This window comes from Mesorhizobium sp. STM 4661 (genome assembly GCF_000359125.1).
Lineage (GTDB): Bacteria > Pseudomonadota > Alphaproteobacteria > Rhizobiales > Rhizobiaceae > Mesorhizobium.
Genome location: NZ_CAAF010000073.1, coordinates 109,419 through 165,348, shown reverse-complemented (window position 1 = coordinate 165,348; position 55,930 = coordinate 109,419). Strand labels below are relative to the sequence as shown.

The 55,930-nt window shown below is 63.4% G+C and carries 57 protein-coding genes (2 of these 57 only partly in view); 30 read left to right on the top strand and 27 right to left on the bottom strand.

What is annotated here, in order from left to right; genetic code table 11:
- The 11 genes from fhuB to MESS4_RS24995 all read right to left on the bottom strand — a co-directional run.
- Positions 1-681: the beginning of a Fe(3+)-hydroxamate ABC transporter permease FhuB gene (gene fhuB / locus MESS4_RS25045; RefSeq protein WP_006337059.1), read on the bottom strand. 1,326 nt of this gene lie to the left of the window's left edge; 681 of the gene's 2,007 nt are visible here — the first part of the coding sequence; it begins with the start codon at positions 679-681; the stop codon falls past the left edge of the window.
- Complete coding sequence (locus MESS4_RS25040) at positions 674-1,558, bottom strand: ABC transporter substrate-binding protein (protein WP_006337056.1); 885 nt, start codon at positions 1,556-1,558, stop codon at positions 674-676. The genes fhuB and MESS4_RS25040 overlap by 8 nt, the downstream gene beginning before the upstream one ends.
- Before the next feature lie 78 nt (positions 1,559-1,636).
- Positions 1,637-3,808, bottom strand: a complete 2,172-nt coding sequence (locus MESS4_RS25035; protein ID WP_006337050.1) for a TonB-dependent siderophore receptor — start codon at positions 3,806-3,808, stop codon at positions 1,637-1,639.
- 135 nt (positions 3,809-3,943) lie between these two features.
- Positions 3,944-4,828 carry an AraC family transcriptional regulator gene (locus MESS4_RS25030; protein WP_006337048.1) on the bottom strand — a complete coding sequence of 295 codons (885 nt, stop codon included), beginning with the start codon at positions 4,826-4,828 and terminating at the stop codon, positions 3,944-3,946.
- A gap of 180 nt (positions 4,829-5,008) precedes the next feature.
- Positions 5,009-5,839 (bottom strand): 3-methyl-2-oxobutanoate hydroxymethyltransferase, encoded by an 831-nt coding sequence (locus tag MESS4_RS25025; RefSeq protein WP_006337045.1) that lies wholly within the window; start codon positions 5,837-5,839, stop codon positions 5,009-5,011.
- Position 5,840: 1 nt separating this feature from the next.
- Positions 5,841-6,302 (bottom strand): D-ribose pyranase, encoded by a 462-nt coding sequence (gene rbsD, locus MESS4_RS25020; RefSeq protein WP_006337043.1) that lies wholly within the window; start codon positions 6,300-6,302, stop codon positions 5,841-5,843.
- The gene (locus MESS4_RS25015; protein WP_006337042.1) at positions 6,299-7,264 is read right to left on the bottom strand and encodes a ribokinase; all 966 of its coding nucleotides are present in this window, start codon (positions 7,262-7,264) and stop codon (positions 6,299-6,301) included. The genes rbsD and MESS4_RS25015 overlap by 4 nt, the downstream gene beginning before the upstream one ends.
- Before the next feature lie 23 nt (positions 7,265-7,287).
- Positions 7,288-8,805 (bottom strand): sugar ABC transporter ATP-binding protein, encoded by a 1,518-nt coding sequence (locus MESS4_RS25010; protein ID WP_006337041.1) that lies wholly within the window; start codon positions 8,803-8,805, stop codon positions 7,288-7,290.
- Between the two features lie 61 nt (positions 8,806-8,866).
- Complete coding sequence (locus MESS4_RS25005) at positions 8,867-9,835, bottom strand: sugar ABC transporter substrate-binding protein (protein WP_006337040.1); 969 nt, start codon at positions 9,833-9,835, stop codon at positions 8,867-8,869.
- 52 nt (positions 9,836-9,887) lie between these two features.
- Positions 9,888-10,910, bottom strand: a complete 1,023-nt coding sequence (locus tag MESS4_RS25000; RefSeq protein WP_006337035.1) for an ABC transporter permease — start codon at positions 10,908-10,910, stop codon at positions 9,888-9,890.
- A 239-nt stretch (positions 10,911-11,149) separates the two neighbouring features.
- Complete coding sequence (locus MESS4_RS24995; RefSeq protein ID WP_036242072.1) at positions 11,150-11,914, bottom strand: phytanoyl-CoA dioxygenase family protein; 765 nt, start codon at positions 11,912-11,914, stop codon at positions 11,150-11,152.
- Positions 11,915-12,093: 179 nt separating this feature from the next.
- On the opposite strand from MESS4_RS24995, the gene MESS4_RS24990 reads away from it, so the two are divergent.
- The 9 genes from MESS4_RS24990 to MESS4_RS24950 all read left to right on the top strand — a co-directional run bounded on the left by MESS4_RS24990 (position 12,094) and on the right by MESS4_RS24950 (position 22,809).
- The gene (locus tag MESS4_RS24990) at positions 12,094-12,948 is read left to right on the top strand and encodes an AraC family transcriptional regulator (protein ID WP_244441211.1); all 855 of its coding nucleotides are present in this window, start codon (positions 12,094-12,096) and stop codon (positions 12,946-12,948) included.
- A 120-nt stretch (positions 12,949-13,068) separates the two neighbouring features.
- The gene (locus MESS4_RS24985) at positions 13,069-14,508 is read left to right on the top strand and encodes an FAD-binding oxidoreductase (RefSeq protein WP_006337024.1); all 1,440 of its coding nucleotides are present in this window, start codon (positions 13,069-13,071) and stop codon (positions 14,506-14,508) included.
- Between the two features lie 431 nt (positions 14,509-14,939).
- Positions 14,940-16,499: a tlde1 domain-containing protein gene (locus MESS4_RS31295; RefSeq protein ID WP_006337021.1), complete on the top strand. Its 1,560-nt coding sequence runs from the start codon at positions 14,940-14,942 to the stop codon at positions 16,497-16,499.
- A gap of 180 nt (positions 16,500-16,679) precedes the next feature.
- The gene (locus MESS4_RS24975; protein WP_006337020.1) at positions 16,680-17,465 is read left to right on the top strand and encodes a trehalose utilization protein ThuA; all 786 of its coding nucleotides are present in this window, start codon (positions 16,680-16,682) and stop codon (positions 17,463-17,465) included.
- A gap of 12 nt (positions 17,466-17,477) precedes the next feature.
- Positions 17,478-18,536, top strand: a complete 1,059-nt coding sequence (locus MESS4_RS24970) for a Gfo/Idh/MocA family oxidoreductase (protein WP_006337018.1) — start codon at positions 17,478-17,480, stop codon at positions 18,534-18,536.
- Positions 18,537-18,559: 23 nt separating this feature from the next.
- Positions 18,560-18,961 carry a GFA family protein gene (locus MESS4_RS24965; RefSeq protein WP_006337013.1) on the top strand — a complete coding sequence of 134 codons (402 nt, stop codon included), beginning with the start codon at positions 18,560-18,562 and terminating at the stop codon, positions 18,959-18,961.
- Positions 18,962-19,055: 94 nt separating this feature from the next.
- A complete protein-coding gene (locus tag MESS4_RS24960; RefSeq protein ID WP_006337012.1) occupies positions 19,056-19,883 on the top strand; it encodes an N-formylglutamate amidohydrolase in 828 nt (275 codons plus the stop codon).
- Complete coding sequence (locus tag MESS4_RS24955; protein WP_006337011.1) at positions 19,880-21,748, top strand: flavohemoglobin expression-modulating QEGLA motif protein; 1,869 nt, start codon at positions 19,880-19,882, stop codon at positions 21,746-21,748. Before MESS4_RS24960 ends, MESS4_RS24955 begins: the two co-directional genes overlap by 4 nt.
- Before the next feature lie 14 nt (positions 21,749-21,762).
- The gene (locus MESS4_RS24950) at positions 21,763-22,809 is read left to right on the top strand and encodes a glutathione synthetase (RefSeq protein ID WP_006337010.1); all 1,047 of its coding nucleotides are present in this window, start codon (positions 21,763-21,765) and stop codon (positions 22,807-22,809) included.
- A gap of 39 nt (positions 22,810-22,848) precedes the next feature.
- On the opposite strand, the gene MESS4_RS34095 is transcribed toward MESS4_RS24950, so the two are convergent.
- On the bottom strand, positions 22,849-23,046 hold the full coding sequence (locus MESS4_RS34095; RefSeq protein ID WP_036242026.1) for a hypothetical protein: 198 nt from the start codon (positions 23,044-23,046) through the stop codon (positions 22,849-22,851).
- A gap of 184 nt (positions 23,047-23,230) precedes the next feature.
- Between MESS4_RS34095 and MESS4_RS24940 the strand changes: the two genes are divergently transcribed.
- Genes MESS4_RS24940 through MESS4_RS24930 form a run of 3 tightly spaced genes read left to right on the top strand, consistent with a single transcriptional unit; the run spans position 23,231 to position 27,283 of the window.
- Positions 23,231-24,436, top strand: a complete 1,206-nt coding sequence (locus MESS4_RS24940; protein WP_006337007.1) for an ATP-binding protein — start codon at positions 23,231-23,233, stop codon at positions 24,434-24,436.
- Entirely contained in the window at positions 24,429-26,936 is a 2,508-nt protein-coding gene (locus MESS4_RS24935) for a S8 family peptidase (protein WP_006337006.1), read from the top strand. Before MESS4_RS24940 ends, MESS4_RS24935 begins: the two co-directional genes overlap by 8 nt.
- 32 nt (positions 26,937-26,968) lie before the next feature.
- Positions 26,969-27,283, top strand: a complete 315-nt coding sequence (locus tag MESS4_RS24930) for a hypothetical protein (RefSeq protein WP_006337005.1) — start codon at positions 26,969-26,971, stop codon at positions 27,281-27,283.
- A 107-nt stretch (positions 27,284-27,390) separates the two neighbouring features.
- On the opposite strand, the gene MESS4_RS24925 is transcribed toward MESS4_RS24930, so the two are convergent.
- From MESS4_RS24925 to MESS4_RS24895, 7 genes are all read right to left on the bottom strand, one after another.
- Entirely contained in the window at positions 27,391-28,134 is a 744-nt protein-coding gene (locus MESS4_RS24925; protein ID WP_006337004.1) for an amino acid ABC transporter ATP-binding protein, read from the bottom strand.
- 26 nt (positions 28,135-28,160) lie between these two features.
- On the bottom strand, positions 28,161-28,835 hold the full coding sequence (locus MESS4_RS24920; protein WP_006337003.1) for an amino acid ABC transporter permease: 675 nt from the start codon (positions 28,833-28,835) through the stop codon (positions 28,161-28,163).
- Complete coding sequence (locus MESS4_RS24915; protein WP_006336996.1) at positions 28,832-29,509, bottom strand: amino acid ABC transporter permease; 678 nt, start codon at positions 29,507-29,509, stop codon at positions 28,832-28,834. The genes MESS4_RS24920 and MESS4_RS24915 overlap by 4 nt, the downstream gene beginning before the upstream one ends.
- Positions 29,510-29,660: 151 nt before the next feature.
- The gene (locus MESS4_RS24910) at positions 29,661-30,449 is read right to left on the bottom strand and encodes an ABC transporter substrate-binding protein (protein ID WP_006336994.1); all 789 of its coding nucleotides are present in this window, start codon (positions 30,447-30,449) and stop codon (positions 29,661-29,663) included.
- Positions 30,450-30,565: 116 nt separating this feature from the next.
- The gene (locus MESS4_RS24905; RefSeq protein WP_006336993.1) at positions 30,566-31,729 is read right to left on the bottom strand and encodes a saccharopine dehydrogenase family protein; all 1,164 of its coding nucleotides are present in this window, start codon (positions 31,727-31,729) and stop codon (positions 30,566-30,568) included.
- Positions 31,726-32,232: an Lrp/AsnC family transcriptional regulator gene (locus tag MESS4_RS24900; RefSeq protein WP_036242025.1), complete on the bottom strand. Its 507-nt coding sequence runs from the start codon at positions 32,230-32,232 to the stop codon at positions 31,726-31,728. The genes MESS4_RS24905 and MESS4_RS24900 overlap by 4 nt, the downstream gene beginning before the upstream one ends.
- Positions 32,233-32,332: 100 nt before the next feature.
- Complete coding sequence (locus MESS4_RS24895; protein WP_006336991.1) at positions 32,333-33,070, bottom strand: SDR family oxidoreductase; 738 nt, start codon at positions 33,068-33,070, stop codon at positions 32,333-32,335.
- A 93-nt stretch (positions 33,071-33,163) separates the two neighbouring features.
- Between MESS4_RS24895 and MESS4_RS24890 the strand changes: the two genes are divergently transcribed.
- Complete coding sequence (locus MESS4_RS24890) at positions 33,164-34,075, top strand: AraC family transcriptional regulator (RefSeq protein ID WP_006336990.1); 912 nt, start codon at positions 33,164-33,166, stop codon at positions 34,073-34,075.
- A 50-nt stretch (positions 34,076-34,125) separates the two neighbouring features.
- On the opposite strand, the gene MESS4_RS24885 is transcribed toward MESS4_RS24890, so the two are convergent.
- Together MESS4_RS24885 and MESS4_RS24880 are read right to left on the bottom strand one after the other, a co-directional pair.
- Positions 34,126-34,851 (bottom strand): 3-keto-5-aminohexanoate cleavage protein, encoded by a 726-nt coding sequence (locus tag MESS4_RS24885; protein WP_006336985.1) that lies wholly within the window; start codon positions 34,849-34,851, stop codon positions 34,126-34,128.
- A 182-nt stretch (positions 34,852-35,033) separates the two neighbouring features.
- On the bottom strand, positions 35,034-35,696 hold the full coding sequence (locus tag MESS4_RS24880) for a phytochelatin synthase family protein (RefSeq protein WP_006336984.1): 663 nt from the start codon (positions 35,694-35,696) through the stop codon (positions 35,034-35,036).
- 207 nt (positions 35,697-35,903) lie between these two features.
- Between MESS4_RS24880 and MESS4_RS24875 the strand changes: the two genes are divergently transcribed.
- The 6 genes from MESS4_RS24875 to MESS4_RS24850 all read left to right on the top strand — a co-directional run bounded on the left by MESS4_RS24875 (position 35,904) and on the right by MESS4_RS24850 (position 39,118).
- A complete protein-coding gene (locus MESS4_RS24875; protein ID WP_036242066.1) occupies positions 35,904-36,161 on the top strand; it encodes a type II toxin-antitoxin system RelE/ParE family toxin in 258 nt (85 codons plus the stop codon).
- Positions 36,162-36,186: 25 nt separating this feature from the next.
- Entirely contained in the window at positions 36,187-36,495 is a 309-nt protein-coding gene (locus MESS4_RS24870; protein ID WP_006336981.1) for a HigA family addiction module antitoxin, read from the top strand.
- A 376-nt stretch (positions 36,496-36,871) separates the two neighbouring features.
- On the top strand, positions 36,872-37,954 hold the full coding sequence (locus tag MESS4_RS24860) for a glycosyltransferase family 2 protein (protein ID WP_006336977.1): 1,083 nt from the start codon (positions 36,872-36,874) through the stop codon (positions 37,952-37,954).
- 183 nt (positions 37,955-38,137) lie between these two features.
- A complete protein-coding gene (locus MESS4_RS24855) occupies positions 38,138-38,635 on the top strand; it encodes a ferritin-like domain-containing protein (protein WP_006336975.1) in 498 nt (165 codons plus the stop codon).
- Between the two features lie 52 nt (positions 38,636-38,687).
- Entirely contained in the window at positions 38,688-38,849 is a 162-nt protein-coding gene (locus MESS4_RS34090; RefSeq protein WP_006336973.1) for a hypothetical protein, read from the top strand.
- A 104-nt stretch (positions 38,850-38,953) separates the two neighbouring features.
- Positions 38,954-39,118: a hypothetical protein gene (locus tag MESS4_RS24850; protein WP_157385666.1), complete on the top strand. Its 165-nt coding sequence runs from the start codon at positions 38,954-38,956 to the stop codon at positions 39,116-39,118.
- A 32-nt stretch (positions 39,119-39,150) separates the two neighbouring features.
- Here the strand turns inward: MESS4_RS24850 and MESS4_RS24845 are convergent, their stop codons facing one another.
- From MESS4_RS24845 to MESS4_RS24825, 5 genes are all read right to left on the bottom strand, one after another.
- Entirely contained in the window at positions 39,151-39,957 is an 807-nt protein-coding gene (locus MESS4_RS24845; RefSeq protein WP_006336971.1) for an ABC transporter permease, read from the bottom strand.
- Entirely contained in the window at positions 39,957-40,790 is an 834-nt protein-coding gene (locus tag MESS4_RS24840; protein ID WP_006336970.1) for an ABC transporter permease, read from the bottom strand. The genes MESS4_RS24845 and MESS4_RS24840 overlap by 1 nt, the downstream gene beginning before the upstream one ends.
- Before the next feature lie 250 nt (positions 40,791-41,040).
- Positions 41,041-42,156, bottom strand: a complete 1,116-nt coding sequence (locus tag MESS4_RS24835; RefSeq protein WP_006336968.1) for an ABC transporter substrate-binding protein — start codon at positions 42,154-42,156, stop codon at positions 41,041-41,043.
- Between the two features lie 79 nt (positions 42,157-42,235).
- Positions 42,236-43,330 carry an ABC transporter ATP-binding protein gene (locus tag MESS4_RS24830; RefSeq protein WP_006336967.1) on the bottom strand — a complete coding sequence of 365 codons (1,095 nt, stop codon included), beginning with the start codon at positions 43,328-43,330 and terminating at the stop codon, positions 42,236-42,238.
- Between the two features lie 273 nt (positions 43,331-43,603).
- Positions 43,604-44,488, bottom strand: coding sequence for a LysR substrate-binding domain-containing protein (locus MESS4_RS24825; RefSeq protein ID WP_036242024.1), 885 nt, complete (start codon positions 44,486-44,488; stop codon positions 43,604-43,606).
- Positions 44,489-44,582: 94 nt separating this feature from the next.
- On the opposite strand from MESS4_RS24825, the gene MESS4_RS24820 reads away from it, so the two are divergent.
- The 11 genes from MESS4_RS24820 (at position 44,583) to MESS4_RS24770 (ending at position 55,797) form a co-directional block, all read left to right on the top strand.
- Positions 44,583-46,196, top strand: a complete 1,614-nt coding sequence (locus MESS4_RS24820; protein ID WP_006336963.1) for a hypothetical protein — start codon at positions 44,583-44,585, stop codon at positions 46,194-46,196.
- Positions 46,183-47,115 (top strand): dimethylarginine dimethylaminohydrolase family protein, encoded by a 933-nt coding sequence (locus MESS4_RS24815; RefSeq protein WP_036242022.1) that lies wholly within the window; start codon positions 46,183-46,185, stop codon positions 47,113-47,115. The genes MESS4_RS24820 and MESS4_RS24815 overlap by 14 nt, the downstream gene beginning before the upstream one ends.
- A gap of 134 nt (positions 47,116-47,249) precedes the next feature.
- The gene (locus MESS4_RS24810) at positions 47,250-47,864 is read left to right on the top strand and encodes a cupin domain-containing protein (RefSeq protein ID WP_006336960.1); all 615 of its coding nucleotides are present in this window, start codon (positions 47,250-47,252) and stop codon (positions 47,862-47,864) included.
- Positions 47,865-48,003: 139 nt separating this feature from the next.
- Positions 48,004-48,945 carry a substrate-binding domain-containing protein gene (locus tag MESS4_RS24805; protein WP_006336957.1) on the top strand — a complete coding sequence of 314 codons (942 nt, stop codon included), beginning with the start codon at positions 48,004-48,006 and terminating at the stop codon, positions 48,943-48,945.
- Positions 48,946-49,040: 95 nt separating this feature from the next.
- Positions 49,041-49,838, top strand: coding sequence for an ATP-binding cassette domain-containing protein (locus MESS4_RS24800; protein WP_006336952.1), 798 nt, complete (start codon positions 49,041-49,043; stop codon positions 49,836-49,838).
- Positions 49,835-50,854, top strand: coding sequence for an ABC transporter permease (locus MESS4_RS24795; RefSeq protein WP_006336950.1), 1,020 nt, complete (start codon positions 49,835-49,837; stop codon positions 50,852-50,854). The genes MESS4_RS24800 and MESS4_RS24795 overlap by 4 nt, the downstream gene beginning before the upstream one ends.
- A gap of 1 nt (position 50,855) precedes the next feature.
- Positions 50,856-51,959 (top strand): phosphotriesterase, encoded by a 1,104-nt coding sequence (locus MESS4_RS24790; protein WP_006336948.1) that lies wholly within the window; start codon positions 50,856-50,858, stop codon positions 51,957-51,959.
- 31 nt (positions 51,960-51,990) lie between these two features.
- A complete protein-coding gene (locus MESS4_RS24785) occupies positions 51,991-52,761 on the top strand; it encodes a glutamine amidotransferase (RefSeq protein ID WP_006336946.1) in 771 nt (256 codons plus the stop codon).
- 2 nt (positions 52,762-52,763) lie between these two features.
- Positions 52,764-53,675 carry a ribokinase gene (locus MESS4_RS24780; protein ID WP_006336944.1) on the top strand — a complete coding sequence of 304 codons (912 nt, stop codon included), beginning with the start codon at positions 52,764-52,766 and terminating at the stop codon, positions 53,673-53,675.
- Positions 53,672-54,544, top strand: a complete 873-nt coding sequence (locus MESS4_RS24775; protein WP_006336937.1) for a BtpA/SgcQ family protein — start codon at positions 53,672-53,674, stop codon at positions 54,542-54,544. The genes MESS4_RS24780 and MESS4_RS24775 overlap by 4 nt, the downstream gene beginning before the upstream one ends.
- Entirely contained in the window at positions 54,541-55,797 is a 1,257-nt protein-coding gene (locus MESS4_RS24770; RefSeq protein ID WP_006336930.1) for a Zn-dependent hydrolase, read from the top strand. The genes MESS4_RS24775 and MESS4_RS24770 overlap by 4 nt, the downstream gene beginning before the upstream one ends.
- On the opposite strand, the gene MESS4_RS33745 is transcribed toward MESS4_RS24770, so the two are convergent.
- Positions 55,788-55,930 carry the 3' portion of a hypothetical protein gene (locus tag MESS4_RS33745; RefSeq protein WP_157385665.1) on the bottom strand. Its footprint extends 73 nt past the window's final position, so the window shows 143 of its 216 coding nt (coding positions 74-216); its start codon lies off the right edge, out of view — the gene reads right to left on this strand; its stop codon occupies positions 55,788-55,790. The two genes, MESS4_RS24770 and MESS4_RS33745, sit on opposite strands and share 10 nt — an antisense overlap.

The following is a 55,930-nucleotide window of genomic DNA, read 5'->3' as shown; positions in this document are numbered from 1 at the left end:
GCGCGCCGAGGCGTCGTCAAGGCCAAGGATCGTCAGCGGTCTGAGCAGCAACAGGGCGGCGCCGGCGCCGACCGCCAGCCTAATAGACAGCGCCACGGCCGGTCCCCAGTCCTGCTGGACCAGCGATCCGCCGCCCCAGATGAACAGCGAGAACAGATAGTCGCCATTGGCGAGGATCAGGGCGGCGCTGATGGAGCTGGCGGTTAGCGCCACCATCATTCCGGCAAGCACCACCGAGACAGGCTCAAGCCCGCGCCGCCAGGTCAACGACAGCACCAACAGCACCACGGCGATGCCGCCGGCAAAGGCGACCGGCCCTTGCGACCGCTCCATCAGGAACGGCGCGTAGACGGAAGCCGCCGTCATGGCCAGCTGCGCGCCCGCCGAAATGCCGAGCGTCGACGGTTCGGCCAGCGGGTTGCGCAGCACACGCTGCAGCAAAAGTCCGGACAGGCCGAGAACGGCGCCTGCCAGCACCGCCACCGCCGCGCGCGGCAGGGTGCTGTAGAGAAGAATGATACGGTCGAGATCGATGCCGTCGCTCGACAGTGCGCTCGGCCACTGCATGCCGACGCGCCATGCGAACAGGAGTGCCGCCACTCCGGCCAAAAGACCCCAGAGTGCGATCGGTGGCAGCGCATGGCCAGTCGTGGCGGGCTCGGTCATGGCGCGGTCAGCCATGCGTCTGCCCGGCAAGCGCCGCCGTGGCCAGGCGTGCGAAGCGGCGCGCCGAGGGCAGGCCTCCGAAATGATTGATCGGTTCCAGCACGGCGACACGACCTTCGCGGACCGCCAGCAGTGCGTTCCACAAGGCATTTGCGGGCAGCGAGCGGCCGACATCGGCCGGCAGCGGCGAGACGACGAGGATCGATGCATCGGGAACGCGCGCCAGCGCCTCCAGTCCGACCGGCGCTGCGGCGCTGTAGTTCGTCTCGTCGGCCCAGGCGTTCTTCATGCCGAGACGCAGAAGCACGTCGCCAAACATCGAATCCCGGCCAAAGGCACGGAAATGGCGCGAATCGCCAAGGCTGATGAAGAAGACCGGCCGCCCGGCGGCGGCTGGCAGCGCGGCGCGCAATCGGGTGATCTCGACTTCCGTCTCGTCGACATAGCGTTTCGCCTCGGCCTGCCGCCCGAGCCTTTCGCCAAGCGTCAGCATAGCGGCCTCGGCGAGCGGGTAGGGTGGCACACCGGGCGTGTAGACCGCTTGCGCAAGCACCGGCGCGATGGCTTCGAGCATGGGGCGCTGGTATTCGTAGAAATTGGAGATGACGATGAGATCCGGCGCGACGATGCGCAGCAGCTCGTAATTGGGTGTGCCGCGCAGTCCGAGATCGGTTACCGATCGAGGGACGGTCGGTTCGACCGCGATCTTGCGGAACTGGATGAGTTCCGTTGCCGCGACCGGCTCGATGCCGAGCGCCAGCAAGGTTTCCAGCATGCCCCAGTCGATCGCCGCGACGCGCGGCGGCGCTGCCCTGGCGGCGATCGGCGACAGCAGGGTCGCTAGGCCAAGCCCGAGCACCCGCCGCCGGTTGGGGAAGGGGATTATCGCCAAGGTCTATCTTCTTGTTTGACCATGATCTTTTCCGAAAACCGGTTTCCACTTTTCGGGATCATGGTCTGCAGCACACGACTACCAAGTCGTATGGGCCTTCAGCTTGAACGAGCGGCCTTCGCCATAGGAGCAGGCGACGGCGGTGGTGGTCTGGCAGCTGGAGACATAGGTCTTGTCGAACAGATTGGTGATGTTCAGGTCGACGCCCCAATTCTCCTTCTCGTAGCCGAGCTTCACATCGGCCAGGGTAACGGCCGGCACCTTGTTTGTGTTCGCATTGTCGGCCCATGAATGGCCGATATAACGCACGCCGGCGCCGATCGAGATGCCGTCATACCAGTCGCCGCGGAAAGTGTAGTCGACAGAGGCAGAAGCCATCACCTCCGGCACGATGAAGGGCGTCTTGCCGATGAGCGCCGGGTTGGCGTCCTTGGTGATGTCGATGTCATAGGCGGTGAAAGCACCAGTTACCCTGAAATCCTCGGTGACGTTGACCTTGCCTTCCAGCTCCACGCCGCGCGAGCGCATTTCGCCGGTTTGCATCTGCGTAAAGAGGGTGACGTTCGAAGGCACGTTCTGGCGCGTCAGGTCGAAGAGCGACAGGGTGAACAGGCCATCGATGAAGGTCGGCTCATATTTCACGCCAACCTCGTATTGCACGCCCTCTTCCGGCTTGAACAGATCGCCATTCGCGTCGGTTCCGATGATCGGGTTGAAGAAGGTGGCGATGCTGGCATAGGGGGTGACGCCGTTGTCGAATTCGTAGGCAAGGCCGGCACGGCCGGAGAAATCGCCAACGGTGTTGCTCTGCGAACTGGAGCTCGCCGAGTAGTAGGTCGGGCCGTTATCGGCGCCAAGCCAGCCGCGGTCGTAGCGGCCGTTCAGCGTCACCAGCCAGCCATCGCCGAAGCGCAACTGGTCTTGCGCGTAAAAGCCGAGCTGCTTCTGCGTCAGGTCCTGGTTGAGATAGCTGACACGCGGCGTCAGCGGCGCGCCGTAGACAGGGTCGAAGGCGTCGATCGGCGGGGTCGTCCCAAAGAGGGCTGACGACTGCACCTGGTCGATGTTGTAATATTTGTAGTCGATACCGGCCAGCAGCGTGTGTTCGATGGGGCCGGTCTCGACCTTGCCCTCGATCTGCAGGTCCGACAGGAATGTCATGGCATCGGTATTGTGGCCGAAGTTGATACGGTTGAGCTGTGTCGCGCTCGCCCACCCGTTGGGATAGACGCTGACCTCGTCGATGGAAGCAGCGCTGAAGCGCATGTTGGAGCGCACGGTCCAGTCATTGTCGAAAGTGTGCTCGAACTCGTAGCCGATCGAACCTTGTTGGCGCTTGTAGAGATCGACACTCGGTTCCGTGAAATTGGCGTCGGGATCGATGCGGCCGTAATTCACACCGCCCACAATCCTGTCGACGACGGTTCCTTCATAGGGCAGAAAGCCGCCGCCATTGTGGTTCTCATCGATGTGGCTGAAATTGGCGAGCACCGTCAGCCGGGTCTGGTCGTCGGGCTGCCAGGTGATGCTGGGCGAGATGAAGCCGCGCCAGCCATCCTGCAGGTCGCTGTAGGTATCGCCGCCGGCGACGCGGCCGTTGACGCGATAGCTGACGACACCGTCGCTGGCGACGTCGCCAATGTCGAAGCCGAGATAGACATTGCCGGCATCGTTGACGCCGGTCTCGACATAGCGCTGCCTCCCGTCGGGACGCTTGCTGACATAGTTGACGATGCCGCCCGGATTGCTGCCGCCATAAAGCACCGAGGCCGGGCCCTTCAGCACTTCGATGCGCTCGAGTCCGAAGGAATCGACATAGAAGCCGCCGAACGCATAACTGAACAGTTGCAGCCCATCCATGTAGACGCCGGTGTCCGTCGCCTGGAAGCCGCGGATGAAAATCCAGTTGGTGTCGCTGTCGGGACCGAAGGGCTGGGTGAAGACGCCAGCCGTGTATCGCAGCGACTCGTCGATCTTCTGGGCGCCCTGATCGTCAATTTCCTGGCGGCCGATGACCGAGACGGATTGCGGGATCTCCTTGAGCTCGGTCGCGCTCTTGGAGCCGGTCCTGGTCTTCTTGGCGACCACGCCGTCGACCGGTCCGGTCGCGCTGTCGCCGGCATCGCCCTCGACCACCACGGGTTCGAGCTGGGTGGTGTTCCGCTCATCCTGCGCGAACGCGGTCACGGGCGGGAGCATGGCGATGGCGGCGCCTGCCAAAAGCAGCTTGATCCGGCGGATTCTGTTCATAAGGCAAACCCCAGGTTCTCTAGACATATACCTGACTGTTTACCTCAACTTATGAGCGGATCATTGGACGGATTTTCGCGGTTTGTCGGTTTTTGTCCAAAAGGCGGACATTGCGACGTCATGCTGCGGGAAATGTCACTGGCGTCGGTGAGCGGCCATCCACACGCCCGGCGTCAATCCAACGATGGATTTGAACACCCGCGTCAGATGCGCCTGATCGAAAAAGCCGGAGGCTTCGGCGATATCACCGAGCGACGCCTGTTCATGCGCCATCATGGCCTGGATTTTCCTGATCCGCGCCTGCATCTGCCAACGGTGCGGCGGCACGCCCGTGGCTGCCTTGAAGGCGTGGCTTGTGGCGGTTTCGGACAGGCCGGTCAGGCCGGCGAGATCGGCGAGGCGAATCTTACCCAGGCAATGCGCGTCGATGTAGTCGGTGACCAGGCGCAGCTTGCGGCGGGACAGCGGCGCGCGGCGCCGCTGTCCGTCCGGTCGGCCTATCTCAAAAAGCCCGGCGAACAATGCGTTCAACAGGCCTTCGCCATAGAGATCGTGCATCGGCAGGCCGCTGTCGCATTCGGCCGCGATCAGGCCGGCAAGCGCGGCGATCCGGTCGTCGCAAAACTGGAAGCGCGACACATGCAGGGCTTCGCGGTCGAGGCTGCCGCCGAAGCGGCGCGTCAGTGCTGCCTCGTCGAAGTGCAGATCGAGATGCTTGATGCGGCGCAGGCCCTCGACCCGGCCCCTGATCGGCACTCCCGCCGGTATGTAGGCCATGGAAAATGCCCGGTCGTGGCGGCGCAATCCGCCCCGCGCGCCCTCGACGAAAAAGGCGCCGTCGCCGTCCACCTTCAGCGTGACGAAGAGCCGAGGGTCGGGAGACACATAATAGCCTTCCGCTTTGTCCCCGCACGAAACGTCCCAGAGGTCGGCGACGACGCCGTCCCAGACATGCCCTTTGAGGCCGCCTATGACTGAAAAACCCTGAATGCGACTTTCCATGCGCGGAGCGAAGGCCACTTCCGTTTCCCTGTAATGGCATGATCTCTCGGCCTTGATATATTTCATGATGGAAATTATCAAGTTTTATAGAGGCAACAGCGGGCAACCGGTCCGAAGTTTGGCGAAAGCCGAAGTGACATCCGATCTCCCCCGCAAGGTGGGAGATTGGCAGCTTCGCCGATGGCGAGCTTTTGGACTCTAATTTCGTGCTGCTTCGAGGCGCGCGCGAAATTCCTCGAGCTCCGCCTCGGCAATACCGGCGACTTCGGCGTCGCCGGGATAGCTCCCGCCGGCAACCTCCTTGCGGAAGCCCGATAGCGCCTCGACCCGCGCGTCCCTGACGGCTTGGTGCAAGGCGGCCAGATTGCCCCAGGCACGCGCGTGGCGCGGCAGGCGGACGCTCTCACCGCAAATGTCCGAGGTAAACAGGAAGATGACGTCCGCCGCAATGCCCGAGCCGAGCGACACCGTGACGAGCGAGGTGCGGCGGTTGATCTCGGCCATCACCTCAGCCGCGATGATTTCGCATTCGACGGCGAAGGCGCCGGCATCCTCGAGCCGCCGGAAGCGGTCCCATAGTTCAAGCGCCTCGGCCGAGGTCTTGCCGACCGCCCTGATGCCGCCGACCCAGGTGGATTTGCGGGGCACGAAGCCGAGATGCCCCATGACAGGGATCTGTTCATTGGCGAGCAGCCGGACGCTGTCATGGCCGCGCCCGGTGATCACCGCATCGGCGCCCGAGGTGATGGCGCCGAAGGCAGCGCGCAGGATCTCGTCGCGGGTAACCGCGTCGGCGAAGCCGAGGGCAGCGGTGACGAAAACGCGGCGCGATCCTTCGCGCACGCGCAAAACATTGGCGGCGCGGCAGACGATCATCTCGACGCCGGCTGCCTCCGCGGCCTCCGCTTCTTCCGCCGTTTCCCCCGTCACCTGGGCGGCGTGGCGCCCACTTCCCTTGAGCGCGCGCAGGTCCGCGACGGTTACGCTGCGCTCGACCTCGCGGCCGCCGAAATCGAAGATGCGCGGCATCTCAGCCTTTCATCTTCTTGGCGTAGTAGTCTGGCGCGACGACACCAGGCTTGGAGAACCAGGCCGGCACGTCGACGCCCGAATAAAGCAGGATGTTGCCCCACGGATCGAAGGCGCCGGTGCGCACGATGACCTTGGCCTTCGCCGCCATCTCGCCGAGGATGGTCTCATGCTTGGTGGCCTCGAAATCGGCGTCGGGGAACAGCCGCTTCAGCTTGGCCAGCAGCGGCGCATTGTGCACCGGCAGCGTATCGGCATAGCCAACACGCTCGGCGATGAAATTGGCGGCGATCGGCGACAGCACGGTTTCGAGGTCCGGCACGTCAGGCGAGACGGCGAGGTCGATGCGCCAGGCGCTTGAGGGGATCGGAAAGCCCGCATCGCAGACGATCATCAGATCGCCATGGCCCATCGAGGCGATGGCATGCGAAAGTTCGGCATTGAGCAGCCGGTTTCGGTTCATGTCGTTTCCTTCCATATTGTCTTCATTGCCTGGGCGTAGAGCGCGTCAGCTTTGGCCCGCTGGGGCAGGCCGGGAATGACGCCGAGTTCAGTGCAGGCGATCGCGCCGCAGACGACGCCGAAGCGGACCGCCTCGACGATGTCGCGGCCTTCGGCGAGCGCCACCGCGAAGCCAGAGTTGAACGCGTCGCCGGCGCCGGTCGTGTCGACCACGGTGACCGGCACTGCCGGCACCATAATATCGAGCTCGTCAGTCAGGATCAGCGCGCCGCTCCGGCCCAAGGTCACCACGACGTTGCGGACCCCGCGGCGGCGCAATTCGCCGGCGAGCTCGCGCGAGGAGCGCGCATCGTCGGCCGGCAGGCCGAGCAGAATGCGCAATTCGCTTTCGTTCGGGGTCAGATAGTCGACGGCGGCGAAGATCGCGTCGGGAAGCTGGCGTGCCGGCGCGGGATTGAGGATGGTGCGGGCGCCATGCTTGCGGCCGAGCTCCATGGCGCGGGCGGCAGCAGTAATCGGCACTTCGAGCACGGTCATGACGACATCGCTTTGCGCGATGCGCCGCTCCGCCGTGTCGACGGTCTCGGCATTCATCAGCTCATTGGCGCCCATGTCGAGGATGATGAAGTTCTCACCCTTGTCGTTGAGGATGATGAAGCCGACGCCGGTGGCGCGCTCGGCGCGCGTCGTTACCAGGCTCGCATCCACGCCCTCGGCGGCATAGAGGTCGGTGGCGATGCCGGCCAGCTTGTCGGTGCCGATGATGGCGACCAGCGACGAGGCGGCGCCCAGCCTTGCCGTGGCGACGGCCTGGTTGGAGCCCTTGCCGCCCGGCCCCATGTCGAAATCGGTGCCGAGCATCGTCTCGCCGAAAATCGGCAGCTTGGGCGCCCGCATGGTGAGCCCGACCGCGAAACTGCCGACGATTGTGATCTTGGGCGTGATCTGGGGTCTGGTGGTCATCAATGCCTCGTTCAGGGCCTCGTTCAGGACGCCATGGCGCGCGCTAGGATCGCTTCCTCGTTGATGCCGGCGCCGGTCAGCTCGCCCGAGACCCGGCCGTTGCGCAGCACCAGAACGCGTTCGGCGTTCATGATCAATTCCGGAATCTCCGACGAGATCATGACCACCGCCACGCCTTCGCCGGCAATGCCGCGCAGGATGGCGTAGATCTCGGCCTTGGCGCCGACATCGACGCCGCGCGTCGGCTCGTGCAGGATGAGCACGCGCGGGTTGGTGACGAGGCTGCGCCCGAGGATGATCTTCTGCTGGTTGCCGCCGGACAATGTCGCCAGTCTCTGGCCAAGATGTGAAATGCGCGCGTCGAGCCGGGCGACCTGCGCACGGGCTTCGCGGCGGACCGCGCCGCGCCGCATGAAGCCGGCAAGCGAAAAGCGCGGCAGCGAGGCGGAGACGACATTGTTGGCGACGCTCATCGCCAACAGGGCGCCGGCGCCGCGCCGGTCCGCCGGCACCAGGGCCATGCCGTTGCGGATGGAGGCGTGCGGGTCGGCGGCGCGCAATTCCTTGCCGTCGATGGTGATGCGGCCGCTACGGCCGCACAGGCCGAAAAGGGCCTCGCCAAGCATGTCCTTGCCGGAATCCGGCAGGCCACCAATGCCGAGGATTTCGCCCGCGCGGGTGTGAAAACTCAACTCATCCAGTCCAGGCGCTGTCAACTTCTCGACCGACAGCACGATCGGCGCGCCATCAGATCTTGCCTCGGGTTGCAGCGACCATTGCGCGGCCGTGTCGAGATCGCGGCCGACCATGGCGCGGATCAGCCGGTCTTCCGACAGGCCGTCATTGTCCAGCGTCTCGATGGTGCGGCCGTCACGCATCACCGTGATGCGGTCGGCAAGGTCGAGCACTTCCTTCAGATGATGCGAGACGTAGATGACGGTGACGCCTTCGACGCGCAATTGCCGGACGATGTCGAACAGCCGCTCGCTCTCGCGTTTGGAAAGTGCCGAATTGGGTTCATCGAGGACGAGCACGCGGGCGCGCTGGCGGATGGCGCCGGCGATCTCGACCAGCTGCATCTCGGCGACGGAGAGCCGGCCGACCCTGGTATCGGGATCGAGCTTGCCCATGCCGAGGCGGGACAAGGCTGCGCGTGCCTCGCGCCGCATCGTGTCGCGCGGCACCAACGACACCGCCGAGCGCGCCGCCATGTCCGACATCATGATGTTGTCGGCGATGGTCAGCGTCGGGCAGAGCGCCAGTTCCTGATAGACCACGGTGATGCCGGCGGCCCGGCTGGCCAGCGGCGAGGCGATGGTGGCTTGCCTGCCGTCGATGCGGATTTCGCCGCTGTTCGGCTGCAGGTCGCCGGCAAGGATGTTCATCAAGGTCGATTTGCCGGCGCCGTTCTCGCCGATCACGGCGTGCACTTCACCGGGACGGAAGTCGACGGAAATGCGGTCGAGCGCCAGCACGCCGGGAAACCGCTTGGTCAGTCCGGAGATCGCGACGATGGGGGCAGGCGTCTGGTGCTCGGTCATGGGGCTGGCAGAACGAAGAGCTGCCGACCTCAGGGCCGGCAGCTCCCGTTACGCCGGCATGTTACTTCTTGGCGACCTCGGCGATGTTTTCCTTGGTGTAGACGCCGACGCCGGTGTCGAGGTTTTCGATCGGCTGACCCTTGAGGAACTGCACGATCAGGTCGACCGCGGCAAAGCCCTGCTTCTCCGGCGCCTGGTCGATCGTCGCCTGGACATTGCCGTCCTGGACGAGCTGCACCGTCTGGTCGAGCAAGTCGAAGCCGACCACCTTGACCTTGTCGGCGGCGTTGTTGCGTTCGACCCAGGTGCCGGCGGCCGGCGTCGAGCAGCATTCAAGCGACAGCACGCCTGATATCGCCGGATTTGCCAGCATGGCGTTCTCGATCGCGGCATAGATCTTCTGCGGGTCGGTGCCGGTGTTGAGCGTGGAGACCACCTCGATGCCCGGCTCGGCCTTGAGTGCTTCGCGCGCGCCCTTTTCGCGGTCGAGCGACCACTGGGCGGCGGCGTCGATCGTGGTGATCATCACCTTGCCCTTGCCGCCCAGCACCTTGGCCATCAGCTTGCCGGCCTCGCGGCCGGACTGGACGAGATCCTGTCCGGCGAAGGCGAGGCGCTTGCTCTCCGGATTGTCGGTGTTGAAGGTCACCACCGGGATGCCGGCGGCGATGACGCGGTCGATCAGCGGCGCCAGGGCGTCGGTCGAGACCGAGGAGATCGCCAGGCCGTCCATCTTGCCCATCAGCGTCTCGATCTCGCTGATCTGGCCGTCGGCATCGGCGCCGACGGGACCGATGAACTGGGCGCTGACCTTGTCCTCCTTGGCGGCGCGCTCGACGCCGGTCTTCATGAACGGCGCGAATTCGTTGGAGACGTCGTGATAGGAGACATAGATGTCGAGCGGCTGGCCGGCGGCGATCTTGGCCTTGATGCGGTCGGCCAGCGCGAAATCGGCGAGCTTGGCGCCGGCATGGGCCGACAGCGGCAGCAGGCTGAGTGCGGCTGCGAGAATGACATGTCTGAGTTTCATGGATAGTCCTCCCTTGTTTGGCCCTTGAGTTGACCTGTTGGTTGCTCTGCTTTCAGTTGGTCCGGCGCGTGCTCCATTTGTCGATGCCGACCGCTATGATGATGACCAGGCCGATCATCAGTTCCTGCACGAAAGGCGATACGCCCATCAGCACCAGCCCGTTGCGCATGACGCCGATGATCAGCACGCCGAGAATGGTGCCGAGGATTGTGCCTTCGCCGCCCGACAGCGAGGCGCCGCCGACGATGGTGGCCGCGATGACGTCGAGCTCCAGCCCGACCCCGGTGCGTCCGGCCTGGCCGCTCGGCAGGAAGGCCATGCTCAAAATGCCGGCGAAGGCGGCCAGCACACCCATCAGCACGAAGGCGCAGATCTTGACGGAGTTGACGGAGATGCCGGAGACGCGCGCCGCCTTGGTGCTGCCGCCGACGGCGTAAACGCGGAAGCCGAAATTGGAGAAGGCCAGCACCACCCAGGCAAGTGCCGCGATGATGACGAAAAAGACGAGCTGCATCGGGATGATGCTGAACAGATAGCCCTGACCCATGAAGCCGAAAGACTGCAGGACGTCGGGAAGGGCGCCATTGCGGGCATTCACCGTCACCGGCTGGCCGTTGGTCAGGATGAGGGCGGCACCGCGCACGATGGAGAGCATGCCGAGCGTCGCGATCAGCGAGGGCAGGCGGCCATAGGTGGAAAGCACGCCGTTGATGAGGCCGATGGCGACGCTGGTGAGCAGGCCCACGCCGATCGCCGGCAGCAGCGCCCAGCCGGCGATGATCAGCATGCCGGTGGCGAGGCCGGAGAACGCATAGGTCGAGCCGACCGACAGGTCGACTTCGCCGGCGATCAGCACGAACGTCATGCCGACCGCCATGATCCCGAGCAGGGAGATCTGGCGACCGACATTGAGCAGGTTCAGCGATGTCAGGAATCCGTCAGTGGCGAAGGACAAAAACAGGCACAGCGCGAGCAGCGCGATGAACACGCCCGCCTCACGCGCCCGCAACAGCCGCGCCAACGTCAATCGGTCCGTGGCTGGCGAGCGCGCGCCGGTCCTGACCGCATCGGCCATACAGCATCCTCCCTGCGTGCGGCGAGATGCCGGTCGCGAACCGGCTCCGCCACTCTTCTCCCGTTCTTCCCTCATCGACCCGGGCTGAGCTCGCGCACGGGTCGATGCATTGAGCCCGATCATCCCAAACAGATTCAGGATGCGACTCTATCTCTTTGTTCGACCTGATCTTTTCCAACCCCTAAGCTTGGGGATCAAGGTCCGGTGCGGGCGTGACCGCCCACGCCTTGTTTTCGGTGTCAGGACGCCTTGCGGAAGGAACCGGCCGGCACCTTGCGCAACTCGTCATAGTTTCCGTATTCGCGCACCTTCTTGAACGGCGCGTTCTCGATGGCGTTGTAGGAGCAGATGTAGCCCCAGCGATAGGTATCGGAGCGGTTGGCGTCGGAGCGATGCAGCAGATTGCCGTCGAAGATCAGCGCGTCGCCAGCTTCCATCTCGACATAGATATGCTCGTAGCGCTTCAGCGCCGCTTCCAGATGCTCCTGCTCGACATTGGTCTGGTCGTTCTCGCGGATATGGTTGAGGCGGCCGAGCTTGTGCGAACCCCTGAGCACCTGCAGGCAGCCATTCTCGCGGGTCGCCTTGTCGAGCGCGACATAGATGCTCATCATCTCCGGCGCGAGGCAGCCGTAATTGTACCAGTAGCCGAAATCCTGGTGCCACTCCCAGGCACCGCCCTCGTTGGGCTGCTTCATCGTCATCTTGTGGCTGTAGAGGTAGATCGGCTTGCCGACCGCGGCCTCGGCGAGATCCACCATGCGCTCGTCGCGGGCGAGCAGCCCGTATTTGTCGTCCTCGGCCTTGGTCCACATCTTCAGAAGCGTGGTCTTGCCTTCCTTGTCGCCCTTGGCCATGACGGCGCCGCTTTTGTTTTCCGCTTCCAACTGCTTGCGCGCGTGGTCGCGGAAGTCATCGACCTCCGCCGTGGTCAGCAGCCCCTGGCGGATGATGTAACCGTCGCTGGCGTAGCGCTCCTTTTCAGCCTTGGTCATCGCGAGCATCGTCTTGCCTCCCTGGTCTTCGCGAACGGGGCCGTCATTGGCGCGGTGCGCCTTGAAGCCCGGAAGGCGAGATTTCGGGCTGATGAATGCCGATCTCGCCTGCCTCTTGAGAGCGACCATAGCTGCGCCCGACCGGGAATAAAATGGACAGCAGAGCGCAGTTTTTGTATAAAACGCGCATGAGGGCAAGAACGTCGGTTATCGAGAGTTTCCACTATGTGCCGGCCGCCGGCTGGACGCGCACGGCGTTCAGCGTGCTGCGCGCCGGCAAGGTCGTAGCGGCGCCGGATTACCGGATAGAACGCGCGGCCTATCCCGGCCAGGACATCCTCTACTGCCTGTCGGGCCGCGGCGTCGTCGAGACGCTGGGGCAGCGGCTGGAAGTGCGCCCGGGGCAACTGGTGTGGATGGCGAATGAGGCGCCGCATGTCCATGCCGCCGACGAGCACGACCCATGGAGTCTGCTCTGGTTCAGGCTCGATGGGCCGGACCCGGCGATCCTGCGTCGCAAGCTGTTCGGCGAGGGCAGCTTGCGGACCGTTTTCACCGAAGCGATGAACCCGGTTCCCTGGTTCGAGCGGCTGTTCGCGGCGCTGCGGCGGCGCGACGCCAGCCTCGACCTCAGGCTCAACCAACTGGTCGCCGAGTTCGTGCTTTTGGTCGACCGCGCGCTGGCCGGCGCCGGCACCGACGATTTGCCGAAGGCGCTGGCCGCCGCCGTGGACGCGATGCGCAGCGAACCCGGATTCGCCTGGAACGCGCCGGACCTTTTCACGGTTACCGGCCTTGGCCCTTCGCAGATCCGGCGGCTGTTCCAGAAGCATCTGCGCACGAGCCCGCATCAGTGGCTGATGCGCGAGCGGCTGATGCAGGCGCAATCGCTGCTGGTGCAGAGCGATCAGCCGCTGGCCGAAATCGCGGAGGCCTGCGGCTTCTGCGACGTCTATCATTTCGGGCGGGAGTTCAAGCGCTCGGTGGGAATCTCGCCGGCCGCCTGGCGCCGCAGCGAATTGGGCACCGGGCCGGGATACTAAGCCCGGCCCATGGCCGCCCGCAGCCGCAAGCCGCTCGGAACTTGCGATATCTCTAATATAAGGGCACACTTCCAATCTGGACGGGGAGAGAACGGCTCATAAGCAAAGCGGGAGGAAACCATGAACAGCATGAGCCTCACTACACTCGAACGCGGCAAGACGACGATCGATGCCGCGGCCCTGGAGGCGCTTTCGGCGCAATTGCGCGGCACGGTGCTGAGGGAAGGCGATGGCGCCTATGACGAGGCACGCAGCATCTGGAATGCCATGATCGACCGGCGGCCAGGGCTGATCGTGCGCTGCGCCGGCGCCGCCGATGTCATCGCCGCCGTGAACTTCGCCAGGGAAAACCGGCTTCTCGTCGCGGTTCGCGGCGGCGGCCACAACATTGCCGGCAGTGCCGTCTGCGACGGCGGCCTGATGATCGATCTTTCGCCGATGAAGTCGGTGCGGGTCGATCCACCGACGCGGCGGGTATGGGTGGAGCCCGGTGCGACGCTTGCCGATGTCGACCAGGAAACACAGGCCTTCGAACTGGCGATACCGACCGGGATCAACTCGACCACCGGCATATCCGGCCTGACGCTGGGCGGCGGCTTCGGCTGGCTGACGCGGAAATTCGGCCTGACCATCGACAATCTTCTCAGCGCCGACGTGGTGACCGCCGATGGCAAGCTGATGCGCGCCAGCCAGACCGAGAATCCGGACATGTTCTGGGCGCTGCGCGGCGGCGGCGGCAATTTTGGCGTCGTCACGGCTTTCGAGTTCAAGCTTCACCGTGTCGGCCCACAGGTTCTGTCGGGGCTTGTCGTTCATCCCTTCGCCGATGCCCAGGAGGTGCTGCGGGCGTATCGTGACGCGCTCGAAGTGGCACCGGACGAACTGACCTGCTGGGTGGTCATGCGGCAGGCACCGCCACTGCCCTTCCTGCCGGCCGAGTGGCACGGCAAGGAGGTTCTGGTTCTGGCCATGTGCTATTGCGGCGATCTTCAGGAGGGAAAGAGAGCGACGAAAAGGCTTCGCGCCATCGGCACGCCGATTGCCGATGTCGTCGGTCCCAACCCGCTCACCGGCTGGCAGCAGGCATTCGATCCGTTGCTTACGTCAGGCGCCCGCAACTACTGGAAGAGCCATGACTTCACTGCACTTTCCGATAGCGCGATCGAGGTCGTCACGGCAGCGATACCAAGGCTTCCGGGGCCTGAATGCGAAATCTTCCTTGGCCATGTCGGCGGCGCGGCGGGCCGGGTGAAAGCCGACGAAACGGCGTTCCCGCAACGCAGCGCGCATTTCATCATGAATGTCCATGCACGCTGGCGCGAACCGGGAATGGACAAGGCCTGCATAGACTGGGCGCGCGGTATCTACGAGGCGGCCAGGCCCTATGCCGCCGGCACGGCCTATGTGAACTTCATGCCCGAGGACGAAGCGGATCGGGTCGAAGCGGCCTATGGCGGCAACTATCGGCGGCTTGTGGAGATAAAGCAGCGCTACGACCCGCTGAACCTGTTCCGCATGAACCAGAATCTGCGGCCGAAGCAAAAACTGCAGGCCGCATAGTATCCGTAAATACTCGATTGTGGCCCGCATCCCTGGCGCGGGGGCGGGCCAGTTAGGGATTGTCGCCAAGAAAATTGCGGCTAACCCTAAAGGTCTAACACCCACTAACACCCACCCTTTGCTTGACTCGGTCGGCGAAAACGGGCAGCAAAGCCTGATATGGAGGGCAATTTTGCCACTTTCATAGTCATGAAGGGTGCTTTTTTCGAAGTGACCGCCGCCCAATCGGCGATCGGTGGAGGGATTGGTTAACCAACTTTGTCCATCTTTTGAATCAATCGGCAACAGCAGCGAAGGGTGCCCGGGGGCATCAGGCGAACTGTGATCGTAACGGATGCGAGGGCGCAGGCCGGCAAGCCGATTGAGAGTGTTGTATGGCGTTTGTGTATTTGAAAAGCCGGGGTGACGATCCTCAATCTGGATTGACTTCGATGAGACCCAGCCTGCGTTGGGTCGCGGTTCCAGCCGTCGGCGCGGTGGTTGTTTTGTGGTCGGTGGCAACCATGGCCGGCCTCTACTCGGTGGGGACATCGCTCACCGCCGCTTCCAACGGCCTGCCGCAAAGCCTGCTTGCACCGCGCACCATCGCGCTCGCCGATCAGCGCCGCACGCTTCCCAATTCATGGGCCAATTCAAATTCTTGGGCCAATTCATGGGCGCCGCAGCTATCGAGCAGCCGGCAGGCGTCGCTGCTCAATCGATGCGACGCCGGCTGCGTGCACGCCGCCGGCAGCTTCCTGCACGAGGGCAAGGTGGCGCGTATCGAGCCTTTGGCGTGGTCGAACGAGGCCGCTCCTGTCCGCGACCGCTTCGACAGCGTGGTGGCGAAAGCCGCGTTGTCGCCGCAAAAGCTTGCCGCCGCCTTTGCCAATGCCTCTTCTCCTGGCGCACCATTGGCGCTCGCCAGCTTGCCGGTGGGGGCGCGCTTTGCAGAGTCCGCGCGGATGCCCGACCAGCGCGGTCCGGCATCTGAGCGCTTCGGGCCCGAGGTCGCGGAGATCGAACGATCCTCACGCCTGGCGCTGGCGCTGGCGAACACGTTGCCGGAACAGATGATCGAGGTGCTGCCGCCGGCGGCGATGGCAAATGACGCTGTTGCCCCGCAAGAACCGCAGCAGGGCGAAGTACAGGTGGCCTCGCTGCCGCCGCAGGACGAGATGCCCGACAGCATTCCGGTGCCGACCTTCCGTCCGCAGGCGAAAATCGAGGAGCCCGAGGTCGAGGCTCCCAAGGCACCGAGCGCCCAGCCGGCTAAGCCTTCCAAGGCCGCCCAGACACCCAAGGCCCAGACACCCAAGGCCAAGGCAAGCAAGGTCCAGACGGCTGATGCGCCGCAAGTCGAGACGCCCCAATCTCCAGGAGCCCTGTCGCCGCGCAATTCGTCGCTCGCCGCCCTGCCAGGCGTGCAAGGCAGCCAGGGCGCGCAGGCTACGCAAGGCAGCCCGGCCAGCCGGGCCACGCGAGCCAGCCAGGGCACGCAAAGCGGCCCGGGCGAGCCGGCCAAGCGGTCGAAGGCTCAGGCCGAAGGGATGTTGGCCTATGCCAAGCCCGACATGCCCGAGCGCGGCGTCGGCGGAGCCTTCAGGAACCTTTTCACCAGGCCATCGCCATCCATGGGCAGCGGTGTCGCCGTCTACGACATTTCGGCGAAAACCGTCTATATGCCGGACGGCTCGCGGCTCGAGGCGCATTCGGGACTGGGCTCGATGGTCGACCAGCCGCGCTTCGTTCACAACAAGAATGTCGGCCCGACGCCGCCCGACACCTACAATCTGACGCTGCGGGAATCGCGCTTCCACGGCGTCGAGGCGATCCGGCTGACGCCTACCAGCGGCAGCAACAAATATGGCCGCGACGGCCTGCTCGCCCACACCTACATGCTGCGCGGCGGCCGCGCGGAATCGAATGGCTGCGTCGTCTTCAAGGACTATGCCCGCTTCCTCGCCGCCTTCAAGAAAGGCCAGATCAAGCGCCTCGTCGTGCGCGGCTAACCAAGCCGCTGACGCGCGTCGCGTCGGAAGGGCTCGGCGCGCAGACCTGCAGCGGCGCAGGATGAAAGCCGCCACAGCCCCCCGATTGTCAGCAGCCGCCACTGAAACCGTTTTCATTCCCGGCCGGGCAGACTATGACTGGCCGGGGCGGGTCGGCTCCGGTTTCACCAAGAGGATGTCATGACAATACGCGCTGTCGTCTGGGGCGAGAATATCCATGAGCGGACCAATGAGGTGGTCGCGGGCATCTATCCCGAGGGCATGCACGCGACGATCGCCAATGCGCTGAAGGTGGACTCCGCCATTTCCGTATCCTGGGCGACGCTTGAGCAACCCGAGCATGGCCTGCCGGCCGACCGTCTGGCTGAAACCGACGTGCTCGTGTGGTGGGGGCACAAGGACCATGGCGCGGTCGCCGACGAAATCGTCGAGCGCGTGGCGCGCCGGGTCTGGGAAGGCATGGGGCTGATCGTTCTCCATTCCGGTCATTTCTCGAAAATCTTCAAGAGGCTGATGGGCACGCCGTGCACGCTGAAATGGCGCGAGGCCGGCGAGCGCGAGCGGCTCTGGGTGACCAGCCCCAGCCATCCGATCGCCGAGGGGATCGGCGAGTATTTCGAGCTCGAAAACGAGGAAATGTATGGCGAGCAGTTCGCCGTGCCGGAGCCGCTGGAGACGGTCTTCATCTCCTGGTTCCAGGGCGGCGAAGTGTTCCGGTCGGGGCTGACCTATCGGCGGGGCGCCGGCAACATCTTCTATTTCAGGCCGGGGCATGAGACCTATCCGACCTATCACGACGCCACCGTGCAGAAGGTGCTGCGCAACGCGGTGAAATGGGCGCACAACCCGCAAGGGGCAAATCCGGCCGTACTCGAGGCGCCGAACGTGCCGGTGGAAAAGGCGCTCGAGCCGATCGTCGAACGCGGCGGCAAGCTTCATGCCGCCGGCGAAGCCGGCTTTCGCTAGGGGGACAAAAATATGCGTCTTTTGATACTTGGCACCGGCTGGATGGCGCAGGAGCACGCCAGGCAGTTCGGCAAGATCGATGGCGTCGAACTGGTCGGCGCCGTCGATGTCGACGCCAAGCGTGTCGACGAATTTTCAGACGGCCACGGCATTCCCAACCGTTTCACCTCGCTGGAGGATGCGCTGGCATGGGGTGAGTTCGACGCGGCGGCGAACGTGACGCCGGATCGCATCCACCATCCGACCACGATGATGCTGGTCGCGGCGGACAAGCCGGTGCTGTGCGAAAAGCCGCTGGCCGAAAACTTCGAGAAGGCCAGCGAGATGGCTGACGCCGCCGAGCGGGCCGGCACCATCAACATGGTCAACCTGACCTATCGCAATGTGGCGGCGCTGCAGAAGGGGCGCGCCATGGTGCTGGCCGGTGAAATCGGCCAGGTCAGGCATGTCGAGGCGTCCTATCTGCAGAGCTGGCTGGTGTCCAAATTCTGGGGCGACTGGCGCACCGACCCGAAATGGCTGTGGCGCCTGTCGCGCGGCCACGGCTCCAATGGCGTGCTGGGCGATGTCGGCATCCACATCCTCGATTTCGCCAGCTATGGCGCCGCACTCGACATCGAGCATGTGTTCTGCCGGCTGAGAGCTTTCGACAAGGCGCCCGGCAACCGGATCGGCGAATACGACCTCGACGCCAATGACAGCTTCGCCATGGCGCTGGATTTCTCCAACGGCGCGTTCGGCGTGGTGCATGCCAGCCGCTGGGCGACAGGCCATCTCAACGAATTGCGGCTGCGCATCTACGGCGACAAGGGCGGCATCGAAGTCGTGCACAATCTGAACGGCTCGGAGCTGAAAGCGTGCCTGGGCGAGGACATCGAGAACGCCAAATGGCAGGCTCTCGATCCCGGCTCGGTAGCGACCAACTACCAGCGTTTTGTCGATGCGGTGCTGAGCGGCGTTCAGGCCGAGCCGTCGTTCCGCCATGCGGCCGAACTGCAGAAGGTGCTGGATCTTGCCGTCGTCTCGGACGAGAAACGGGCTGAGCTGAGGGCACACGCCGACACGCAGTGATATCTTTCGAGGAGGAGCCAGCCATGGTCACGCGCCGCGCCGAATGTTCCTGCGGTCAGCTTTCCACAACCTGTTCGGGTGAGCCGGTACGGGTTTCAGTATGCCATTGCCTGGCTTGCAAGCGGCGCACCGGCAGTGCGTTCAGCTTCAACGCGCGGTTTCCCGAGGACAAGGTATCGATCCAGGGGCGTTCGGCGGAGTTCATGCGCATTGGCGAGCAGGGCGGCCGCGTCACCTATAGTTTCTGCCCGGACTGCGGCACCAGCGTCCATTACCGGATCGACACACAACCCGGCCTGGTCGCCATCCCGGTCGGCGCCTTCGCCGATCCTTCATTCCCGCCGCCCTTCCAGTCCTTCTATCACGACAGCCGGCGCTGTCAGTGGGTCGAGGTCCGTGCCGAACCGTTGGCCACCTTCGGCTGACGTTTTAGACGGTTCAGCCTGCTGATCCAGCGATCGCTTGTTCGATAAACCGGAACCGTTCACACTCTCCCGCATTCGATGGACTGTGAACACGATGACTTCCAACAATGATCCGGGCAACAATGATCCGGGCGGATCGCTGGCAGGCTGGACGATCAAGCTCGGAGAGTCGCCAATAGTAGGTACAGCTATCCACAGCGGCACCGACGTGGGTAAGGCTTGTCGATCGCTCATGTGTCTCTCCGATTCCGACCGGCGTCGAGAAGAGGACCCGTTCACCGAGCGCTTCATCGCCGATTTTCCCACCCAGATCATCGTTCATCGGTCGCGCTTCCAAGTAGATCTGAACCGCGCGCGCGACGCCGCGGTCTACCGGTCGCCGGACCAGTCCTGGGGCCTGAGAGTCTGGCGTGAGCAGCCGGCCGACGACATCGTTAAGGAGTCTCTCTCCTTTCACGACGCCTTCTACGGTGAGCTGAACCGTGTCCTTGCCGGTATCGAGAAGCGCTATGGCAAGTTCGTTCTTGTCGACGTCCACAGCTATAATCACCGGCGCGACGGACCGAAGGCTATGCCTACGTCTCGCGACGTCGCACCCGATATCAACATTGGCACGTCTTCCATGGATCGCGAGCGCTGGGCACCGGTCGTCGGCGCTTTCATCGAGACGCTTCGCGGCCAGCGTCTCAACGGCGAGCCGATCGACGTGCGCGAGAATTTGTCCTTCCAGGGCAAGGGCGAACAGACCCGTTTCGTCCACGCCAATTTCTTGGAAAACGGGTGCGCCATCGCGGTCGAGTTCAAGAAGATTTTCATGGACGAATGGAGCGGCGATCCCGACTGGGAAGCAATCGAGCGGCTACGCGCCATGCTGGCGTCCACGGTGCCCGTTCTTGAGGCCGCGCTGCGAGGCATGACATGAAGCCGAAGCTCGTCGAGCCCGCGTCTCCGCGGGCGGAGATCGAAGCGGACCTGGATGCGCTTTTCCGGGACGGCAAGCCGATCCGCCGCGAGTTCGGCAATGGCAACCGTTTGCACATGGATCGGCCGCTGCCCTTTCTGTGTGTCCATGTGGGGTCGCATCAGGATGCGGCGTTCCATGCCGTCTCCGCCAACGCGTCCTATCTGATCGCGGCCGACATTGGCCTCGCCGGCGAGGTCGCGCGGCTGGTGGCGCGAAGGATGCGCGATCACTGCGGCGCCTTCCTCGTGCTGGACATCGGCGAGTTGACCGAAGACCGGTTCCTGACGGAGGATGTTCCGTTCCTGCCGCCTTTCGAGATTGCACTGGCCTGCGGCGACACGGCGGCGGAGAAGGCGGCACTCGAGCGCTTCGCCACCGCTGCGTCCGCACGCGAAGCAAAGTACCGCACGCCCCGCGTGGAAGAACTCAACCCCACGACACGCGCCGAAGCACGGCTCTGGGATGATCTCGGTGACGAGGCGTGCCTGACGGTACGCTTCGCACCGATCTACCGGGTGCCAGGCACGAAGCGCGTCTACCCTGAACTCCACGACCTCGTCGTCGCCAACATGGTCGATTCCGCGCTTCAGGCCGTCAGCGCCTTCCTGAAGGCATCAAGGCTGGAACAGCCGGCAACCCATCGTTCGCTGGGGCGGCGCGCCTATATCGACGCAGTCGTGCGCGCTGATCGGGCGATCGACAACGTCGCGTCGACATTCGATTTTCTGCTTGCCGTCACACCGATCAATGCCGAACCAGCATGGCTGGAATTCCAGGCAGGCGCCTTCGAGCGTGTGCCCGTACTGCTCTACAGGCCGCTCGAGTTCGAGGTCGCCGCCCAGAAACGGAAGCTCTATTCGGTCTCGCTCGATCATCTGGAAGATCCGCTCCTGGCCAAGCTGCTCTCCGAAAAGCAGCAGGAACTCGATCTGCAGCTGTCGATGCTCGCGGCACGCGAAACGCCGCGCTTCGTCGAACTCGGACGAGCACTCTATGGCAGCGTCGAGCCGGGCTTGGCGGCGAGGGCACGCACTGTTCTCGAAAAGATACCGCCAGTTGCTTCGGCGGCCCGGCGGAAGGGCCTGGGCGCCGACGCTGTCGCCGCGGCCGCGCGAGACATGATCGCCGGATACCGGGCAGCCTATCCCGAATTCGATGCTTCCGTGGAAATTCGCGGCGACCTGCCGGCCGGCCTCCTTGTCTCTCGAAACCGGCTGCTGGTTTCGCGCGATACGAACCTTCCACCGGAGCGTCTGACTGCGCTGCTCAATCACGAGATCGGTGTTCACCTGCTGACCTATTTCAACGGCGATGCGCAGGGGCTCACCATCTTCCGCAACGGGCTCGCCGGCTATGAGGGCATGCAGGAGGGACTGGCCGTGCTGGCGGAGTATCTGGTCGGTGGCATGACGGCAGCGCGGTTGAGGCTGATCGCGGCCAGGGTCATCGCCTGTCGGGCGATGCTCGACGGCGCAACGTTCGAGGAAACCTTCCGCATTCTCCACAGGGATTTCGGTCTCGACGAGCGCAGCGCCTTCAACGTCGTGCTGCGTGTCTATCGAGGCGGGGGCCTGGCAAAAGACGCCATCTATCTGCGCGGCGTGGTGCAGGTCCTCGATCATCTGAAGGGTGGCGGCAGCCTCACGCCGTTCTGGATCGGCAAGATCTCCGCCGCGCATTTCGGAGCGATCCAGGAACTCAACGCGCGCGGCTTGCTGCGGGCGCCGCGCCTCGAACCTGCGTTTCTGTCTTCCGACGCGGCGCGTTCGCGCCTCAAGAAAGCGATGGCGGGAATCGGTCCGATCGATATGGTTGAAACCTGAGCGGAGTCTCCTCGATGCGCATTGCGTTCTTTGTCAATTCCATTGAGAGCGAGACGCCCGGCTACACGACGACAGCGTTGGCGCTGGCTGCGGTCCAGCGCGGCCATTCCGTCGTCTATGTTGAACCCGGCGACTTCATACTGCGTCCGGATGACAGTCTGGCTGCCAGCGTCGCGGTTCTGCCGGACGCTCCCTACAAGACATCAGACAGACTGCATGCCGCCCTGAAGGATGCCGCGAAGCAGAAAAAAACCTTCGCGATAAGCGATATCGACATTGTGTTTCTGCGCAACGACCCGTCGCTGGACGCAAGCGATCGACCATGGGCCGCCAACGCAGGCGTTATGTTCGGGCGGCTCGCGGCGGAACGCGGCGTCATTGTCGTCAACGATCCGGACGGTCTAGGGCAGGCACAGAGCAAGCTCTACCTTCAGTCTTTTCCCGAGGCGGTCAGGCCGGCTACCCTGATATCGCGCAGTATTACCGAGATCCGCGCATTTATCGACAAGCACTCGAAGGGCTGCATCGTCAAACCACTCCAGGGGTCGGGGGGCAAGAACGTCTTCCATATTGCGACGCCTACCGATTCCAACCTCAACCAGATTTTCGAAGCGGCCAGCGGTGACGGCTATCTCATCGCGCAGGTCTACATTCCGGAAGCCAAGGCTGGTGACGTGCGTCTTTTCCTGCTGAACGGCCTGCCGCTGGTGCGCGACGGCAATTACGCAGCCTTTCGCCGCATTCCAGCCAAGGGCGACATCCGGTCCAACATCCATGCCGCCGGAACAGCCCGCAAAGTCAAGGTAACGGACACGATGTTGGGCATTGCCGAGATGGTGCGCCCCAAACTGATCAACGACGGCATGTTTCTGGTTGGGCTCGACATCGTCGGGGACAAACTTCTGGAGATCAACGTCTTCACGCCAGGCGGGCTGACACGGCTCGCCGTCATGTACAAAACGGATTTTGCCACAAGTGTCATCGTTGCGCTGGAGGAGAAGCGGACGCTGCGGCTAGCCTATGGAAAAACCATGACAAATTCGCGGCTGGCGACGCTGTGAGGGACGCGGGGAAGACGCGATCTGATCCGAAGCAGACTTTCACAGGTGGTCGCTTTCATGCAGCACCCCAACCGTCTCATCGAAAAGACAGACGATGAAGCTCAGCAAGTCCCACCCGATGCGCTCAATGATCCGCCGACGGGCGCGGTCATCCCCGGTCAGATCAAGGCAGGCTCGGACGCACCGGAAGGCTTTCTTCTCGCCACCTTGTTGAAGCGGCGATGAGCTGGCCGACATCTGCCGCCTCGGTCTGATTCACCAGCGCCACAGATGTCGGGGCAGCTAGAAATCGGCCCTATGCCGCTATTCAATTTCGCACCGAAACGTCTAAATGATGCAACAATATGTCTTGAGTTGCACCAATTTTTGATGTACATGCATCGTTGTCGCTATGTTGTGCAACTAAGCGCAAAGGACCAACATGGATTATTTCACAATCGTGCAAGCGCTTTGCCGAGCTGCGATAGCCGACGCGTCGCCGGCCTCGCGCAAGCAAATCGAGCGCTTGCGCGACGCCTTGGCCAAGGAAGGGGATTCAAAGCAGGCCGCCACGCTTACGAGCATCCTTACAATGGCGGATCGGACAAAGGAGCTTTCGCCGAGCCGCATTGAGCGTTCTAAGGCTCAAATTCCTGGCGAGATACTGCGTCGCAACACGTCCGTCCCTGTCGATCGAGAGACGGCCGCAGCGCTGGCTGACGTGATCTTCCCGGCGGACATTCAACCGGCCGCGCCACTGTTCAATGCGACGGTCAGCCAGGCCATCGGGACTATCATCGAGGAATGGGCCAATTTCGATGCCCTGACCGAGATCGATATCCGGCCATCGAAGACCTGCCTCATCTATGGCGCGCCAGGCACCGGCAAGACGCGGTTGGCGTTGTGGATGGCTCAGCAGCTTGATTTACCAATCGTACTGGTGAAACTGGACGGCCTCGTATCGTCCTTCCTGGGGACCACGGCACGTAACATCGGCAATCTGTTCACATTCGCGAACCGCCATCGTTGCATTCTCCTGCTGGACGAGTTCGATGCGATCGCGAAGGTCCGCGATGACCCGCAGGAAGTGGGGGAGATAAAGCGCGTCGTGAACGCGCTGCTGCAGAACCTCGATGCGCGCCGGGATGTTGGTTTCACCATCGGGATCACCAATCATCCCAAGCTACTCGACATGGCCGTCTGGCGGCGGTTCGAGGTTCAACTCGAAATCCCCAAACCGGACTTTGAGATGAGAAAGGCGATTGCGGCGTATTTCATGCCGCCCGTGAAAGCTCCCGACATCCATTTACGGCTGATTGCGTGGTTTACCGAGGGGTCCACCGGGGCGGAGATTGAATCTCTCGTGCGGACGTACAAGAAGGCCACGACCGTTCGAGAAGAGGACAGGCGGGGATTGCTCGACACGTTGCGCCAGTTCGCAACGTTGAACGCGGCCCGTGTTCAAAGTGAGCGCCGCGCGCTGCTGTTTGACGATTCGAGCAATTTGTTTCGCGCGATGCGGGACGATCCGATCCTGGGCTTTTCAATGGCCGACATTGGCGAGATCGCCGGCAAGGACAAGTCGACAGTGAGCCGCCAGCTCGGCCGAGCAACCAAGTCCGGTGAGGGCGAGGTGGCGAATGGCTAGCCCGATCCAGATTGTGCTCAATCCAGAAAATTACGAAGAAGCCCGCGAGGCTGGCGGCGGTGGCGGGCGAAAGGATTTCTTTGCGCACCGCGATGCCGAGTTTGTGATCCATAGAAACGCCCTGCTGAGCCAGCTTGACACGATTTCGGGCGTGCTCAGCGCTCAGTCGCAGGGCGACGTCGGCTATGTGAAGGTCGTTTTGCGCCGCGATGCATGGGCCAAGAGTCATCGGCCTGTTGCAAGCCTCTTTCGCGACAATCGCACGCCCGTCGTGGGCGGTGGCGATCTCGGCGTCATGATCGTCGAAGCGAGACCCGGCACGCTTCGGCAAGTCGCGGCTGAGATGGCAAGGGCAGAAACCCACACCGAGATGCGGTTCAACGAACAAAAGCAAAAGGATGAGCCACATCCGTCCGCGCGAAAAAGCGAGACAGGCGCGATTGACCATATAGAGCTTTACGGGCCGGCTGACCGTCGCAGCTTTTCAGCAGAGGAGGCCGTTGCGTGGCTTTCAAACCCGATGACCGGAAGCGCCTATCAAGTTGAGTTGTTTGACAACCCACCGCCGCGCTCCGAGTGGGATCGCCTCGATGCAGGTCACCGTCGCCTCGCCGAAAGTTTCATCGCGGGCTTCAATGCCCTGGAACGCGGACTCTCGGTCGAGCGGCTGCCAAGTCATCGGAACAAGCAGCCGATCCTTTCGGTCCGGCTCGACCAATCGAGCAATCATCCTGTCCTGCGGTTGAATGAGGCGCTGGTCGGCGAGCGTCGTCGCGAACTGGCTGTGTTTAACCCCGACGTCGATCGCCATGCCCGGCTTCTCGCCTTTCTTGACCGCCATCCACTGGTTCGGCGGATCGAACTGCCTGGCATCGTTGTTCGGGCTGTCAGTCCGTCCGCGCCAACCCAGCGCTTTCGACCAACCGATGTCACCATTCCAGTCCGTGATAGCCGACGCACTCATCCCCGCATGGGCATTATTGATGGTGGAATCAGTGAGGCGCTGTCGGACTGGGTGATCGGCCGTTGGGACATCCTCGCCGACGAAGACGTCGATCTCGCTCATGGCACCTTCATCGGTGGTCTGGCCGCCGTCGGTGGCGCATTGAATGGCGCCGCAACCTGCCCGGAGCCGGACGGCACGGAGTTGGTCGACCTTGCCGTCTTCCCGAACGAGCGCAAGGCTGGGGCCTTTGCTTCCTATTATCCGGACGGCCTGCCGCAGTTTTTCGACGAGATGGAGTCAGCCGTCTCGGATGCCCGCGCTCGCCACGGGGTGCGGGTGTTCAACATGAGCCTCAACATCCTTCAGCCCGCCGCACCGGACCGATACAGCCCTCACGCGGCGCGGCTCGACCAGATTGCGGAGACCAACAACGCGGTGGTGTTCATTTCGGCCGGCAATATCCAACCCCAGGATCTCCGCGCCGAGTGGCCCGCAGACTCCACTGCGGCTCTCGCTAGCTTGGTCAACGTCCGCAACGACGGCTTGCTCACGCCTGCGGAAAGCGCCCGCAATGTCGCTGTGGCCGCGCTGAATCCGCCAGGACATGACGGCTGTGTGCCCTTTGCACCGACGCGTTTCAGCCGGCGGGGGCCTGGCCTGCGCGCCGGGGTGAAGCCTGACCTGGCCCATATTGGCGGATCGGGTTCCCAGCATCCGACGCTCGGGCATGGGTTGTTCTCGATCCTGCCCGACGGAACGATCATCGACGGATGTGGCACGAGCTACGCTTCGCCGCTTGTCGCAAAAACCGCCGCCGTGCTTGACCACGCGATTGAGGGAGAGGTCTCGCGCGAGACTCTGATCGGTTTGCTCGTCCACCACGCGCAGATGCCGGTGCCATTGCAGGCCACGGCGCTTGCACCCATTGCGCGGCACATGGTCGGCTTCGGCATGCCGCCATCCGCTGACCGGATACTCGAGACCGGCGACCATGCGATCACGCTCGTCTTCGCATCCCGAATCAGGCGCGACCAGCAGATCAACTTCCGGTTTCCATGGCCCGCCTCGCTGGTCGGTCAAGGCGGCAGGTGCCGCGGCCGAGCGAAGATCACACTCGTCTCTACGCCACCGCTTGACGCAAGATTCGGTTCGGAGTTCGTCCGCGTCAATATCAACGCGACACTGCAGCAGGAGCAGGCGGGCGGTGGATGGAAAGGACGGCTTGAGCCGCTCTATCTCCCCACGAAACGCGAATCGCCGGCGGTCGAAGCGGAATTGATTGAGCACGATCTGAAGTGGAGCCCGGTCAAGGTTCTCGCCAAGACGTTCCCGCAAGGCGTCGGCCCATCTTCGAACTGGCGCTTGTTCGTCGATTACCTGACCCGAGCAGGTGAGGCGATGCCCGAGGAAGGTGTGCCCTTCACAGCTATCGTCACGATCAGCGATCCCGATGCCGAGCAGCCGGTGTTCAACGACATGCGTCAAAATCTGCAGGCCCTCGGTACGCAAATCGCCGATATTCGGACAGCCGCGCGGATTACGCCGCGTATCTGATCCTACAAACCAAGCATTTCGAGGAGGTAACCGTGTCGAAGTCAGTGTCTCTCAGGTCGGGGCGAACCTTTGCAACCGTCACCGCTGCCAAAGAGCATTTTTCCCGGATTTTGGATGACCGAGAGATAAAGCAGCAATTTGGCGAGGACGATCTGGCCGATATTCGCGCAGTCTATGATGACCACTGTGCCAGGACCGGTTGGGAGTTGAAATCGCTTCCCGCGTCTTTCTATCCAACTTACGATCGCGGTCCAGGCTATACGACTCGATGTTTTGGCGTGACCTACGAAGACGGGACGACGGGTAGTTTCTCGATGGACAAGGCGCTTAGGGCGATCGCGGCGTAGAATCCCTTCGGCCGCGGGATTGTGGCACCGGCTCATCACGGAGATGAAGCAAGGGTATTCCGCAACCCTGCGCACGGTTGGCGGCAGCCAACTTTTGGATTTTGGCTCTAGTGCCTTAGAATCTTGCTGAGGAAGGCCCGGCTGCGATCGGTCTTCGGCGCGGAGAAAAACTCCTCCGGCGTGCCGCTTTCGACGATGGCGCCGGCGTCCATGAACACGGCGCGCTGGGCGACCTTGCGGGCAAAACCCATTTCGTGGGTCACCACCATCATGGTCATGCCTTCCTCGGCGACCGCGACCATGACGTCGAGCACTTCCGAGATCATCTCGGGGTCGAGCGCCGAGGTCGGCTCGTCGAACAGCATGATCTTGGGGCGCATGCCGAGGCAGCGGGCGATCGCCACGCGCTGCTGCTGGCCGCCGGACAGTTGTGCTGGATAGGCGTCGACCTTGTCGGCAAGGCCGACCTTGGCGAGCAGCTCGCGCCCGGCCTGCTCGGCCTCGGTGCGCGGGATCTTGCGCACATGGATGGGAGCGAGCGTGACGTTCTCGAGGGCTGTCTTGTGCGGATAGAGGTTGAACGACTGGAAGACGAAGCCGATCTCGGTGCGCAGCCGGGTCATGTTGGTGGCGGGGTCGCCGAGGCGCTGGCCGTCGACCACCAGGTCGCCGTCGCGGATCGTCTCCAGCCCGTTGATGCAGCGGATCAAGGTGCTCTTGCCCGAACCGCTGGGGCCGCAGACGACCACCACCTCGCGTGGTTCGACGCTCAGCGTGATATCCCTGAGCACATTGAGCGCGCCGAACCATTTGTTGACGCCGCGAAAATCGATCATGCCGGTTTTGGTCATATTTGCCTGACCCTTTGGGTTCGATGTCACAACTGCACCTCGCCATGGGCCGCGCCCATGCGCTGCTCCAGCCGTCTCGCCAGCATGATCAAGGGATAGCAGACGATGAAATAGCCGAGGCCGACGAGGAAGAAGACCAGCAGGCCGTTCGGCACACGCTGCACCACCAGCCAGCCGACGCGGGTGAGGTCGGTGAGGCCGATGGCCGAGACCACCGAGGAGTCCTTGATGAGCAGCACATATTGCCCGACCAGCGGCGGCAGCACGATGCGCATCGCCTGCGGCAGCACCACTTGGCGCATGCGCTGCCAGCGCGACAGGCCGGACGCGAGCGCCGCCTCGACCTGGCCGGTCGGCACCGAGCGGATGCCGGCGGCGACGATCTCGCAGATGAAGCAGGCGGCCAGATTGGTCAGCGCGATGATGCCGGCGGTGAAGGCGTCGAGCTCTATGCCGAGTTCCGGCAGGATGAAGAAGATCAGGAAGATCTGCACCAGGAACGGCGTGCCGCGGATCAGGTCGACCCAGGCGCCGATCGCCGCGCTGATCAGCCGGTTGCCGCCGGTTCTGAGGATGCCGAGGCCAAAGCCGAGCAGCGTGCCCAGCACCAGGCTGATCAGCGACAGCACCACCGTCATGCCAAGGCCGCGCAGGGCGAGGGGATAGCTGCCTGCAAGGCTTTGCAGCTGCTGCCAGATCATGTGCTGCTCCTTGCCGGCTGCAAGCCGAGCCAGCGGCCGGACAGCGCCGCCAATCCCTTGAGGCAGTAGTAGAGCAGGAGATAGAAGGCGGCGATGGTGATGAAGCCTTCCGCCGGCATGAAGCGGTCGGAGGCGAGCAACTGGCCGGCGCGTGTCAGCTCGGCGACCGAGATCAGCGACAAAAGCGCGGAATCCTTGACCAGCACGATCGCCTGCCCGAGCAGCGGCGGGATCGTCACCTTGAACGCCTGCGGCAGGATGACCAGTCGCATTCGCTGGACATAGGTCATCCCCGACGCGACGCCGGCTTCCACCTGGCCGCGCGGGATCGACAGGATGCCGGCGCGGATGATCTCGGCGACATAGGCGCCGCTGTTCAGCGACAGGGCCAGGATGCCGACGACGAGCTCGGGCAGGACGAAGCCGAGGCGGGGCAGGCCGAAATAGAGAAAATAGAGTTGCGCCAGCAAGGGCGTGGCGCGCACCGCGTCGATATAGGCCTTGGCCGGGACGCGAAACAGCCAACCGCGCTGCAGGTTCATGGCGCTGAGCACGATGCCGACGGCAAGCGCCCCGGCAAAGGAAATCAGGGACAGCCACACGGTCGTGACGAGACCCTGCCCGAACAGCGGCAGATACTCGACGATGGTGCGGAAGCTGAAGTTTTCGAGCATGGGGCGGTGACTGGTGAATGGGCAATAGTGAGTAGTGAGTAGTGAGGGTGTCCGGAATGGCTATTCACCATTCCCTGCTCCCTAACTGCTAGTTCCTACTCACTACTCACTACTCACTACTCACTACTCACTACTCACTACCTCCTATTCGTCAGTGGTCCTTCTTCCAAGCGTCGGAATTGACCCAGTAGTCGAGGTTCTTCTGCAGGCGGCCGTCGATGCTGACCTGGTCGAGGAACAGGTTCATCCAGACCAGCAGGTCCGGCTCGTCATAGCGGGTGGCGAAGGCCAGCGGCTCCTTCGACAGCAGATCCGGCATGATGGTGAAGCTGCCGGCGGGATAGGCGGTCGACTGGCCCTTGACCGCCGAGACGTCATTGACGCCGCAATCGGCCTGGCCGTTGTTGACGGCGTCGAGCAGCAGCGGGCCGCCGCCCTTGTAGCTCTTGATGTCGGCGTCGGGGAAGGCGTTCTTGGCTTCCTTCTCGCCGGTGGCGCCGAGCAGCACGGCGATCTTGGTGCCCTTGGCCTTGCAGTCCTCGGTGGTCTTGAACTTGCTGTCGGCCTTGGTGAAGACGGTGCTGCCCGTATACATGTAAGGTTTGGTGAAGGCGACCTTCATGCCACGCGCCAGCGTCGGCGTCATGTCGGCGACCAGAAGATCGGCCTTGCCCGACAGCAGCGCCGGGATCAGCCCGTCCCAGTCGAAATCGAGGAAGGTGATCTTGACGCCCATTTCCTTGGCCATCAGTTCGGCAAGCTCGACCGAACTGCCGGTGCGTTCGCCGGCGGCGCCAACCAGCGAGAAGGGCGGTCCCTGCGTCTGCACGGCGACGCGCAATTCGCCGCGCTTGGTGATGTCGTCGAGCGTTCCGGCGCTGGCAGCAGTGGTGAGGCCGGCGAGCGCAAGTGCGGCGATGAAAAGCTTGGCAATCTTCATTGGGCATTCCTCCTGTTGTTGTTGTTGTTCCACTTTGTTGTTTTCACCCTTTTGGGGGTGCTTTTTGAGCGGCAGCGCCGTTGCCGGCGGCGGCCACCGTTCGAAAATCTGTCTCCTCAGTCCCAGCCGACCGTTTCGGACACCCGGATGCCGCGCCTGGCCAGTTCGTCGAGGAAGCGGCGGTCGGGTACATGCAGCAGTGGGTTGAGCAGGCCGGGCGTGGCGATTTCGCGCCGCGCCAGCATCTGCGCCACGATGCTGGCGGGATAGCCGACGCCGAGGCTCATGCCGAACAGGCCGGAGGCGAGGTCGCGTTCGATGATCAGGTCCGAGGTCACGGTCTTGCGGCGGCCGCCCTCGCTGCCGGCAAAGACATTGCGCATCACGCACAGGTCCTTCTCGTCGGCGCCGTACTGCAGTTGCGGCCCGAGCAGCCGGCCAAGGAATTCGCGTGGGCTCGAGCCGGTGCCGGGCACCTTGTCCTCGGAGAGGAAGCCGAGCTCCTTCAACGGCGCCCAGAAGGCCGACCATCCCGGCCAGCGCAGCGAATAGCGGCCCGAGCGCTGCAGCCCTCTGGCGGCGGCCAGCATCTCGACATAGTGCGGCGCGTCGCCATTGGGGAAGGCTTCCAGTTGGCCCAGCCCCGCGACCTCGATCTCGTGGATGAAGCGGTTGTCGTGCTGCCGGCCGGCCGGCACCTCGACCCGCTTGCCGTCTTCGATGAGCACGCTGTCGCGGTTCTGGCTCACCAGAACCATGTCGAAGTTCCAGCTCACCTTGTAGCACAGGGGCTTGGCCATCGCCTTCGGTTCGGGAATGCCGCCGCAGTAGGAATCGATCGAGGTGATGGCGTCGAACTGCCGGGCGGCGTGGCTGTAGAGGACAAGGTCGATACCGGGGTCGAGCCCGCATTCGGTCATGATCGAAACGCCGGCCTTTTCCGCCGCCGGTGCCAGATCGGCGATGGCCTTGCCGTAATTGGTGGTGACCAGCGGCGTGCGCGTCGCGATCGCCGCCTGCACGGCATCGCGCATCAGCGGCTGCGGCAACAGGTCGATGACGGCGTCGACATCCGCCAGCACATTGGCCAGCGCCGGGCCGATCGCTCCTTCGGGCACGACGAAACGGACACGGGCAAGGTCGGTCAGGCCGCCAAGCCGGGCAGCCCCATCCGAGGCGGTATCGACGCAGACCACGTCTTCGACACCGTCGCTGGCGACGAGATCGGCGATCGCCGCCCGGCCTTGCAGGCCGAGGCCGCCAAGAACCGCGATCTTCATGGCGTGTCCTTACGCGCAACGTCTTCCGACCAGCAGCCTTCCGGCAGGCTCACCCATTTGTTGCAGGAGGCCATGACGACGAAGGTTTCGCTGCGCACGACCTCACCCGGAATGCCGGCGCCGGGGATCAGTTCGCTGGTGATGCGGTAGAGATCGGCGACATCGCCGGCCACGGTCACGTCGACGATGATGTCGAAGCGCCCGGTGACCACGGCGGCCGAATTGACAAAGGGCAGTTCGGAAATGCGCTGCGCCAGCTCGCGCGCACGGCCACGCCCCTGCGCATTGATGCCGACAATGGCCGAGATCAGCTCGGGGCGCTCGGTCAGGTTCAGCAGCCCGACGATCTTGAGCAGGTTGCGGTCAAGCAGATTGCGCAGCCGCGTGCGCACCGTCGGCACCGAGATCGCCATAGTCTCGGCGATACGGTTGATGCCCGGTTGGGCATCCTGCGACAGCAGTTTGACCAGTCGCCGGTCGGTCTGATCGAGATGTTCCCGCAAAGGTCGAGCTTTCATAAACGAGAAGAAATTGATGATTTTTCTTTCTGATATGAAAATACATTACGGGAAACTTTTAATAACAGCAAGAGCTGCGCAGCGATCAAGCCTGCGCTGTGGGTCGAACGACGATCTCGCTCACATCGACGTCGGCCGGCTGCTCGATCGCGAAGGCGATGGCGCGGCTGATCGCATCGGGGGTGATCGCGATTTCGCCCATGCGGTTTTCCATCTCCGCCTTGATCTTCGGATTGGTCATCGAGTCCGGGAAGTTCGTCTGGACGAAGCCCGGCGATATGTTGGTCACGCGCAGCTTGGGGCCGGCTTCAAGTCGCAAGCCTTCGGCAATCGCCCGAACCGCATTCTTTGTTCCGGCATAGACTGCCATTGTCGGGTTGATGGTCAGCCCCGCAGTCGAAAGAAGGTTGATGAAGTGGCCAAAGCCCTGGCGGCGGAACACCGGCAAGGCAGCTGCGATGCCGTAGAGCGGGCCCTTTATGTTGATGTCGATCATCTCCTCCCAATCCTCCACGCGCAGTTCATCGAGCAGGGAGATCGGGCCGATGCCCGCGTTGTTGATCAGAACATCGATCTTGCCGAACCTGTCGCAGGCAAGAGCAACGAGCTTCGTGAGATCCTCTCGCTTCTTCACGTCCATCGCCAGACAGGCTGCCTCGCCGCCCGCGCTCTCGATACGGTTGACGAGCGCTGCAAGACGATCAGCACGCCGTGCCCCGAGCACCATCTTGGCCCCACGCTCGGCCAGCAGGAGCGCAGTTGCCTCTCCTATGCCGCTGCTTGCACCGGTGATTGCGATGACTTTTCCTTTCATTCCAGACATGATTGTCTCCTTTCACCATCTAATGTTGTGAAAGGCTGCTGGATTATCTATGCTCGAAGCTCCATTGTTTCGTCGCGATCGTCCAATTTTGCCATGATTGACCCCTTATCCGATGTGCTCTCGCTTCTCGACATCGCGAGCGCGCGCTGCACGCGTCTCGAAGCGGGCGGGCGATGGTCGTTCCGTTTTCCGGCGAAACCCGCGCTGAAGTTCGCGGCTGTTCTTCGGGGTCAATGCTGGATCAAATTGCCCGGCGAACAACCTTTTGCGCTCAGCGCCGGCGATACCTTTCTGCTGGCGAACGCCCCCGCCCATGTGATCACCAATGATCTTTCCATGAGGCCCGAAGACGGAATCTCGTTCTTCGACTGGAAGCATTCGAATATCGCCCGCTACGGGGGCGATGAAACGGCGTTGATCGGGGGAAGCTTCGTCTTCGAGGGCGGCAACGCGCAGCTGCTGCTCGATGCCCTTCCCAAATTCATGCACATCCCCGAAAGCGATCGGGCAGCGACGATCCTGCGCGGCTCGCTGGCGGTGCTCGACGAAGAGCTCGATGCGGCGTCGATGGGCTCGACACTGATGACACGTCGCATGGGCGACGTCCTGCTCGTGCAGACGTTGCGGGCTTACGTCGCCAAGCAAGGCATCGACAGCATGGGCTGGGTCGGCGCGTTGACCGACCGACGCGTCGGTGCCGCCCTCAGCCTGATGCACAATGATCCCGGCCATGGCTGGACGGTAAATGAGCTTGCCACTTCCATCGGCATGTCGCGCTCAGGCTTTGCGCGCCGCTTCAAGGAACTGGTCGGCGTGGCACCGCTCGACTACCTGACGCGCTGGCGGATGCATCGCGCCCGGGAAGCCATGCGTCGATCCGGGGCTTCGGTTGGTGGTCTGGCGCAATCGCTTGGTTACGCCTCCGAAAGCGCTTTCGGCAATGCGTTCAAGCGTGTGTTCGGGCGTTCTCCGAAGCGGCTCTTGCAGAGTGAAAACGCAGAGTAACTCGCCCTGTGCCGTACCACGCCTGACCTTGGCGCGCGGCAGGGCCGCCGCTATCTGCCTGCGCGAAATATCGCGACCGCCGCGGCCGTCAGCGCGGCATTGCCGGACGCCGTCGTTCCGTCCGGCAGCGCCCCGCCGTCTTCCAACCCGACGCGTGTCGACCAGTGTCGCTCCGCAGCCCGCTGCACGAACGGCCAGACCGTGGCGTCGGACCCATGCAGAAGCATCGCCCGCCGTATTCCGGCCCGTTCAAGCACTGCCTCGATGCCAGCCGACACGGCGAAGGCCTCGTCCAGCGTCTGCTCCGAAATCTCGATCAGGATGCGCAGCACGCGCCCGCCATGGTCGAGGCCGACCAGACGCTCGGCGTCGGCGATCGATGCAAGCCCCGCCTCGACGCCGATGCCGCGCTGGCGCAGGCTCTCCATCACGAGCGGTGCCGCCGGCTCGCTGAGATTGACCGAGGCATAGTCCGGCAATTTGCGCCAGCCGGCGATGGCCACAAGCGTGCGCTCCTCGTCGTTCTCGATCCAGGCGCCGGTGGAGACGCCGATCAGCGTTCCCGGGCAGGCGCGGCGGAGCGCGAGCACCGTCGGGTCCATTGCTTCTGGCGCCAAGCTTTCGCGGCCATTCGTCCCGCGCGCATGGATGTGCAGCTCGGCCGCACCGGCGGCCACACAGGCGGCGCCGTCGCGCGCCATGGCTTCGGGATCAAGCGGCAGTTGCGGGTGAAAGTCGGCGCGGCGCGCACCATTGATGCAGGTCTGGACGATCATGGAGATGGCGGTCCGGTTGCGGTTGCAGGCAATCTAGCGCAGGGCCGCGAAAATCGGAATCGGTGCGGCGAAGACTCCTGACAGACGGAGACGGCAAAGCCTGAACCAATGTGACAGAATGTGCCGCTATTCCCTTGCTTCAGTCCGTGCCCAAACCACGGCGCCACGCATCACGCTCGTTTTCATTCGATCAGAAGCAAGCCGCGCTTTTTGTCGCCATCGCTATCGACTGTGTCCATTGCCGTGAACAGGCGTTCGCGCTCGATCAGCCATGGCTTGTAGCGTTCGTTGACATCGAGGACGAAAACCATGTCCTGCGCCTCCAGATATCCGCCGATCGGCGAGAAATGGCCGCTGCCGGCGCCGAAGATCTTCTCACGGGTAAAGTTGATGATGTAGCGGCGGCTGGGATCATTGGCGCGCTTCATATGTTCGCGGAATTCCTCGGCGGTCAGATTCCGCAGCACGGAGACTTTCCGCCCGGTCTTCGTTCGAGCAACCTCGGCGACCTCGTCGAGTGTGAGCCCTATGATGCAAAAGCCGGTCCAGCACTTTCCCGTCCCCTCGAGGACGTCCGCTTCGGTTGTCTCCTCTTCACCGATCGAGCGGAATGTATTGGCGACGCTTGCCGGACCGCACCGTGACCGGTTTGATTGCCATTTGACGTCTGCATTGAAAGTGGCGGCCACGGGCAGCTTCCAGGCGCTGTCGATCAATTCAGGGGTACGGGTCACGGATGACTGGATTGCCTCTGGCGAGACCGCCGATTGACCAGCAATCAAGAACGCGCCGCCGCACAGCAGGGCAACGCCGGCAATCGCACCGAAAGCAAGACCGCGCTTCATGGGCTGAACCTCGAAGCAGTGTCGCGAAAAGACAATGGAGAAACGGCGGCACAGCGTCAATCAGTGCTGCACTAGGTGTGAGCTTTCAGGAGGTTGTCCATTCGGACGGGACCGAGGAGACTGGAGTTACCAAGCTTCAGCACTCACCGGAGGGTCCGAATGAACATCCACAAGAATGCCCGTCTCACGCCGCTGCGTCGAGAGGAGATGGCGCTGGCGGACCTCTTTCAGACCGGAAAGACCGGAAAGATCGACGCCAAGATGCACAAGCGCATCCTTGTCCGGCTTGACCGTCTGGAAGTCTCGGAAAAGCCGGAAGACATGAACATGCCGGGCTTCGACTTCCATTCTTTGAAAGGCTTCAACCCGACCCGCTATACGGTGCATGTCAACGGGCCATGGCGCATCACATTCGAATTCGACGGCAATGATGCCGCCCAAGTCGATTTCGAACAATATCATTGAGGCGGCAGATTGGAGCAGTCGATTTATGAGCGTGTATGAGCCGACGCGTCCGATGGAGCGCTGCCCCTCCCACCCTGGAGCGCTGCTTGACGACATCATCCCGGCAACCGGAAAGACCAAGGTGGAAATCGCCAATCTGCTCGGAATCTCGCGCCAGCAGCTCTACGACATCATCCGCGAGAAGAAGCCGGTGTCGCCGGCCGTCGCCGCTCGCCTTGGGAAGATGTTCGGCGATGGCGCCGCGATCTGGCTCAGGATGCAGGCCGCTTATGATGCCTGGCACGCGGAGCGCGAAGTGGATGTCAGCGCCATCCCGACGCTGCGTGCTGCCTGAGATGTAACAGGCTTGTGAGCCTGTTTTCGGTGCATGGCTTGTTCCGGCCGCATTTGAAGGTCAGCATTCGCCATGCCTTCAAGGTGCCTGTCCGCTTCGGTTCCGACCTGATCGCGACCGAAGCCTTTCAGTCGGGCCCGGTTGCGGTGTCATCCCAGCCGAACCGTTGGAGCCCTTGCTGCCGTCAACCATGACCCAGGCGGCAGCTCTCGAAGGCTATGGCGGCCTCGGCATGAAGTCGCAAAGCAAGAGACGTGACCCGTCCTGATGGAAGGCGCCAAGCTTTCACTCAGGGAATTCATGGGACGCGCTTGAAGAGGGAGCAGGCCCGCGTGCGGGTTTGCCGAAACCAAAGCAAGATGCGAGGTCAAATGCGATGCAGTCTGTCCAAAACAGGATTCCGGTATCCATCATCATCCCGAACTACAACTATGCGCGTTTCCTCGAGCGAAGCATCGACAGCGCCCTGGAGCAGGACTACGACGATGTCGAAGTCGTCGTCGTCGACGATGCCTCGCAGGATAATTCCACGACAATCATGAAATCCTACGGGGAGCGGATCCTCGCCTGCCCGCGGGAGAAGAATGGCGGGCATGCCGCGGCCTTCAACACCGGCTTTGCCGCAAGCTCGGGCAAGATCGTGCTCTTCCTCGATGCCGACGACTATCTCTATCCGACCGCCGTTTCCACGATTGTGGACACCTGGGACGCGGCAACGGCCCAGGTGCAATCCAGGCTGCATATCGTCGACGAACGACAAGGCATCAAGCGACAAGGCATCAAGGATGTCTTTCCGCCGCCCGAACTGCCTTTCGACAGCGGCGACGTCATGCCGAAGCTCCTGCACAAGGGGCGTTACCAAACGACCGTGACCAGCGGGCTGGCCTTCGACCGGACGACATTGGAAACGATCATGCCGATACCGGAGCCGGAATTCCGCCAGGGCGCCGATGGCTATCTTGCAACGCTGGCGCCGCTTTACGGGCATGTGCAGTCCGTCGACGAATGCGTCGGCGCCTACCGGATCCACGGCGCCAACCATTCGGTCTTTGGCGAGAAGCTCGCCGAGCGGGCGCGCTGGCGGGTGAGGCACGATTTTCGTCGCATGGAGGCGCTGTCCGGGCAGGCGTCCGAGGTCGGCGTGACCATCGTGCCGTCGGATACGGTCCGCCACGATCCGGTGCATCTTGAAGAGCGGCTGGCATCGCTCTGCGCGGACCAGCGCCAGCACCCGGTGGCCGGCGATTCCCGGCTGGCGCTGGGGGCTGCGGGCGCCGTGGCCAGCCTGGAAATGACGGCGTCTCTGCGCCGGCGCGCCGTGCTTGCCGCCTGGTTCCTGTCGGTCGGCGTGCTGCCGCGGAGAATGGCCACGGCGGTGCTGTCGTGGAAGCTCGATGCCTCGTCGAGACCGGCATTCCTGACCCGGCTGTCCAAGACCATCCGTCACGCGATGGGGTAGTTTCGATCGGAATTCGTTCTGAAAGGTGGAACTCAGCTGCCTGCCATTTGCGGCCAGGCCGGGCACCGGCCCGACCTCCAGCGGCTGAGGTCGACAGTCCCGGGAGGGAGTAAAATTCAGAGCGGAACAATTCAATCAACCGCCCATTGTTGCTCCGAGGGTTCAATCCAACAGGAGAACATAATGGCCAAACAAAAAATGCTTGAAGACCTGTTTCACGATACGCTGAAGGACATCTATTTTGCCGAGAAGAAAATCCTCGCAACCTTGCCCAAGATGGCGAAGGCGGCCCAGAGCGCGGATCTGAAGGCCGCTTTCGAGAAGCATCGCAGCGAAACCGAAGGCCACGTCGCCCGCCTCGAACAGGTGTTCGCAATCATCGACAAGAAGCCGCAGGGCAAGACCTGCCCGGCAATCGTCGGCATCACCGACGAGGGCGCGGAAATCATGGAAGAATACAAGGGCTCGCCGGCGCTCGATGCCGGGCTCCTGGCTGCAGCGCAGTCGGTCGAACACTATGAGATTTCGCGCTACGGCACGATGCGGACATGGGCCGGCGAGCTTGGCCTGAAGGATGCGGTTGCGCTTCTTGAAGCGACGCTGAAGGAAGAAAAGGCAACCGACGAGACCCTGACCGGGATCGCCACCACCGCCGTCAATCAGCAAGCAGAAGCTGCCTGATACAATACAGGCCCGCCGGTGTTCGGTGGGCCTTTCCTTTTGGAGGTCTACGATGACCAACACCCCGTCCAAAGACCATCGCATTTCCGACAAGGAAGCCTTGCGCATCGCTGAGCAAACGGATGTTTCGCCGCAGCAGGCCAAAGACCTTGCCAAGGAGCACGGCAAAGCCAAGGGTGAGCAGGAAGCCCGAAAGACCAAGGACGAGGGCTGACGCTCGATACGTCCAGACATGACAATTGCCGCGCGCTGACTGCCGGCTTAATCATCCGATGATTCACGACGACGTATGTCAACTTGTATCCGGACGACCTTGCCATGCTTCAACGCGTGTTCGGCGAAGTCTGCGCCGATGGTTGCCATGCCACCAATTCGGTCGAAGCCGGGCTGATTGCCGGCACGCTAATCGGCACGAGCGATGAAGCGATGTTGCTGGCTGAACTGCGGTTGCGGCAGCAGAATTATATTCTGAAAACCGGCTAGGCGCGTTCTAGTCCGCTCGAGACCCTGCGCCGTCAATGACCCCCGCGCAGCCTGACCACGACGCTGCGCATCGCCAGCACCAGCACGGTGATGATGATCAGGATCACCGAGAGTGCGGCGATCGCCGGGTCGATGTTGTCGCGCAGGCCCATCCACATCAGCCGGGGCAGGGTGATGGCGTTGACCGAGGTGATGAACAGGGTGACGCCGATCTCTTCCCAGGACAGCACGAAGGACAGCAATGCGGCGGTGACGATGCCGAACTTGATGTTGGGCATGATGATGCGGGTGGCGCGCTCCCACACCGTGGCCCCTAGGCCGCGCGCGGCGAGGTCGATGCGGCGGTCTAGCTGGCTGAGCGAGACCAGGATCAGCACGGTGGCGAAGGGCACCGTCATCACCGCATGCGCCATGGCGACGCCGAGCCAGGTGTCGTAGCCGAAGAACGAGCTGAAACCCGAGATCGAGGTGAGCAGGAAGTAGAGCGTGATCGCCGACACCACTGGCGGCACCACCATGGGCAGCAGCACGAAGCCGACCAGTGCGGCGGTGAAGCGTGGCTGGAACATCCAGACGCCGAGGCTGAAGCAGAGCGCCAGCACGGTCGAGAACGCGCTGCTGACAATGCCGATCCGGATCGAGAGCAGGATCGACTGGATCCAGCGCGGATCCTCGATCAGCGCCCGGTAGTGGCGCAGCGACAATTCACCCGACGGCATCGCCAGCATGCGGCTCGGCGTCAGCGATACCGGAATGACGGCAAGCAGCGGCAACAGCAGGAACAGCGCCACCAGGGCGGCGAGGACCAGCGAGACGGGACCGGGGCGATAGGTCGGCATCAGATCAACTGCTTTGGTCTGACATAGCGGAACAGCAGCGCCATCAGCGCGCCCACGAACAGCACCAGCACCACGCTGATCGCCGCACCCAGGCCCCAGTCCGGGCTCTGGAAGATGCGGAGATAGATCAGCTCGGCGATCATCACGCTGCGGCCGCCGCCGAGGATCGCCGGTGTGACGAAGAAGCCCAGCGAGAAGACGAAGACAATCATCGCCGAGCCGATGATGCCGGAACGCGTCATCGGCACGAAGATCGACCAGAAGGTGCGCATGCGGCTGGAGCCCAGCCCGCGCGCCGCGAGCAGCACGCGGTCGTCGAGGCTGCGCATGGAGGACGCCAGCGGGAAGACGGCGAAGGGAATGAGGAAATGCGTCATGCCGACGATGACGCCGAATTCGTTGCGCACCAGCGCCAGCGGTTCGGAGATGAAGCCGATCGACTGCAGCCAGGTATTGATCAGGCCGCGGTTGGACAAGAGCGCCACCCAGCCGAAGGCGCGCGTCAGCACCGAGATCCAGAACGGCACCAGGATGCAGAATTCGGCGATGAGGCGCTGTGCGGGCGTGCCGCGGACCCAGACGACCGTGATCGCGTAGGCGGCGGCGACCGAAACGATCGTGACGATGGCCGCGATACGCAGCGTGCGGATGAATACCGACTGCACCAGCGAGTCGGTGGCGAGCGCGCCATATTGGCCGAGCCCCGGCGTCGGCAAAGTGAAGCTCCACTTGACGACGCCGAGGAATGGCCAGGCATAGGCAAGGGCGAGAAACAGGAGCAGCGGCGCCATCAGCAGCGCCGCGCCCGTCCTGTCGGAGCGGGTGCCTCTCATGCCGGTTCGATATCCCGCCGATCAGGCCGGGGCAATCGCATATGGGAAATTGAGGCTTTCGCCCTACGAATACCCCCACCCCTAACCCCTCCCCACGGAGACTCCGCAGGCGCTGATCTTCGCAAATTACCGAAGTTTTCGACATTGAACATGAAGATGAGTAAGGCGCGCGGCAGCTTTCCCTCCCCCTTGTGGGGAGGGTCAGGGTGGGGGTCTTCTTCGCAAGAATCCATATGCGATATCCCGCCGGTCAGGCGGAGATGATCTTCGTGTACTCGTCGAGCGCCGGGCCGTAGTTCTTGGCGTACCAGTCCATGTCGAGCGCGATCTGCTTCTTCATGTTTTCGGGGTCGACCGGGTTGATGCGCTTCTTGTCGGCGGGGATCAGCGCATCCGCCGCCGGGTTGGCCGGGCCCTGGCCGAGCTTGTCGAACATGATGAGCTGCTTTGCCGGATCCTGGGCGCTGGCGATGAACTTCATCGCCGCGTCCTTGCCGCCGGGGTTGCTCTTGAGCACTGCCAGCGCGCCGGGCGAGATCAGGCCCTGGTCCCAGATGAACTTGATCTTGCCGCCCGAATCCTGCTCGATCAGCGAGGCTCGTGTCGACCAGACGATGGCCATCGAGGCCTCGCCATTGAGCAGCACGCTCTGGCTCTCGGCGCCGCCGCCCCAATAGGCCACGACATTCTCCTTGAAGGCGGCGATCTTGTCATGCGCGCGCTTGAGGTCGAGCGGGTAGAGCGAGGCCGGCGCGATGCCGTCGGCCAGAAGGGCTGCCTCCCAGCTCGAAACACCCCATTTGTAGAGCGAGCGCTTGCCGGGGAATTTTGCGACGTCGAAGAAATCGGCCATGCCTGTGGGTGCGTTGCTGCCGTATTTCTCGGAATCGTAGGCGATGACATAGGAGAAGAAATAGGTCGAGGCAGCGTATTCCCAGCCAAAGCCCTCACGCATCTTCTTCTTGTCGACGACCGCGTAGTCGATCGGCTCCAGCGCGCCTTGGGCGCCGAGCGTTATGGCCGAGAACGGGTCGACGTCGACGAGGTCCCAGGTCGGGGCGCCGCTCTTGAACTGCGCCGCGATCGCACCCTCGGTCGGGCCGGAGCCGTCCATCTTGACGGTGATGCCGGTGTCCTTGGTGAAAGCCTGGCCATAGGCGGCGTCATAGGCGGTGATGGCGTCGCCGCCCCAGTTGACCAGCACCAGTTCCTTGGCCTGCGCGAAGGCGCCGGTCGAGCGCAACAGCATCGGCGTGCCGGCGAGCACAAGTGCTGCAAGCTGCGTGAACTGCCGGCGCGAGATCTCGCCGCGCGCCGCTCTGGCGGACAGCATCTCGATGGAGTGTTTCCTGGTGTCATTCGTCATGTCAGTTCCCCTTTTTTTCGTTGGTGTTTCTGCTAGTTACCGCGAATCCCAGGTTCATCACTTGAAGATTCGCAAATCGTCATTGCCCTCCGTCCGGTAGGAGGAAGCCTTTTTCCGCCGGCCAGGTAAGCCAGACGGAATTGCCCTTGCTGAGCGCAGCAGCGGCGACCTCGTTCGGCACGGAAACGGTTACCTTGGCGCCCTTGCGCGTCGTCAGATCGAGCCTTGTCGCTGCACCGAGATAGGTGGAGGCTATTGCCGTGGCGGCGATGCCGTTTTCTCCCACCGCAGCCTCGCGCGCGATCGACATGTGCTCGGGCCGGATCGCCAGGATAGCGTTGCCGCCGACGGTGGCGGCGTTGCCGCGCAGGCTGACGGCGCGGTCCTCGCAGAGGCCGGTGGCGCCATTGTCGGCATTGCGCACGCCCTTCAGCGGCAGCATGTTGATCTCGCCGAGGAACTCGGCGACGAAGCGGTTGGTCGGCCGGTCATAGACCTCGTCAGGCGCGCCGACCTGCAGCAATTTGCCGTGGTTGAAGATGGCGACGCGCGACGACAGCGCCAGCGCCTCGCTCTGGTCATGGGTAACGAAGACGAAGGTAGTGCCGGTTTCCTGGTGGAGGCGCTTCATCTCGGCCTGCATCTGGCCGCGCAGGCTCTTGTCCAGCGCCGAGAACGGCTCGTCGAGAAGCAGAACGCCCGGCTCGAACACCAGCGCGCGCGCCAGCGCCACGCGCTGCTGCTGGCCGCCGGAAAGCTGCGCCGGCAGCTTCTTCTCATGGCCCTTCAGCCCGACGCGCTCGATCATCTCGCCGACGCGCCGCTTGATCTCGGTGGCCGATTTCTTGCGCACCCTGAGCGGGAAGGCGATGTTGGCTTCGACCGACATATGCGGGAACAGCGCATAGCCCTGGAACACCATGCCGGCGGCGCGCTGCTCAGCCGGCCGCTCGGTGATGTCGACGCCGTCGCTGAACAGGCGGCCGTCGCTCGGCTGCACGAAACCGGCAAGGATCATCAGGAAGGTGGTCTTGCCCGAACCGGACGGTCCGAGCAGGGTCAGGAACTCGCCGCGGCCGATATCGAGCGTCAGTTCGTCCAGCGCACGGAACGAGCCGAAGCTCTTGCCGATCCCGATTGCCTTGATCTCCGCGGCCCGGCCGGGTTGCTGCATCCTGCCTTGTTCCTCACTCCGGTTGAAATCGTAGGGCAGGGCGGCGGCTCACCGCAACCGAATAGTTTTCGCCGGACCGGCAAATTTGATTCATCTATGGAGGTGGCGCTGCTGATCTCCCTCCTTGAGGGGGAGATGTCGCCGAAGGCGACAGAGGGGGTCGTCTCGCGTGGAGCCCGACGTGCTCTTCTTTGAAAGCCAGACTTGGCCGAACCCAGTCGGTACCGACCCCCTCTGGCCGCTTTGCGGCCATCTCCCCCTCAAGGGGGGAGATTAGCTAACCTCCGACAGCTTCGACCTCAGCCACCCCGCGAACGCCTCAAGCACCGGGTGGCTCGCCTTCGCGTGCTCGGACACCAGGAAATACGAGCGCGGCGATTTGATCGCGATGTCGAAGGGGCGCACCAGCCGGCCTTCGCTCAGCGCCCGGCGGCTGGTCAGTTCGTCGCCCATGGCGATGCCCTGGCCGGCGATCGCCGCCGAAAACACCAAATTCATGTCGGAAAAGAAGATGCCGCTTTCCGGATCCGGGTTCTCGACCCTGGACAGCGCCAGCCAGCGCGCCCAGTCCTCGGTGTCGCCGAGATGCAGGAGATTGGCGCGCAGCACGTCGGCCGGCTTGGAAAAGCCGCCGACCTTGTTGAGCAGCGTCGGGCTGCAGAGCGGCGTGAAGGAAATCTCGCACAACAGCTCGGCCGCCCGGTTCGGCCAGTTGCCGACACCGAAAGCGATGAAGGCGTCGGCGTCGGCATTGCTGACATCGTCGAGGCGCCTGGGCGTCAGGATGCGCAGCGCGACATCGGGATACATCTGCCGGAACTCGCCGATATGGGTGCATAAAAACAGCGAGGCGAAGCCCGGTGTGCAACTGACGGCGAACGAGCCGCCGACGCCGGTGCCGGCATGGCGGCTCACCGCGTCGCCCAGCACGGTGAGGGCCTTGCGCACATCGCTGGCGTAGCGCTGGCCGCGCGGCGTCAGCGCCACGCCCTTGCCGATGCGTTCGAGCAGGTCGAAGCCGAGGTCGCGTTCGAGCAGGCGAAGCTGGTGAGAGACGGCGCTGCGGGTGAGGTGCAGTTCATCCGCCGCGCGCCAGACGCTGCCATGGCGGGCAAAACTGTCGAGGGCGCGCAATGCCTGGGTGGAGGGTATTCGCAAGAGGCCTCAGGTGAACCGAATTTGCATGAGCCGGGAAAACATATCACTTTTTAGCGAGGCGCTTCACTGCTTTCTTCTGGTCATGGAGAAACCGATGACCTCGGCGCAAGCGACCGCGCTTGCCTGTCTGGATGATATCCAGCCGTTGCTGTCGGCATGGACGCGGATCATCTTCGACTTCGGCGAGACCGCCTGGCGCGAGTACCAATCCGCCGCCTGGTATGTCGAGCGGCTGAAATATGAGGGCTTCTCCGTCGAGGAAGGCTCCGGCGGCATGCCGACCGCTTTCTGCGCCCACTGGACCAACGGCGCCGGCCCGACCATCGGCATGTATGCCGAATATGACGCGGTGCCGGGCAATTGCCAGGACGCGACGACCGTGAAGCGCCCCCGGCCCGGTCTCGGGGGCGAGGCCGGCGGCCACACCGATCCGCATTCCGGCCTCGGCATTGCCAGTCTTGGCGGCCTGCTGGCGGTGAAGGCGGCGATGCAGCGCCACGATATATCAGGCACGCTGCGCTTCACCGGCGAGCCGGCCGAGAAGGTGCGGGGATCGAAGCCGATCCATGCGGCCAAGGGCTATTATGACGGCCTTGCCGGCATGATCTCCTTCCACCCCTTCTACATGCTGCCGCTCTGCAACACGGCGCGCTGGGACACGCATTGCGGCGCCGCCTATGCGATGATCTATCGCTTTGTGTGCGACGAACCCGAAAATTGGGTTCGCGCAAGCGATGCGGCACCCATCCCGCAGGCGCATTCGGCGGTGCGCGCGCCCGGCGCCAACGATGCGCTTTTCACGATGTACATGGCGTCGAAGACGTTGCGCGACTCCATGCTGCCGCATCAGGGCGGCTGGTCGATCAGCGAGGCGATTCTCACGGCCGGGCAGGCGACCGCCGACAATCTGCCGGCGGGGCTCGCCGAGATCCAGTACATGATCCGCGTGCCAACGCTTGCCATGGCCGAGCAGGTGACCGCCGTGCTCGACCGCAACGCCGAGGCCGCCGCCAAGATGAGCGGCTGCCGCCACGAGCGGCACTGGGTCTCGAAGTCGCGGCCGGGGCTCGCCAACCATGCCATGGCATCGATTGCCTATGAGGCGCTGTCGGCCGTCGGGCCGCCGCACTGGGACGAGACCGCGAAGACAATTGCCCGCGAAATCCAGATCAATGCCGGCGGGGTCGCCAGCGAGGAGCCTTTCATCGAAGAACTGGAGCGGCTGATCAAGCCCGAGCAGGCGGAAGCGATCCTGCGCCGCGACCTGCCGCCGTCGCAGGTGAATTCGACGTCCGACGACTACGCCGACATGTCGTGGCATACGCCGACGGCAAGGGTCTATGTCGCCCGCCCGGCGCTGCGCTCTGAGAACGGCCACGCCTATCCGGCCTGGGCAATGAATGCGCTGGGCGGCATTCCCGAGACCATCGATCCGATGGTCACCTGCGCGGCGAAGACCGTCGCGCTCGCGGCATTGCGCCTCCTGGAAGACGAAGCCGCCCGCGAGGCGGCGATGGATGAATTCGTCAGCCGCACCGGCGGCGGCGTCGGCGGGTCGAACTGGATCGCGCCGCTCTGCGACTACGAGCCGCCAATCGGCTTTCGCTGGCCGGAATATGTCACCACTCCGCGCGGACGCGACTGGTGGATCCCAAGCAACCAATCACCCCATGCTGCCTCACGAGGAGAAACCCATGACCGTTCATGACCGCATCGTCGCCGAACCGTTTTCACTGCAGCGCCGCAACCCGGCCGGCGGCACCACGCCGCTGACCAGCTGGGGTTTCGCCAACGAGACCGACGTGCTCACCGACGTGCTGCTCGGCTCGCCCAATTTCCTGCGCCACCTCTCGACCAGCTCGCTGTCGAGGAAGCATCTGCGCGAGGCACCCTGCAACGTCCAGATCGCGCAGGCGCAGCACAAGGACCTGGTCGCCGCCTACGAGCATTTCGGCGTCAACATCCACTGGCACGAGCCGACGCCGGAACTGCCGATGCAGGTCTATTCGCGCGACTCCAGCGTCATGACGCCTTACGGCGCGTTCATCACCGCCATGGCCAACTGGTGGCGGCGCGGCGAGAACTACGCCGCGATCCGCACCTACGAAAAACTCGGCATCCCGATCTACGACATGGTCACCGCAGGCACGTTCGAGGGCGGTGACTTCAACGTCATCGAGGACGGCGTGGTGCTGATCGGCTGCGGCGGCGCCCGCACGCAAGAGGAGGGCGCCCGCCAGGTGCAGGCCTGGTTCGACAAGGAGGGCTGGGAGACCCGCATCGCCTTCATCGACGAATACTACGTCCATATCGACCTGATGGTGGTGCCGATCGCCGAGAAGCTGACGGCCGTCTGCCTCGCCTGCACCGAGCCCGGCATCGTCGACTGGCTGAAGGGCAAGGGCCACGAGATCATCGACGTGCCGTTCCAGGACACGATCGCGCTCGGCTGCAATTTCATGTCGCTCGGCAAGGACCGGGTGATCGCGCCGACGTCGAGCCAGACGCTGATCGGAGAGCTCAAGGCGCGCGGCTTCGAGGTGGCGGCGGTCGACATGAGCGAGATCTCCAAGACCGGCGGCGGCATCCACTGCATGGCGCAGGCGCTGAAGCGCGAACCGGCGTAGGAAGCAGCCGCGCTCGCTCGCCTGCCGTTCCGTGATTCCGGTCCGACGCGTTGTTCCATTTTTCACAAGATGGACAACACGTTTGATCGGTCTTACGGTTTAGGTCGAACCAGCGGAGATGTTCGCGGCCCCCCATGAACAAGGTTGACATCAACAATAAGGGTAGCGACGAGCGTTCGACTGCCACCAGCCTTTTGCGGCTCGGCACACGATTGAAGCTCTCCCGGCAGACGCGCGGCCTGACCTTGAAGGCGCTCGCCGCTGCTGCCAATTGCTCGGAAAGCCTGCTTTCCAAGGTCGAGAACGGCAAGGTCTCGCCCTCGCTTCCCATGCTCCACAGGCTGGTCGAGGTGCTCGGCACGAATATTGGCTGGATGTTCGAGGAGTCCGACGGCGAGGAAGGCATCGTCTTTCGGGCTGGAGCGCGGCCGTTGATCGCACTCGATCCGCTTCGGCGCGGCGAGGGCATTTCGCTCGAGCGTGTCATTCCCTATTCGCCGGGCCACCTCTTGCAGTGCAACATCCATCATATCGAGGCGGGTGGTGAAAGTGCCGGCCCGATCCAGCATGCCGGCGAGGAAGTCGGCTATGTCCTGGAAGGTGCGATCGAACTGATGGTCGGTGAAAAGACGTTTCGCCTGTCTGCCGGCGATTCCTTCGTTTTCAATTCAGAACTGCCCCACTGGTACCGCAATGTCGGCGATGAACGCGCCAGCATTTTCTGGGTGAATACGCCAGCGACATTCTGATTTGGCGAGCTTCGTTGTCTTCGCCGATGCTAATTCAAGTCGCTTGACAAGAAATCAAGTATCTTGAATTATGGCGGAGCGCTCAGGCGCCAGGTGAGCCCGATCAAGGGCCTTTTTCGCAAAACCAAGGGGAACCGGAATGCGTCTTACCAAGATCTTTTCAGGCTGCGCCGCAGCCATCGCCATGACCCTCGCCCTCAGCTCCGCCTCCGCCATGGCCGAGACCTATGCGCTCGTCACCATCAACCAGCAGGCCCTGTTCTTCAACCAGATCAATGACGGTGCAACGGCCGCCGCAAAGGCTGCCGGCGTCGACCTCGTCATCTTCAACGCCAACAACGTGCCGAGCGCGCAGAACGACGCGATCGAAAACTACATTACCCAGAAGGTCGACGGCATCATTCTCGTTGCCATCGATGTCAACGGTGTGAAGCCGGCGATCACCGCGGCCAAGGCCGCCGGCATTCCGGTGATTGCCATCGACGCCCAAATTCCCGATGGCGACAACGTCGCCTTCGTCGGCGTCGACAACACCAGGGCCGGCGAGGATATCGGCAAGTTCTACGCCGACTACGTTAAGGCCAATATGAGCGGCACCGCCAAGATCGGCGTCGTCGGCGCGCTCAATTCGTTCATCCAGAACCAGCGCCTCGACGGCTTCAAGAAGGCCGTCGCCGACAGCGGCCAGAAGGTCACCTTCCTCGACACGGTCGACGGCCAGAACGTGCAGGACGTAGCACTTTCGGCCTCCGAAAACCTGATGACCGCCAACCCCGATATGACGACGCTTTACGCGACCGGCGAGCCGGCTCTGCTCGGCGCGGTATCCGCCGTCACCAGCCAGGGCCGTACCGGCGACGTCAAGGTATTCGGCTGGGACCTGACCAAGTCGGCGGTACAAGGTCTCGAAGAGGGCTGGGTGGTCGCCGTCGTCCAGCAGGATCCGGCCGGTGAAGGCAAGGCTGCCATCGAAGCCTTCGTCAAGCTCAAGAAGGGCGAGAAGATCGACCCGATCATCAATGTTCCGATCACCATCGTGACCAAGGAAAATGTTGGTCAGTTCAAGGACATGTTCAAGTAATATCCTCCCCTGACCACCGGGCTGCGCATCGACCTGAAGGTTGCCGCGCAGCCCGGAGATCGATTGAACTTGTCGTCCAGAGAACTGGAACCATGATGAGCGATGGCGAGACCTACCGTGTCAGGATGACCGGTGTTTGCAAACGGTACGGCCCTATCCAGACACTGGACGATGTTTCGCTGAACCTGAAGCCTGGCGAGGTGCTCGGCCTTGTCGGCGACAATGGCGCCGGCAAATCGACCTTGAGTAAGGTTCTATCCGGGGCGGTCATCCCGGATTCCGGCACCATCGAGATCGACGGCAAGGTCGTATCCTTCGCCTCACCGGCCGATGCCCGAGCCGCTCGGGTCGAGATGGTCTACCAGGATCTGTCGCTCTGCGACACGGTGGATGTCGCAGGCAATCTCTTCCTTGGCCGCGAGCCGCGCAGCCGCGTTCTCGGCATCCCCTTTCTCGACAACAAGCGCATGCATGACGAGACGCGCGAGATGCTCGACCGGCTCGGCATCGTCATTGCCGACACCAGGCTCAAGGTCGAAAACCTCTCCGGCGGGCAGCGCCAGTCGATCGCCATCGGCCGCGCCGCCTCCTTCGATCCGTCGGTGCTGATCATGGACGAACCGACGGCCGCCCTCGCAGTGGCGGAAGTCGAGGCGGTTCTGGATCTCATTCGCGCCGTCAGCGCCCGTGGCGTCAGCGTCATCCTCATCACCCATCGGCTGCAGGATCTGTTCCTGGTCTGCGACCGTATCCAGGTCATGTATGAGGGCCGCAATGTCGCCGAACGCAAGATCGGCGACACCAGCATCGAGGAGGTCGTCAACCTGATCGTCGGGCGCAAATTTGTCGCGCGTTCGGCGCGCGCCAGCCGTGATGAGGCAGCACAGCCATGAACGTCACCTCATCGCCTGGGAATATCGGCGCCTCGCCGCCCAAACGCGCCCACAACAGCACCTGGAAGGACGTGGCGATAGCCAATGGCAGCGTCGTCTCCATCGCGCTGTTCTTCATTGTCGTCTGCGTGGTCTTCTCACTGATCACCAACTCCTTCCTGACGATGCCCAATCTGCTGAACATCGTGCGCCAGTCCGCGCCGCTGCTGATCGTTGCGGCAGCGATGACCTTCGTCATCACCGCAGGCGGCATCGATCTCTCGGTCGGTTCCGTGCTGGCGCTGACGGCAACGCTGTCGGCCGTCTTGCTGCAGACTGGGCTGCCGTGGCCGCTGGTCGTCATCGCCATGCTGGCGCTCGGCGCGACGGTCGGCGCATTGCAGGGCTTCTTCATCGCCTATGAGCGGATACCGGCCTTCATCGTCACGCTGGCTGGTCTCTCCGTCATCCGCGGGCTGGCGCTGCTGATCACCGGCGGCTATTCGATCCCCGTCGAGCCGACCAGCTTCTTCGTGAATATCGGCAGGGCCTGGCTTCTCGGTGTGCCGGTGCCGGCACTGCTCGCCCTTGTCGTTCTGATCATCGCCTATCTCGCTTTCAATCAGACGCCGTTCGGCCGCTATGTGACCGGCATCGGGGCCAATGCCGAGGCCGTGCGCCGCGCCGGTGTCGATACACGCTTCATGATGCTCTTCGTCTATATCCTGTCCGGCATGGCGGCGGCGGTGGCCGGCATCATTCTCGCAGCCCGACTCGGCTCCGGCTCATCGAATGCCGGCCAGGGTTTTGAACTCGATGTCATCGCCGCCGTGGTGCTTGGCGGCACCAGCCTGTTCGGCGGGCGCGGCACGATCATCGGCACAGTGCTCGGCGCGTTGACCGTCGCGGTCATCGGCAACGGCCTGATCCTCGCGCATATGTCGCCCTTCCTGACGCCGATCGTCACCGGCACAATCATCCTCGTTGCCATTTGGCTGAATTTCCGTCTGTTCAAGGGCGCAACGCGGAGCCGCTGACATGGATCATCTGTTCGACGACAAGCCAATCAAAGACAAGCCAGGGGAACGGGCGCCGATCGGCGTTCGCTCCGGTACGGTGATGACCGTTACCGGACCGGTTGCGATCGCCGATATGGGCGTGACGCTGATGCACGAGCATATCCTGCTCGACGGCGCGACATCGTGGAAATGCCCCTGTCATCCCGACGAGAAAAAGATCGCCGAGCAGCCGGTCAGCATGGAGATCATTGGCGAGTTGCGGATGAACCCCTACATGAACCGCGACAACGTCTCACTCGACGACACCGACCTGGCGCTTTCGGAACTGGCGAAATACCGGGCGCTCGGCGGCCACACCGTGGTCGATGCGACCAATATCGGCATTGGCCGCGATCCGGTGAAGCTGGCACGCATCGCCCGTGCATCCGGACTGCGGATCGTCATGGGGACGGGCTTCTACCTGCAGCACACCCACCCCGACTGGCTGAAGGCGATGGACGTCGACGAGGTCACCGAATTCCTGGTCAACGATGTCGGCGGCGGGACGACGCAGCCCGACATCATGGCCGGCATCATCGGCGAGGTCGGTGTCAGCAAGGATTTCACCGGCGAGGAGCGCAAGTCGCTGCGCGCTTCGGCCCGTGCCGCGAAAATCACCGGTGTGCCGCTGACCATCCATCTGCCCGGCTGGGAACGGCTGGCGCATGACGTGCTCGACGTGGTCGAGGCGGAAGGCGCCGATCTCAGGCATACGGTGCTGTGCCATATGAATCCGAGCCACAACGATCTCACCTATCAGAAAAGCCTCGCCGCGCGCGGCGCCTTCCTGGAATACGACATGATCGGCATGGATTTCTATTATGCCGACCAGGATGCGCAATCGCCTTCCGACGAGCAGAATGCGCAGGCGATCCGCTCGCTGATCGACATGGGGCTGATCGACCGGATTCTGCTGTCGCAGGACGTCTTTCTGAAGATCATGCTGACGCGCTTCGGCGGCTTCGGCTACGGCTTCATTCTCAAGCATTTCGTGCCGAGATTAAAGCGTCACGGCGTCGAGCAGTCGGCAATCGACCGCATGCTCGTCGACAATCCAAAGACCGTGTTCGCCGCGAGCCTCTAAGCTGCGGATCAATTCGACATAGGGGGTAAACATGTCCAGGAAGAAGGTTCTTCTCGCAGGCGAATCCTGGGTCTCGACCGCGACCCATATCAAGGGCTTCGACCAGTTTCCGACCGTGACCTATCACACCGGCGCCGACGAACTGCTGGCCGCGCTGAAGGATGGTCCGTTCGACGTCACCTTCATGCCGGCGCATGAGGCGCAGCGGAATTTTCCCCAGACCATGGAAGCGCTTTCGGCCTATGACGCGGTCGTGCTTTCCGATCTTGGCGCCAACACGCTGCTGCTTCACCCCGACACCTGGATCCACTCCAGGCCGACGCCGAACCGGCTGCGCCTGCTGCGCGATTATGTCGGCAATGGCGGCGGTCTGCTGATGTTCGGCGGCTACTACAGTTTCCAGGGCATCAATGGCGGCGCGCGCTATCACAAGACGCCGGTCGAGGAGGTTCTGCCGGTCACGTGCCTGTCCGTGGATGATCGCGTCGAGGTTCCGGAGGGCTATGCGCCGGTCGTTGTCGGCCAGCAGAGCCATCCGATCCTCAAAGGCCTGGGCAAGGATTGGCCGATCCTGCTCGGCTTCAACGAGGTTACGGTCAAGGACGGTGCGGAAGTTCTCGCCACCGTGTCTTCCGACTACCGTTCCCTGCCGCTGCTGGTGACCGGCAAATATGGCAAGGGCCGCACCGTCGCCTGGACCTCGGATGTCGGCCCGCACTGGCTGCCGCCGGGCTTCATCGCCTGGAGCGGCTACAAGACGCTCTTCGAACAGATGCTGGGCTGGGCAACAGCCAAGGACTAGCCATGCGCGTCCATGTCATCGGCAATGTCTGCGTCGATACGACGTTTCGGCTGGACCGCTTTCCGGCGGCGGGAGAGACGCTGAACGCGTCGGAACATTCCGACGGACTTGGCGGCAAAGGTGCGAATCAGGCGGTGGCCGCGGCACGCACCGGAGCTGATGTTCGTTTCCGTGCGGCGATCGGCAATGATGCGGCCGGCGCATGGATAAGGGAGCAGTTGAGCCGCGATCTCGACGTCCGTCATCTGGCGACGCTGCCGCTGCCCAGCGACCGTTCGACAATCATCGTCGATGCGCGCGGCGAGAACCTTGTCGTCACCGGCGCCAGTTGCGCCACCGCTTTCGATCCCCTGGCCGACAGTGGCTTCGTGCGCTCGATCGAACGCTTGGATATCATGGTGATGCAGGGCAACCTTCACCCCGATGCAACGACGGCCTGTCTGCGCGCGGCGCGCGCGTCGGGAGCCTTGACGATCTTCAATCCTAGCCCGCTCGCGGCCGGCCATGCACCGCCTTTGAGCGCCGTCAGCTTCGCTGTCGCCAATGCGGGTGAGGCGGCGCAACTGACCGGCGCCAGCGATCCTGCGGCCGCGGTCCGCGAATTGATCCGTCAAGGTGCCGGCGCCGCGATCGTGACGCTTGGGGCGGATGGCTGCCTGGTTGCCGATGGCGAAGGACGGATCGAACAGATCGCGGCGCCCAGGGTGGCGGTGGTCGATACCAGCGGCGCGGGCGATGTCTTTTGCGGCTGCCTCGCCGGCTGCCTTGCGGACGGCATGGACCTTGCTGCGGCAGCGCGGATCGCGGTACGCGCCGCTGCCATTTCGGTCGGGCGCGCCGGCACGCTCGAGTCCTGCCCCGACAGGCGGGAGATGAAAATGCTCATGGAAACGACGGAAGCGGAAAAGGCATGACAAAATCCCCCAAATCCATCGGCTCCAAACCAATTGGCCCCAAACCAATCGGTCAAGTCGCGGATGATGCGTTGCAGTCGATCTTCGGCAGGAGCAAGGTGGCGATCGGCGTCGTTCATCTCGCACCCCTGCCAGGCGCGCCGCGTTATAGTGGCGAGGCGGTCGAGGCCATCTATCAACGCGGCCTCGACGACGCGAGAGCCTATCTGCATGGTGGTTGCGATGGCGTGATCGTCGAGAACCACGGCGACGTGCCGTTTGCCAAACCGGATGATATCGGGCCGGAAACCTCCGCCTATATGTCCGTCGTTTCCGACCGCATCCGCCGCGAACTCGGGAGGCCGATCGGAATCAACGTGCTGGCCAATGCCTCCATCCCAGCGCTTTCGATCGCCAGCGCCTCGGGTGCCTCCTTCGTCCGCGTCAATCAATGGGCCAACGCCTATGTCGCCAATGAGGGCTTTATCGAAGGCGAAGCGGCGCGTGCCATGCGCTTCCGCGCCAGGCTTCGGGCCAACGGCATCCGCATCTTCGCCGATGCCCATGTCAAGCACGGCGCACATGCGATCGTCGGCGACCGGCCGGTCGAGGAACAGGTCAAGGATCTGGTGTTCTTCGATGCCGATGCGGTAATCGCCACCGGCCAGCGCACCGGCCACGCCGCTGACCTCGGCTACATCAGGATGATCAAGGAAGCAGCCGGATTGCCGACGCTTGTCGGCAGCGGTGTAACGGCTGACAATGCCAACGATATTCTCGACATCGTCGACGGCGTGATCGTCGCCAGCTCGCTCAAATATGACGGGGTCTGGTGGAACCAGGTTGAACCGCAGCGGGTGAACGCCTTCATCCGCGGCCTCAAGCGATGACTTTGCAGCCGGAAATTGACGGCGAGAGATTGCTCAGGCGGCTCGATGCGTTCGCCCGGATCGGCGCGACGCCGGCCGGGGGCGTCAACCGGCAGGCGTTCAGCGTCGAGGATCGCAGCGCCCGGCGCCTGCTGGCGGAACTGGCGCTCAAGCGCGGCTTCCAGGTTTTTCAGGACGGCATGGCGAACCTCTTCATCCGCCGCGAGGGCTCGGATACCACGCAGTCGCCGCTCTTAATCGGCAGCCACCTCGACAGCCAGCCGACCGGCGGGCGCTTCGACGGAGCGCTCGGCACGCTCTGCGCCTTCGAGGCGCTCGAAGCACTGGAGGACGCGAAGGGGCAAACCCGAATGCCGATCGAGGTCGTCGCCTGGGCCAATGAAGAGGGCAGCCGCTTCGCGCCCGGCGTCATGGGCTCGATGGCATTCACCGGCGCGGATATTTCCTCGTGGAAATCCACGGTCGGCAGTGACGGCGCGTCCCTCGCAACGGAACTCGATGCGACGATCGCTGCATTGCCGGAGGCGGCCGCGCGGCCGATCGGCATGCCGATATCGGGCTACATCGAACTCCATATCGAACAGGGGCCATCGCTGGAAAAGGAGCGGATGCCGATCGGCGTCGTCACGGCCGTCCAGGGTACGCGCTGGCTGGAAGTCTGCATTCAGGGGTCTGCCGGTCACGCCGGCACGACCGGCCTTGCATACCGTAGGGATCCGATGGTTGCCGCCGTTACGGCGATGCACAGGCTGCAGGCAACGATCATGCCGCTCGACGCCGACGCACGGCTGACAGTGGGCCGGATCGCAGCCCAGCCAGGATCGATAAACGCGATACCGCAATCGGTGATCTTCACCGTCGACCTGCGGCATCCGCAGCCGGAGCGGCTCGATGCCATTGAGGCCGAGGTGCGCCAGGTCTGCCGGGCGGAGGCCGAGGCCCGGAACTGCACGGCAGCGATCGCGCGATCGTTCGATATGCCCGGGGCAGCATTTTCGCCGGATATGATCGATGTCGTCGAAGAAGCCGTCAATTCTCTGCGGCTACCGCACAAGCGGATGACATCGGGCGCTTTCCATGACGCGCTGTTCATCGCCCGCGTGGCGCCGGCTGCAATGATCTTCGTGCCGTGCCGCGACGGGCTCAGCCACAATGAGGCCGAATATGTGGAGCCTGCTCATGCAATCACCGGTGCGCGGGTCCTGCTGCAGGCAGCCATCGTGGCGGCCTCTGCGGGCAACCGTTATAGATGATCATTCACCACCGCCGGCGAAGTGGCGGCGGTCGACATGAGCGAGATCTCCAAAACCGGCGACGGCATCCATTGCATGGCGCAGGCGCTGAAGCGCGAACCGGCCTGAGGGGCGACACTGTTCATCGTTCCAG

Excerpts from the sequence above, each read along its gene's own strand:
- MESS4_RS25035 (WP_006337050.1), bottom strand. The coding sequence starts at position 3,808 with ATGAACAGAATCCGCCGGATCAAGCTGCTTTTGGCAGGCGCCGCCATC.
- MESS4_RS25025 (WP_006337045.1), bottom strand. The coding sequence starts at position 5,839 with ATGCCGCGCATCTTCGATTTCGGCGGCCGCGAGGTCGAGCGCAGCGTA.
- rbsD (WP_006337043.1), bottom strand. The coding sequence starts at position 6,302 with ATGAACCGAAACCGGCTGCTCAATGCCGAACTTTCGCATGCCATCGCC.
- MESS4_RS25015 (WP_006337042.1), bottom strand. The coding sequence starts at position 7,264 with ATGACCACCAGACCCCAGATCACGCCCAAGATCACAATCGTCGGCAGT.
- MESS4_RS25010 (WP_006337041.1), bottom strand. The coding sequence starts at position 8,805 with ATGACCGAGCACCAGACGCCTGCCCCCATCGTCGCGATCTCCGGACTG.
- MESS4_RS25005 (WP_006337040.1), bottom strand. The coding sequence starts at position 9,835 with ATGAAACTCAGACATGTCATTCTCGCAGCCGCACTCAGCCTGCTGCCG.
- MESS4_RS25000 (WP_006337035.1), bottom strand. The coding sequence starts at position 10,910 with ATGGCCGATGCGGTCAGGACCGGCGCGCGCTCGCCAGCCACGGACCGA.
- MESS4_RS24995 (WP_036242072.1), bottom strand. The coding sequence starts at position 11,914 with ATGCTCGCGATGACCAAGGCTGAAAAGGAGCGCTACGCCAGCGACGGT.
- MESS4_RS24990 (WP_244441211.1), top strand. The coding sequence starts at position 12,094 with ATGAGGGCAAGAACGTCGGTTATCGAGAGTTTCCACTATGTGCCGGCC.
- MESS4_RS24985 (WP_006337024.1), top strand. The coding sequence starts at position 13,069 with ATGAACAGCATGAGCCTCACTACACTCGAACGCGGCAAGACGACGATC.
- MESS4_RS31295 (WP_006337021.1), top strand. The coding sequence starts at position 14,940 with ATGAGACCCAGCCTGCGTTGGGTCGCGGTTCCAGCCGTCGGCGCGGTG.
- MESS4_RS24975 (WP_006337020.1), top strand. The coding sequence starts at position 16,680 with ATGACAATACGCGCTGTCGTCTGGGGCGAGAATATCCATGAGCGGACC.
- MESS4_RS24970 (WP_006337018.1), top strand. The coding sequence starts at position 17,478 with ATGCGTCTTTTGATACTTGGCACCGGCTGGATGGCGCAGGAGCACGCC.
- MESS4_RS24965 (WP_006337013.1), top strand. The coding sequence starts at position 18,560 with ATGGTCACGCGCCGCGCCGAATGTTCCTGCGGTCAGCTTTCCACAACC.
- MESS4_RS24960 (WP_006337012.1), top strand. The coding sequence starts at position 19,056 with ATGACTTCCAACAATGATCCGGGCAACAATGATCCGGGCGGATCGCTG.
- MESS4_RS24955 (WP_006337011.1), top strand. The coding sequence starts at position 19,880 with ATGAAGCCGAAGCTCGTCGAGCCCGCGTCTCCGCGGGCGGAGATCGAA.
- MESS4_RS24950 (WP_006337010.1), top strand. The coding sequence starts at position 21,763 with ATGCGCATTGCGTTCTTTGTCAATTCCATTGAGAGCGAGACGCCCGGC.
- MESS4_RS34095 (WP_036242026.1), bottom strand. The coding sequence starts at position 23,046 with ATGTCGGCCAGCTCATCGCCGCTTCAACAAGGTGGCGAGAAGAAAGCC.
- MESS4_RS24940 (WP_006337007.1), top strand. The coding sequence starts at position 23,231 with ATGGATTATTTCACAATCGTGCAAGCGCTTTGCCGAGCTGCGATAGCC.
- MESS4_RS24935 (WP_006337006.1), top strand. The coding sequence starts at position 24,429 with ATGGCTAGCCCGATCCAGATTGTGCTCAATCCAGAAAATTACGAAGAA.
- MESS4_RS24925 (WP_006337004.1), bottom strand. The coding sequence starts at position 28,134 with ATGACCAAAACCGGCATGATCGATTTTCGCGGCGTCAACAAATGGTTC.
- MESS4_RS24920 (WP_006337003.1), bottom strand. The coding sequence starts at position 28,835 with ATGATCTGGCAGCAGCTGCAAAGCCTTGCAGGCAGCTATCCCCTCGCC.
- MESS4_RS24915 (WP_006336996.1), bottom strand. The coding sequence starts at position 29,509 with ATGCTCGAAAACTTCAGCTTCCGCACCATCGTCGAGTATCTGCCGCTG.
- MESS4_RS24910 (WP_006336994.1), bottom strand. The coding sequence starts at position 30,449 with ATGAAGATTGCCAAGCTTTTCATCGCCGCACTTGCGCTCGCCGGCCTC.
- MESS4_RS24905 (WP_006336993.1), bottom strand. The coding sequence starts at position 31,729 with ATGAAGATCGCGGTTCTTGGCGGCCTCGGCCTGCAAGGCCGGGCGGCG.
- MESS4_RS24895 (WP_006336991.1), bottom strand. The coding sequence starts at position 33,070 with ATGTCTGGAATGAAAGGAAAAGTCATCGCAATCACCGGTGCAAGCAGC.
- MESS4_RS24890 (WP_006336990.1), top strand. The coding sequence starts at position 33,164 with ATGATTGACCCCTTATCCGATGTGCTCTCGCTTCTCGACATCGCGAGC.
- MESS4_RS24885 (WP_006336985.1), bottom strand. The coding sequence starts at position 34,851 with ATGATCGTCCAGACCTGCATCAATGGTGCGCGCCGCGCCGACTTTCAC.
- MESS4_RS24880 (WP_006336984.1), bottom strand. The coding sequence starts at position 35,696 with ATGAAGCGCGGTCTTGCTTTCGGTGCGATTGCCGGCGTTGCCCTGCTG.
- MESS4_RS24875 (WP_036242066.1), top strand. The coding sequence starts at position 35,904 with ATGGCGCTGGCGGACCTCTTTCAGACCGGAAAGACCGGAAAGATCGAC.
- MESS4_RS24870 (WP_006336981.1), top strand. The coding sequence starts at position 36,187 with ATGAGCGTGTATGAGCCGACGCGTCCGATGGAGCGCTGCCCCTCCCAC.
- MESS4_RS24860 (WP_006336977.1), top strand. The coding sequence starts at position 36,872 with ATGCAGTCTGTCCAAAACAGGATTCCGGTATCCATCATCATCCCGAAC.
- MESS4_RS24855 (WP_006336975.1), top strand. The coding sequence starts at position 38,138 with ATGGCCAAACAAAAAATGCTTGAAGACCTGTTTCACGATACGCTGAAG.
- MESS4_RS34090 (WP_006336973.1), top strand. The coding sequence starts at position 38,688 with ATGACCAACACCCCGTCCAAAGACCATCGCATTTCCGACAAGGAAGCC.
- MESS4_RS24850 (WP_157385666.1), top strand. The coding sequence starts at position 38,954 with ATGCTTCAACGCGTGTTCGGCGAAGTCTGCGCCGATGGTTGCCATGCC.
- MESS4_RS24845 (WP_006336971.1), bottom strand. The coding sequence starts at position 39,957 with ATGCCGACCTATCGCCCCGGTCCCGTCTCGCTGGTCCTCGCCGCCCTG.
- MESS4_RS24840 (WP_006336970.1), bottom strand. The coding sequence starts at position 40,790 with ATGAGAGGCACCCGCTCCGACAGGACGGGCGCGGCGCTGCTGATGGCG.
- MESS4_RS24835 (WP_006336968.1), bottom strand. The coding sequence starts at position 42,156 with ATGACGAATGACACCAGGAAACACTCCATCGAGATGCTGTCCGCCAGA.
- MESS4_RS24830 (WP_006336967.1), bottom strand. The coding sequence starts at position 43,330 with ATGCAGCAACCCGGCCGGGCCGCGGAGATCAAGGCAATCGGGATCGGC.
- MESS4_RS24820 (WP_006336963.1), top strand. The coding sequence starts at position 44,583 with ATGACCTCGGCGCAAGCGACCGCGCTTGCCTGTCTGGATGATATCCAG.
- MESS4_RS24815 (WP_036242022.1), top strand. The coding sequence starts at position 46,183 with ATGACCGTTCATGACCGCATCGTCGCCGAACCGTTTTCACTGCAGCGC.
- MESS4_RS24810 (WP_006336960.1), top strand. The coding sequence starts at position 47,250 with ATGAACAAGGTTGACATCAACAATAAGGGTAGCGACGAGCGTTCGACT.
- MESS4_RS24805 (WP_006336957.1), top strand. The coding sequence starts at position 48,004 with ATGCGTCTTACCAAGATCTTTTCAGGCTGCGCCGCAGCCATCGCCATG.
- MESS4_RS24800 (WP_006336952.1), top strand. The coding sequence starts at position 49,041 with ATGAGCGATGGCGAGACCTACCGTGTCAGGATGACCGGTGTTTGCAAA.
- MESS4_RS24795 (WP_006336950.1), top strand. The coding sequence starts at position 49,835 with ATGAACGTCACCTCATCGCCTGGGAATATCGGCGCCTCGCCGCCCAAA.
- MESS4_RS24790 (WP_006336948.1), top strand. The coding sequence starts at position 50,856 with ATGGATCATCTGTTCGACGACAAGCCAATCAAAGACAAGCCAGGGGAA.
- MESS4_RS24785 (WP_006336946.1), top strand. The coding sequence starts at position 51,991 with ATGTCCAGGAAGAAGGTTCTTCTCGCAGGCGAATCCTGGGTCTCGACC.
- MESS4_RS24780 (WP_006336944.1), top strand. The coding sequence starts at position 52,764 with ATGCGCGTCCATGTCATCGGCAATGTCTGCGTCGATACGACGTTTCGG.
- MESS4_RS24775 (WP_006336937.1), top strand. The coding sequence starts at position 53,672 with ATGACAAAATCCCCCAAATCCATCGGCTCCAAACCAATTGGCCCCAAA.
- MESS4_RS24770 (WP_006336930.1), top strand. The coding sequence starts at position 54,541 with ATGACTTTGCAGCCGGAAATTGACGGCGAGAGATTGCTCAGGCGGCTC.